At 27.7% G+C, this 57,671-nt stretch carries 52 protein-coding genes, 1 other RNA gene and 2 other annotated features (2 of these 55 only partly in view); of the genes, 44 read left to right on the plus strand and 9 right to left on the minus strand.

Annotated features, from left to right (window positions below; genetic code table 11):
- A protein-coding gene (locus MTX53_RS04975; RefSeq protein ID WP_244835150.1) for a bifunctional diguanylate cyclase/phosphodiesterase crosses the window boundary here: on the plus strand, window positions 1-2,334 show its 3' portion. 213 nt of this gene lie to the left of the window's left edge; 2,334 of the gene's 2,547 nt are visible here — the last part of the coding sequence; the start codon falls outside the window, past its left edge; the stop codon is at window positions 2,332-2,334.
- A gap of 10 nt (window positions 2,335-2,344) precedes the next feature.
- On the opposite strand, the gene MTX53_RS04980 is transcribed toward MTX53_RS04975, so the two are convergent.
- Genes MTX53_RS04980 through bioB (MTX53_RS04990) form a run of 3 tightly spaced genes read right to left on the minus strand, consistent with a single transcriptional unit; the run spans window position 2,345 to window position 4,095 of the window.
- Window positions 2,345-2,521, minus strand: a complete 177-nt coding sequence (locus MTX53_RS04980; protein ID WP_244835152.1) for a hypothetical protein — start codon at window positions 2,519-2,521, stop codon at window positions 2,345-2,347.
- 50 nt (window positions 2,522-2,571) lie between these two features.
- Window positions 2,572-3,117, minus strand: coding sequence for a biotin transporter BioY (locus MTX53_RS04985; protein ID WP_244835154.1), 546 nt, complete (start codon window positions 3,115-3,117; stop codon window positions 2,572-2,574).
- A 24-nt stretch (window positions 3,118-3,141) separates the two neighbouring features.
- Complete coding sequence (gene bioB / locus MTX53_RS04990) at window positions 3,142-4,095, minus strand: biotin synthase BioB (protein ID WP_244835460.1); 954 nt, start codon at window positions 4,093-4,095, stop codon at window positions 3,142-3,144.
- Window positions 4,096-4,308: 213 nt separating this feature from the next.
- On the opposite strand from bioB (MTX53_RS04990), the gene MTX53_RS04995 reads away from it, so the two are divergent.
- Together MTX53_RS04995 and MTX53_RS05000 are read left to right on the plus strand one after the other, a co-directional pair.
- Window positions 4,309-6,201, plus strand: coding sequence for an alpha-amylase family glycosyl hydrolase (locus MTX53_RS04995; RefSeq protein WP_244835156.1), 1,893 nt, complete (start codon window positions 4,309-4,311; stop codon window positions 6,199-6,201).
- Between the two features lie 132 nt (window positions 6,202-6,333).
- Window positions 6,334-7,758, plus strand: coding sequence for a L,D-transpeptidase family protein (locus MTX53_RS05000; protein ID WP_244835157.1), 1,425 nt, complete (start codon window positions 6,334-6,336; stop codon window positions 7,756-7,758).
- A 193-nt stretch (window positions 7,759-7,951) separates the two neighbouring features.
- On the opposite strand, the gene MTX53_RS05005 is transcribed toward MTX53_RS05000, so the two are convergent.
- Entirely contained in the window at window positions 7,952-9,577 is a 1,626-nt protein-coding gene (locus MTX53_RS05005) for an N-acetylmuramoyl-L-alanine amidase (protein WP_244835158.1), read from the minus strand.
- Window positions 9,578-9,744: 167 nt separating this feature from the next.
- Between MTX53_RS05005 and pepT the strand changes: the two genes are divergently transcribed.
- Entirely contained in the window at window positions 9,745-10,962 is a 1,218-nt protein-coding gene (gene pepT, locus MTX53_RS05010; protein WP_244835159.1) for a peptidase T, read from the plus strand.
- Window positions 10,963-10,985: 23 nt separating this feature from the next.
- Here the strand turns inward: pepT and MTX53_RS05015 are convergent, their stop codons facing one another.
- Together MTX53_RS05015 and MTX53_RS05020 are read right to left on the minus strand one after the other, a co-directional pair.
- On the minus strand, window positions 10,986-11,834 hold the full coding sequence (locus MTX53_RS05015; protein ID WP_244835160.1) for a hypothetical protein: 849 nt from the start codon (window positions 11,832-11,834) through the stop codon (window positions 10,986-10,988).
- A gap of 66 nt (window positions 11,835-11,900) precedes the next feature.
- Window positions 11,901-13,268: a sodium-dependent transporter gene (locus MTX53_RS05020; RefSeq protein ID WP_244835161.1), complete on the minus strand. Its 1,368-nt coding sequence runs from the start codon at window positions 13,266-13,268 to the stop codon at window positions 11,901-11,903.
- A 271-nt stretch (window positions 13,269-13,539) separates the two neighbouring features.
- Here MTX53_RS05020 and MTX53_RS05025 point away from each other — a divergent pair, with 271 nt between their 5' ends.
- Window positions 13,540-14,631, plus strand: coding sequence for an iron-containing alcohol dehydrogenase family protein (locus MTX53_RS05025; RefSeq protein ID WP_244835162.1), 1,092 nt, complete (start codon window positions 13,540-13,542; stop codon window positions 14,629-14,631).
- Between the two features lie 77 nt (window positions 14,632-14,708).
- Here the strand turns inward: MTX53_RS05025 and MTX53_RS13070 are convergent, their stop codons facing one another.
- Window positions 14,709-14,837 (minus strand): hypothetical protein, encoded by a 129-nt coding sequence (locus MTX53_RS13070; protein WP_280527275.1) that lies wholly within the window; start codon window positions 14,835-14,837, stop codon window positions 14,709-14,711.
- Window positions 14,838-15,012: 175 nt separating this feature from the next.
- Between MTX53_RS13070 and MTX53_RS05030 the strand changes: the two genes are divergently transcribed.
- The 26 genes from MTX53_RS05030 to MTX53_RS05155 all read left to right on the plus strand — a co-directional run bounded on the left by MTX53_RS05030 (window position 15,013) and on the right by MTX53_RS05155 (window position 43,585).
- A complete protein-coding gene (locus MTX53_RS05030; protein ID WP_244835163.1) occupies window positions 15,013-15,699 on the plus strand; it encodes a YoaK family protein in 687 nt (228 codons plus the stop codon).
- Window positions 15,700-15,861: 162 nt separating this feature from the next.
- Window positions 15,862-17,568 carry a GGDEF domain-containing protein gene (locus MTX53_RS05035; protein WP_244835165.1) on the plus strand — a complete coding sequence of 569 codons (1,707 nt, stop codon included), beginning with the start codon at window positions 15,862-15,864 and terminating at the stop codon, window positions 17,566-17,568.
- A gap of 223 nt (window positions 17,569-17,791) precedes the next feature.
- Window positions 17,792-19,075, plus strand: coding sequence for an O-acetylhomoserine aminocarboxypropyltransferase/cysteine synthase family protein (locus MTX53_RS05040; protein WP_244835166.1), 1,284 nt, complete (start codon window positions 17,792-17,794; stop codon window positions 19,073-19,075).
- 205 nt (window positions 19,076-19,280) lie between these two features.
- Window positions 19,281-19,940, plus strand: a complete 660-nt coding sequence (locus MTX53_RS05045) for an immunoglobulin-like domain-containing protein (protein WP_244835167.1) — start codon at window positions 19,281-19,283, stop codon at window positions 19,938-19,940.
- 22 nt (window positions 19,941-19,962) lie between these two features.
- Entirely contained in the window at window positions 19,963-20,199 is a 237-nt protein-coding gene (locus MTX53_RS05050) for a TIGR04540 family protein (RefSeq protein WP_244835168.1), read from the plus strand.
- Window positions 20,200-20,344: 145 nt separating this feature from the next.
- Window positions 20,345-20,752, plus strand: a complete 408-nt coding sequence (locus MTX53_RS05055; RefSeq protein WP_348521804.1) for a universal stress protein — start codon at window positions 20,345-20,347, stop codon at window positions 20,750-20,752.
- Between the two features lie 61 nt (window positions 20,753-20,813).
- Complete coding sequence (locus MTX53_RS05060) at window positions 20,814-21,305, plus strand: DNA-deoxyinosine glycosylase (RefSeq protein WP_244835169.1); 492 nt, start codon at window positions 20,814-20,816, stop codon at window positions 21,303-21,305.
- Window positions 21,306-21,351: 46 nt separating this feature from the next.
- Window positions 21,352-21,575: a binding site (T-box leader), on the plus strand.
- A gap of 53 nt (window positions 21,576-21,628) precedes the next feature.
- A complete protein-coding gene (gene trpS, locus MTX53_RS05065) occupies window positions 21,629-22,642 on the plus strand; it encodes a tryptophan--tRNA ligase (protein WP_244835170.1) in 1,014 nt (337 codons plus the stop codon).
- 73 nt (window positions 22,643-22,715) lie between these two features.
- Window positions 22,716-24,680 carry a molecular chaperone HtpG gene (gene htpG / locus MTX53_RS05070; protein WP_244835171.1) on the plus strand — a complete coding sequence of 655 codons (1,965 nt, stop codon included), beginning with the start codon at window positions 22,716-22,718 and terminating at the stop codon, window positions 24,678-24,680.
- A gap of 82 nt (window positions 24,681-24,762) precedes the next feature.
- A complete protein-coding gene (gene scfA / locus MTX53_RS05075) occupies window positions 24,763-24,900 on the plus strand; it encodes a six-cysteine ranthipeptide SCIFF (RefSeq protein ID WP_244835172.1) in 138 nt (45 codons plus the stop codon).
- Window positions 24,901-24,960: 60 nt separating this feature from the next.
- Window positions 24,961-26,331 (plus strand): thioether cross-link-forming SCIFF peptide maturase, encoded by a 1,371-nt coding sequence (gene scfB / locus MTX53_RS05080; protein ID WP_244835173.1) that lies wholly within the window; start codon window positions 24,961-24,963, stop codon window positions 26,329-26,331.
- Between the two features lie 223 nt (window positions 26,332-26,554).
- Entirely contained in the window at window positions 26,555-28,840 is a 2,286-nt protein-coding gene (locus MTX53_RS05085; RefSeq protein WP_244835174.1) for an efflux RND transporter permease subunit, read from the plus strand.
- A complete protein-coding gene (locus MTX53_RS05090) occupies window positions 28,824-30,986 on the plus strand; it encodes a hypothetical protein (protein ID WP_244835175.1) in 2,163 nt (720 codons plus the stop codon). Before MTX53_RS05085 ends, MTX53_RS05090 begins: the two co-directional genes overlap by 17 nt.
- A gap of 127 nt (window positions 30,987-31,113) precedes the next feature.
- Entirely contained in the window at window positions 31,114-32,313 is a 1,200-nt protein-coding gene (locus tag MTX53_RS05095) for a pitrilysin family protein (RefSeq protein WP_244835176.1), read from the plus strand.
- Between the two features lie 17 nt (window positions 32,314-32,330).
- Window positions 32,331-33,749 (plus strand): aminotransferase class I/II-fold pyridoxal phosphate-dependent enzyme, encoded by a 1,419-nt coding sequence (locus MTX53_RS05100; protein WP_244835177.1) that lies wholly within the window; start codon window positions 32,331-32,333, stop codon window positions 33,747-33,749.
- 126 nt (window positions 33,750-33,875) lie between these two features.
- The gene (locus MTX53_RS05105) at window positions 33,876-34,034 is read left to right on the plus strand and encodes a zinc-ribbon domain-containing protein (RefSeq protein ID WP_244835178.1); all 159 of its coding nucleotides are present in this window, start codon (window positions 33,876-33,878) and stop codon (window positions 34,032-34,034) included.
- 85 nt (window positions 34,035-34,119) lie between these two features.
- Window positions 34,120-34,367, plus strand: a binding site (T-box leader).
- Between the two features lie 47 nt (window positions 34,368-34,414).
- A complete protein-coding gene (locus tag MTX53_RS05110; protein ID WP_244835179.1) occupies window positions 34,415-34,894 on the plus strand; it encodes an Lrp/AsnC family transcriptional regulator in 480 nt (159 codons plus the stop codon).
- A complete protein-coding gene (locus MTX53_RS05115) occupies window positions 34,891-36,075 on the plus strand; it encodes an aminotransferase class I/II-fold pyridoxal phosphate-dependent enzyme (protein ID WP_244835180.1) in 1,185 nt (394 codons plus the stop codon). Before MTX53_RS05110 ends, MTX53_RS05115 begins: the two co-directional genes overlap by 4 nt.
- Before the next feature lie 26 nt (window positions 36,076-36,101).
- Window positions 36,102-37,406 (plus strand): pyrimidine-nucleoside phosphorylase, encoded by a 1,305-nt coding sequence (locus MTX53_RS05120; RefSeq protein WP_244835181.1) that lies wholly within the window; start codon window positions 36,102-36,104, stop codon window positions 37,404-37,406.
- 13 nt (window positions 37,407-37,419) lie between these two features.
- Window positions 37,420-38,595, plus strand: coding sequence for a phosphopentomutase (locus MTX53_RS05125; RefSeq protein WP_244835182.1), 1,176 nt, complete (start codon window positions 37,420-37,422; stop codon window positions 38,593-38,595).
- 6 nt (window positions 38,596-38,601) lie between these two features.
- Entirely contained in the window at window positions 38,602-39,003 is a 402-nt protein-coding gene (locus MTX53_RS05130; RefSeq protein WP_244835462.1) for a cytidine deaminase, read from the plus strand.
- A gap of 12 nt (window positions 39,004-39,015) precedes the next feature.
- On the plus strand, window positions 39,016-39,723 hold the full coding sequence (deoD, locus tag MTX53_RS05135) for a purine-nucleoside phosphorylase (protein ID WP_244835183.1): 708 nt from the start codon (window positions 39,016-39,018) through the stop codon (window positions 39,721-39,723).
- 18 nt (window positions 39,724-39,741) lie between these two features.
- Complete coding sequence (locus MTX53_RS05140; protein ID WP_244835184.1) at window positions 39,742-40,227, plus strand: metallophosphoesterase; 486 nt, start codon at window positions 39,742-39,744, stop codon at window positions 40,225-40,227.
- A 101-nt stretch (window positions 40,228-40,328) separates the two neighbouring features.
- Window positions 40,329-41,390, plus strand: a complete 1,062-nt coding sequence (locus MTX53_RS05145; RefSeq protein WP_244835185.1) for an HD-GYP domain-containing protein — start codon at window positions 40,329-40,331, stop codon at window positions 41,388-41,390.
- A gap of 257 nt (window positions 41,391-41,647) precedes the next feature.
- The gene (bioB, locus tag MTX53_RS05150; RefSeq protein ID WP_244835186.1) at window positions 41,648-42,604 is read left to right on the plus strand and encodes a biotin synthase BioB; all 957 of its coding nucleotides are present in this window, start codon (window positions 41,648-41,650) and stop codon (window positions 42,602-42,604) included.
- A gap of 66 nt (window positions 42,605-42,670) precedes the next feature.
- On the plus strand, window positions 42,671-43,585 hold the full coding sequence (locus MTX53_RS05155) for a DMT family transporter (RefSeq protein WP_244835187.1): 915 nt from the start codon (window positions 42,671-42,673) through the stop codon (window positions 43,583-43,585).
- Between the two features lie 39 nt (window positions 43,586-43,624).
- Here the strand turns inward: MTX53_RS05155 and MTX53_RS05160 are convergent, their stop codons facing one another.
- Window positions 43,625-44,512, minus strand: a complete 888-nt coding sequence (locus MTX53_RS05160) for a DUF1002 domain-containing protein (protein WP_348521810.1) — start codon at window positions 44,510-44,512, stop codon at window positions 43,625-43,627.
- Window positions 44,513-44,743: 231 nt separating this feature from the next.
- On the opposite strand from MTX53_RS05160, the gene MTX53_RS05165 reads away from it, so the two are divergent.
- The 11 genes from MTX53_RS05165 to MTX53_RS05215 all read left to right on the plus strand — a co-directional run bounded on the left by MTX53_RS05165 (window position 44,744) and on the right by MTX53_RS05215 (window position 54,589).
- Window positions 44,744-46,075, plus strand: coding sequence for an alpha-amylase family glycosyl hydrolase (locus MTX53_RS05165; protein ID WP_244835189.1), 1,332 nt, complete (start codon window positions 44,744-44,746; stop codon window positions 46,073-46,075).
- Between the two features lie 19 nt (window positions 46,076-46,094).
- Window positions 46,095-48,062 carry a type I pullulanase gene (gene pulA / locus MTX53_RS05170; RefSeq protein ID WP_244835190.1) on the plus strand — a complete coding sequence of 656 codons (1,968 nt, stop codon included), beginning with the start codon at window positions 46,095-46,097 and terminating at the stop codon, window positions 48,060-48,062.
- 24 nt (window positions 48,063-48,086) lie between these two features.
- Entirely contained in the window at window positions 48,087-48,854 is a 768-nt protein-coding gene (locus MTX53_RS05175; RefSeq protein WP_244835191.1) for a DUF4931 domain-containing protein, read from the plus strand.
- Between the two features lie 98 nt (window positions 48,855-48,952).
- A complete protein-coding gene (locus tag MTX53_RS05180) occupies window positions 48,953-49,495 on the plus strand; it encodes an ECF transporter S component (RefSeq protein ID WP_244835463.1) in 543 nt (180 codons plus the stop codon).
- A gap of 85 nt (window positions 49,496-49,580) precedes the next feature.
- Complete coding sequence (locus tag MTX53_RS05185; protein WP_244835192.1) at window positions 49,581-50,561, plus strand: D-isomer specific 2-hydroxyacid dehydrogenase family protein; 981 nt, start codon at window positions 49,581-49,583, stop codon at window positions 50,559-50,561.
- Window positions 50,546-51,538 (plus strand): DUF2232 domain-containing protein, encoded by a 993-nt coding sequence (locus MTX53_RS05190; protein ID WP_244835193.1) that lies wholly within the window; start codon window positions 50,546-50,548, stop codon window positions 51,536-51,538. The genes MTX53_RS05185 and MTX53_RS05190 overlap by 16 nt, the downstream gene beginning before the upstream one ends.
- Window positions 51,539-51,708: 170 nt before the next feature.
- Complete coding sequence (locus MTX53_RS05195; protein ID WP_244835194.1) at window positions 51,709-52,428, plus strand: class I SAM-dependent methyltransferase; 720 nt, start codon at window positions 51,709-51,711, stop codon at window positions 52,426-52,428.
- Window positions 52,415-53,203, plus strand: a complete 789-nt coding sequence (locus MTX53_RS05200; protein ID WP_244835464.1) for a Nif3-like dinuclear metal center hexameric protein — start codon at window positions 52,415-52,417, stop codon at window positions 53,201-53,203. The genes MTX53_RS05195 and MTX53_RS05200 overlap by 14 nt, the downstream gene beginning before the upstream one ends.
- A 71-nt stretch (window positions 53,204-53,274) precedes the next feature.
- Entirely contained in the window at window positions 53,275-53,571 is a 297-nt protein-coding gene (locus tag MTX53_RS05205) for a hypothetical protein (RefSeq protein WP_244835195.1), read from the plus strand.
- A gap of 44 nt (window positions 53,572-53,615) precedes the next feature.
- An RNA gene (gene rnpB / locus MTX53_RS05210) (RNase P RNA component class A) lies at window positions 53,616-53,968 on the plus strand.
- A gap of 201 nt (window positions 53,969-54,169) precedes the next feature.
- Window positions 54,170-54,589 (plus strand): hypothetical protein, encoded by a 420-nt coding sequence (locus MTX53_RS05215; protein ID WP_244835196.1) that lies wholly within the window; start codon window positions 54,170-54,172, stop codon window positions 54,587-54,589.
- Here the strand turns inward: MTX53_RS05215 and MTX53_RS05220 are convergent.
- Complete coding sequence (locus tag MTX53_RS05220; protein WP_244835197.1) at window positions 54,586-55,608, minus strand: galactose ABC transporter substrate-binding protein; 1,023 nt, start codon at window positions 55,606-55,608, stop codon at window positions 54,586-54,588. The genes MTX53_RS05215 and MTX53_RS05220 overlap by 4 nt on opposite strands.
- 120 nt (window positions 55,609-55,728) lie before the next feature.
- On the opposite strand from MTX53_RS05220, the gene MTX53_RS05225 reads away from it, so the two are divergent.
- Together MTX53_RS05225 and MTX53_RS05230 are read left to right on the plus strand one after the other, a co-directional pair.
- Window positions 55,729-57,606 carry a S8 family peptidase gene (locus MTX53_RS05225; protein ID WP_244835198.1) on the plus strand — a complete coding sequence of 626 codons (1,878 nt, stop codon included), beginning with the start codon at window positions 55,729-55,731 and terminating at the stop codon, window positions 57,604-57,606.
- Window positions 57,588-57,671 carry the 5' portion of a S8 family peptidase gene (locus tag MTX53_RS05230; protein WP_244835199.1) on the plus strand. 1,635 nt of this gene lie beyond the right edge of the window, so only the first 84 of its 1,719 coding nucleotides appear in the window; its start codon is at window positions 57,588-57,590; the stop codon falls past the right edge of the window. The genes MTX53_RS05225 and MTX53_RS05230 overlap by 19 nt, the downstream gene beginning before the upstream one ends.

Genomic DNA, 57,671 nt, shown 5'->3' on the forward strand with positions numbered 1-57,671 from the left:
AGAGCATCAGAAGATTGTGATAAAAAGGTAATAAAAGATAATCTTTCATTTGAACATTTAAAATATAAACTTGAGATGAATAATTACTCTTATTGTGAAGCACATATATCAAATAGGGATACAAAAAAATGCTTTTTGTATTCATTTTTAAACATAAGATTATTAAATAATGGTCATATAACTTCTATATGTTTTGTAAAAAACTTAAGCAGTGTAAAAGAAAATAGCGATAGTATTTTGAGTTATTCAAAACAGCTGAATTTTATTTTAAAAAAATCATATTCATTTATTTTATCTGTAGATATAAATAAAAAAACATATTATTATCAAAATTTTGATAACAATATCAACATAGATAGTGTTAAAAATAAATTGGCTTACGATGATTTTATTATTTATATGGCTGAAAAGACAGTTTATGCAGATGATAGAGACATATTTTATGATACATTAAAAATGAAAAATATAGAGATGCATTTTTCAAATACTAAAAATGAGATGAATTTTAATTATAGAGCTATTAAAGGTAAAAGCGGATATATATGGAAAACTGCAACGTGCATTTTAATTCCAAGTTCTTCTAAAGATAAGAAAATTATATTTATATTAAGCAAAAATATCGATGATATATATACAAAAAACTTTTTAAATAACTGTATAGATGAAAATAGAAAAGATGATATTTTTGTAGAAAATAAAGATTTGGTTATTTTTGAACAGGATTATGTTGAAAATAAAGGATATATAATTCAGCAGGGAAATAATAGGTTCCCTATAAAACAAACAAGCAATAATATAATTTATGATATATTAAATTCAGGTGTTATATGCGAAGCAGATCTTGATAATTTTACTAGAGTTTTAAGAGGAAGTTTAACTGATAATAATGATAATCAAGTAATCTGTAGAATAAGAAATGTATTTGGAATTTATGAATGGTGCATGGTATGCTTTATTTATGTTAAAGATATGGACGGAAAAATATTAAAACTCATTGGAACATTAAAAGACATGCATGAATCTATGGACAGATATAGAGGTCTTAAATTTAAAACAGAATGTGATTTATTAACTGGTCTTGCAAATTCAGAGCAGTTTACAACAAAAGTTAAAGAAGTTTTGAGGAAAAGACTTCCTGAGACATATGCTATAATTTCCTTTGACATTAATAATTTTAAAGTTATTAATGAGTTATATGGAATGGAAATGGGAAATCAAGTACTTATCTTTGTGGCAAAGATTTTAGATGATATTTTAGGTGATGATAAAATAGTAGCAAGATTTTCAAATGATTTCTTCTATATATTTACAGACTATGATAAAGAGGATGAACTCGTAAATTTAGTAGAAACAATTGCAAAAAGACTTCATGACTTTAGCAGCAAATTTACTATAACAGTTTCTTTTGGAATTTATAAGATTACTAATTTGAAACATGAAATAAGTGGAATGTGCGACAGAGCTAATCTTGCCAAAAAAGAAATTAAAGGTAATATAGTTCATTTATACTCGTTTTATGATGCAACAATAAGAACAAAAATATTAGAAGATAGAGATATAGAAAATAAAATGGAGAATGCTTTAAAAAGTAATCAATTTTTAATGTATCTTCAGCCTAAATATAATATTGAAAGTTCAGAAATAATTGGAGCAGAAGCATTAGTACGATGGAATGATCCTGAAAAAGGATTAGTATATCCATATAAATTCATACCATTATTTGAGAAAAATGGTTTTGTAGTAAATGTAGATAGATTTATATGGGAACAGGCATGTAAAACAATAAGAAATTGGATTGATATGGGATATAAGCCTGTTCCTATTTCGGTTAATGTATCAAGGCTTCATATATACAATACAAAATTTATTGCATTTGTTAAAGGATTGCTTAAAAAGTATGATATATCTACAAATCTTTTAGAACTTGAAGTTACTGAGAGTGCTCTTTTTGAGAAACAGGATGAATTTAACAAAGTTCTTTCAAAATTGAAAGAAGAAGGATTTGTTCTTGAAATGGACGATTTTGGATCTGGTTATTCGTCACTTAATATGCTTAAAGACTCACCTGTTGATGTTGTAAAGATTGATAGAGAGTTCTTAAATGAAGTCATGGAAAGCAAAAGAGGAAAGAGTATAATATCACACACAATATCTATGATAAATGATATAGGGCTTAGAGTAGTTGCTGAAGGGGTAGAAAATAAATTACAGGCAGACTTCTTACTAAATTGTGGATGCAATATTGCACAAGGGTATTATTATTCAAAGCCTATTACGGTATCAGAATTTGAAAAGAAGCTTAAAAAAACAAAAAATAATGCTACATTTTTGTAGCATTATTTTTCTACTCATTTAAAAGTTTTTTTAATTTATTTTGAGTAAGCCATAATTTTTTTTGTTTCCTATTTAATGATACCATTTTATTTTTTATGTTTTTATTTTTATCTATCATATCTTTGTAATATGAATCTGCAATATTTAATGCGTCTTGTATAACAATAAGCTCGTCATTTGTAAACATAACTGCATCTCCTTTAAAGTAATGTTATATTTACTTTATTTTAACACATCTTATATTAAATTTAAAAGTTCTAATCTTTTTCTTACTTTAATTCCTACAATTGATGCGACAATGATTTTTATTAAATCGCCTGGAATAAATGGAAATACACCCATAACAAGAGCTTTATTAAAAGACAGTTTAAGCTGCATAGAAAGCCATGCTGTACCAAATAAATAGCATACTGCAGTACCAAGAATCATTCCAATAATACAAATATAAATTTTATTTTCAAATTTTTCAATAAATAGTCCTGATATAAATGCCATAAATAAGAATCCAATAAGATATCCACCTGTTGGTCCAGCTATGCCTGAAAGTCCACCTGAGAAACCTGCGAATACAGGAAGTCCTATAGACCCAATTAAAAGGTAAATAAGAACACTTAGAGTACTTTTTTTTGCACCTAAAATACATGCACTAAAATATATTGCAAGATTTGCAAATGAAATTGGTGTAGGGGTAAAGGGAAGAGGTATTGAGAAAGGTGCTGCTACACATATTAAAGCAGTTAAAACACCTATAATTGTAATGTTTTTTACTTTTGAATCGTTCATAATAATATAAATCTCCTTTTTCATTTAATAATTTTCTAAATCTTTAAACATTTTTTTATCATCTTGAATTTTATTTCCTGATGCAGTCAGCATATCTCCAACTATTGCAGCATTTGCCCCAGATAAAAATGCCATTTTGCCATTCTTTTTCATAGTATTTCTTCCAGCTGCAAGTCTTATTTCGCTTTCAGGGTTTATAAATCGTATTATTGCAATAGAACGTATAATTTCTTCATCACTTAATACTTTTTGGTTTTGAAGAGGAGTTCCTTTAACTGGAATGAGTGCGTTTATAGGGATAGAATTAACTTTAAGCTCTGATAGACAAAGAGCCATGTCAATTCTGTCCTCAATTGTTTCACCCATACCAATTATTCCTCCACAGCATACTTCAAGACCGGCTTTCTTAGCATTTTTTATAGTTTGCAGCTTGTCTTTAAAAGAATGGGTTGTACATATTTTGCTGAAAAAATTTTCTGATGTTTCTATATTTTCATGAATTCTTTTTACACCACATTCTTTTAGTTTTAAAAATTGCTCATATGATAGTAAACCATGAGAGGCACATAGATTAATAGAACAGTTTTTATGTAAATAGGTATATGTTTCTAAAGCTTTTTTAAAATCACTATAATTTAATGTTTTGCCAGAAGTAACAATTGAATACCAATTGATCCCAATATTAGCTTTAGCTTTACAGTCTTTAAGTATCATTTCTTTATCAATAAATGAAGAAACTTTTACATTTGTATGGTTAAAAGCTGATTGAGAACAGTATTTGCAGTCTTCACTACATCCTCCACTTTTTCCACTTATAATAGAACATAAATCTATTTTATTACCACAAAAATGCTTTCTTAATTCATTAGCTGCACAAATGAGCTCTTCTGTATTTGAATTTACTAGTATTTTAAAATCATCTCCACGCTTTAACCTATATCCATCTATGATTTTTTTTGAAAGAGTACTAAGCACAATAAAATTCACCACCTAAAATTAAATTATTTCCAAGATGTAGTATAAAGTAATATAAGAATATTGTCAACTCTGATATAAAAATAAGTTTACAATAAGGGCTAATTTTAATGGTTAGCATAATTGTGTTAGTATATGCCCAAATTATAGTAGAAAAAAAGTTATAAAGTTTTATAATAAAAATATAATTAACTTTACTTTATGGAGGAGAGATATATGAAAAATTGGTTAAATAGCTTATATTCAGATGGTTCTAAATATTTTGTAAGTAATCCTTTACCTAAAAAAGGTGAAGAAATTACTATAAAAATTAGAACTTTTAGTGATGCACCTATAGATGGAATATTTTTAAGAACAAAACTAAATGGTGTTGAACGATTATTTGAAATGAAGGACAAAGAAATTAAAGATGGGTTATGTTATTATTCATGTAAAGTAACATGCTATGAAGATATGCTTCATTATCATTTTTATATACTTACAAAAGATAAAATTTATTATTACACACAGATGAATATAACTGATTATATGCCAGATGAAACATATGATTTTAAGATTTTATATAATTATGATCAGCCACAGTGGGTAAAAAATGCAGTATTTTATCAAATTTTTCCAGAAAGATTTTGCAATGGAAATAAAGAAAATGATGTAAAAACAGGAGAATATAAATTTGATGGATACGAGGCAACTAAAGTAGATGATTGGGATAAAGCTCCAGAAAATTATGAAAAAGCACATTGCCTTGATTTTTATGGAGGAGATCTTGAAGGAATAATACAGAAGATACCTTATCTTAAAGAGCTTGGAGTAACTGCTTTATATTTAAATCCTATATTCTATGCGGCAACTGTTCATAAGTATGATTGTCTTGATTATTTTCATGTAGATCCACATTTTGGAGGAGATGAAGCTTTAGCTGAACTTTCAAAAAAACTTCATGAAAATGGAATGAAACTTATTATTGATGTTTCAATAAATCATACAGGAACTGCAAATAAATGGTTTAATAAAGAAGGCATTTTCTTCGATAAAAGCGTAGGAGCATATAATAACAAAGATTCAAAAGAAAGAAAATACTATTTCTTTAATAATGATAATACTTATAAAGCATGGTTTGATGTAGAAACTCTGCCAACTTTAAATTATACATCACAGGAACTTAGAGATGTAATTTTTGCATCAGAGGATTCTTTAGTAAAGAAGTGGCTAAAACCTCCATATAATATAGATGGATGGAGATTTGATGTTGCGGATATAATGGCAAGAAATGATGAAATTCAGCTTCATCATGTTATTTGGCCAAAAATCAGAAAAAGTATAAAAGAAGTTAATAAAGATGCATATGTTTTAGCAGAAGATTGGTGCGATCAGGCGGAATTTTTAAAAGGAAACGAATGGGATTCTGCAATGAATTACTATGGATTTGGAAGACCAGTTAGATGTTTTGTTGGTGAAAGCGATCTTCATCAGAGAAATAATGAAAAACTTTTAAAACATGCTAAAAAAGATAATGCAAGAATGTTTTCTTCAAGAATTAAAGAACATTTATTTAAACTTCCATTTACAATTTGGCAGAATCAATTCAATTTATTTGATAGCCACGATACACCAAGACTTCATAATAATAAAGATATAAGCTTTAATGACTATAGAGCAGCTGTTATTATGCTATTTACAATGGTTGGAGCAGCAGATATGTATTATGGAGATGAAGCTTCAATAGATGGAAGAATAGATGAAACAGAGGGATGCAGATATCCTATGCCATGGAGTAAAAATTATACTGATTCTGAGACATTTAAACTTTATAAAAATCTTGCACATCTTAAAACATCAGAAGAAGCATTATCTGATGGAGGATTTAAAATACTTTCTGATGATGATTATGTTTTCTCTTTCGCAAGATTTACCCAAGAGGATTTATTCATTGTAATATGTTCTACAGATGATGAAGAAAGAAAAGTAAAAATAGATACAAGAATATTTGGAAAAGAAGCAAGTAAGATAGAAAAAGATATACTAAATACTAAGATAAGTTCTGATGTTCAAGATGGAAATTTAGTAGTGTCAGTACAGCCCCATACAAGCTATTTATTGAAGTTATAGAAATAAATAGAATAATATAAAATAATATATAAAATGTTAATTATTTTAATTATCAGATAATTTAAAATAGTTAACATTTTTTATTTTATTTTGTTATAATAATAGAAGTGAAGAAAGGGGTTAGTTTTTAAAATGAAGATGCAAACCAGAATGAACAGAAATGCAAAAAAAACTAATAAAGCAAAAAAATCAAATGCTATAACAGCAGGTATAGGATTATTAATTGCAGTATATCTAGGAATGTCTCTGTTTTTTATTAATCATTTCTATTTTGGAACTAAAATAGATGAAATTAATGTAACAGGAAAGACAGTGCCGGAGGCCTCAGATTTATTAAAAGATAAGATAGCATCGTACAAGCTTGCTATTAAAGAAAGAGGTGGAGAAACGGAAGATATAGTAGCATCTGATATTGACCTTAATCTTGCTGATGATGGAATTAAAAAAATTGAAAGCCTTAAAAATAATCAGCATGCTTTTGCATGGCCAATAGCTTTATTTAGTAAAAAAAATAGGACAGAATCAAGTCTTGTTGAGCTTGATGAAGATAAATTAGAAGATACAGTTGATAATTTGTCATGTGTCACAAATGAAGATGTTCAAAAACCTCAAAATGCTTCTCTTGAATATGATTCTGATGGAAAATATAAAATAGTAGATGAAGTTTTAGGGAATCAGATAGATAAATCTGAATTAATTGAATCTATTAAAGATACAGTTTTAAAAGGAAATTCAACATTAGATATTACATCTAGTTCGAGTTATGTTGCACCTAAATATACAAAAGATAGTAGTGAAATAAAAGATGCTAAGGATACAATGGAAAAATACGTGTCTTCTAAAATTACATATACTATTGGTGATAAAAAGATAACTGCAGATGCTGATGAAATAAAAGATTTTTTGAAACTTGATGAAAATTGTGAAGTGACTTTTGATAAAAATAATGTAAAAAAGTTTGTAAATACAATTTCATCTGCTGCGAATACTTATGCCAAAACAAGAAAGTTTAAGACTACAGATGGAAATGAAATAAGTGTAGTTGGTGGTAATTATGGATGGATTGTAAATAAGAGTCAGCAAATAGAGAGCTTAATTGATGACATAAAAAAAGGAGAAGAAACTGAAAAGGAGCCAGAATATTCACAAAAAGCATTTTCTCATGATGAAAATGATATAGGAAATACTTATGTTGAACTAGATTTATCAAAACAGCACTTATGGTTTTATAAAGATGGAACGCTTATAACTGAAGGTGATGTTGTTACAGGAAATGTAAGTAGAGATTTTGGAACGCCTGAAGGAACATATATATTAAATTACAAAGAGAGAAATGCAACATTAAAAGGAGAAAATTACGAATCAAAAGTTACATTTTGGATGCCATTTAATAGTAATATAGGAATTCATGATGCAAGCTGGCGATCAGAATTTGGAGGAGATATTTATAAGACAAGTGGCTCTCATGGCTGCGTAAACTCACCTTATGAACTTGCACAAGCTGTGTTTGAAAGCATAGAACCTGGAACTGCAATAGTTGTATATAGTGAGGAATAGATAGAAAATGTAAATAGAAACAACGAAATTTTATATAAAATTGGATGTATCAAAATAAAGTAGATACTATCCAATAAAAAAGGCGGATTCATAAATTGAATTCGTCTTTTTTGAGTATAGTATTGATATGAAAAAAGAGAACATATCAAAATAATTTTTAATGATATTGATATGTTCTCTTTTTAAAAGTAATTTAAATATTTCTTGAAATTACATCTACAATTGCACTAGCAATTTTTTCTTCGTAAGAATCATCTGACAGATTCCTTGCTTCATATTCGTTTGATATAAAGCCACATTCAACTAAAACAGATGCCATATATGTATTTTTTAATACATATAAACTATTACTTTGTTTTGGACCTCTATTATATTCTCCTGTATTATCTGAAATAGCTTTTGATAATTCATATGCTAGCTTGTAGCTTAAACCACCATGAGCTGCTGAATTATAACTATTAAAGTGAACTTCAACTCCATGTGCTGAAGGAGTTGCTTTATTTTGATGAATGCTTACAAATAAATAAGCATTGTTATTATTAGCTATGCTTACTTTTGATTTTAAACTTTCTGATAATGAGACTACTGGGTGATCATTATCTGTTCTTGTCATGATTACATTGTATCCTTTATTTCTTAAAAGGTATGTAATTTTATCTGCAATTTTTAAATTCAAGTCTGTTTCTGAATAGGTAACACCATTAATTGTAGATTCTGCACCATAATCTCCACCATAATTATGACCTGGATCTATTACAATAATTTTTTGCATGCTTTTGTCTTTAGATCTTCCGTGAATGTCTATTTTACAATTATCAATTATTGTATCTTTGGCCATTTTACCTGAATCAGGATATAAATAATAACATCCGTCGTTTAACGATATCCATCCAGTTTTCATTGCTCCGCTTCCATCGAAGAAATACCAATCACCATCTATAGGATACCAGTCTGTTAACATTTTACCATCGTCATATAGATAGTATCTATTTCCATTATAAGTTATCCAGCCTGTCTGCATTTTACCATTTTTATCAAAATAATACCATGTATTATTTATATCACGCCATCCTGTAATACAAATATTATTTTGATAAAAATACCAAATATCATTTTCTTTTTTCCATCCATTTTTTGCAGAAGCAGAATAAGTATTAGCACTATTCTGACTGTAAGATGGTTCTACAGGTGTAGAATAAGATGTACTTGAAGAATATGATATATTGCTGTACGACAATAAAGAATTATAAAGGTTTACTATTTTTTGGCCATATTCAGGTGATGGAGCCCATTTGCCTCCAAGTGAATTTACAGTAACAGCTACACCTTTTATTGTTATAAAATGTCTCGGATCATATGTATTATATCTAGGATATCCTGATGCACCTGCATATAATGCAATATGATCTAAATGAGCTTGTACACCTTGATCCCATGTTGAAAATCGTTGGTGTGCATTAGGATCATAATTACCACCTCCCGTAGACGTTTTAAGACCACAAGGATTGTGATATGAAGAATCAATTACTCCTCCAAAATTTCCAAAGCCTGTTTCTAAAGCAGATTGAATGTATGCAATTGCTGGATTTACATTCCCATGATCTGGAGCATACTCATAGTAAAGATCTGCTAAGCTTACAAATTCTGAAGTTGCATTGTTTGATTTTGCCCATTGTTTTGCCTGATCTGCAGTTACAGTTGTGCTAGAAATTATATTATAATCTGAATAAGCATAAACAGGTAGTGCTTTCATGAAAAAAACAACAGCTAAAGTGAAAATAAAAATGAAAAAATGTTTTGTTATTTTTGTTATTTCCAAATAATAACTCCTCCTTTAAATCGAAATATTTCCCTATTTATATTACCAAATTAATGCATCATAATCAAATTATATATGAAATTCCTTCATATTATATAAAATAGATTTTAATTTAATGTTGTATTAAAATAATAAATGTAAATATTAAATATGAAAGGAAGATAAAAGTGAAAACATATGAAAGATTTTTAAATTATATAAAAGTAAATACTACATCTGATGAAAATTCAACTACTCATCCAACTACGAAGAGACAATTTAATCTTGCGTATCTTTTAAAAAAGGAAATGGACGAAATTGGATTTAAAGGAGTAATAGTTGATAAAAACTCATATATATATGGTTATATACCTGCAACTAAAGGGTATGAAGAGAAGAAAAAGATAGGATTTATTTCTCATATCGACACAGCTCCTGCAGCAAAAGGAGAAGACATTAAAGCACAGATTGTAGAAAATTATGATGGAAATGATATTAGTTTAGGAAAAAGCACAAAAGTCTTATCGCCTAAAAGATTTCCACATTTAAAAAAACTTAAAGGTAGAACGCTTATAACAACAGATGGAACAACTCTTTTAGGTGCAGATGATAAGGCAGGAATTGCTGAAATAATTACAGCTTGTTTTGAGATAATAAACGAAAAAATTCCTCATGGGAAAATAGCTGTTTCATTTACACCTGATGAAGAAGTAGGACTTGGAGCATCACTTTTTAATTTAGATCTATTTGATTCTGATATAGCTTATACAGTTGATGGTGGAGAAGAAGGAGAGCTTTCATTTGAAAACTTTAATGCGGCAGAAGCAAAGGTAATTATTAATGGAATTTCAGTTCATCCAGGTTCTGCTAAAAATATTATGGTAAATGCAGTTAATGTTGGAATGGAATTTAATTCGTTTTTACCTAAAGCAGAGAGACCTGAATATACTGAAAATTATGAAGGATTTTATTATCTTGAGAGTTTTACTGGAAATACGGAAAGAGCAGAACTTAATTATATATTAAGAGATCATTCAGATGAGAAATTCAAGCAGAAAAAAGATCTTTTAAATCTTGTAGTAAAGCTTATTAATGAGAAGTATGGCAAAAATACTACTCAAATTAAGACAAAAGATCAGTATAAAAATATGAAAGAAATTATAGAAAAAAATATGGATACAGTAGACAATGCGAAAAAAGCTATGAAAAATTTAGATATTCTTCCTATAATAGAACCTATAAGAGGAGGAACAGATGGCGCAATGCTAAGCTTTAAGGGACTTCCATGTCCAAACTTAGGAACAGGTGGATTCGCTTTTCATGGTGAGTATGAGCATATAACAGTAGAAGGAATGGAAAAAAGTAAGGATATAATAAAAGAAATAGTTAAGGTATATGCTTTATAAAAAATAATAGAACTCATTAATATTTATTTCCTAAATATTAATGAGTTTATTAATCTAAAAATATATGTAATAATAAAAAATAAAATAGAAAAGAAAATTTCTATAAATAAAAGTGTTGAAAAAAATATATTATAAATTTTCAACTTATTAATATACGTAAATAAATCTATATTAATAATATTTTTAGCTATTACTATTATAAAAATAAGTAGAAATATTGTTATTATTCCTGTAATGCTGCTTTCTAAATCAGCTTTGCTTAAGGCGATGTGAGCTGATATACATATTGCTATATATATAAAAATATAGAAAAGAGTATTATGAATATTTTGAAAAGTAAATAGTGAAATAAATAATTTCTTATATACTTGTATTTGAAGATTTAAAAAATCTATACTCAATATATTACTATTTGATGATATTATATTTTTTATATCAGTAATTAATGAATTGTATGTATCATTTACAAGAAATTTCATTGAAATAAATAAAGTAAGTGTACCACATATTATTGGCGCAAAGCCTGTTAAAAAAAGACCAGCTTTTTGAATAATATTATTTTTATTATATGAAAAATTAACATATCCAAGTATCCCATCTTTGCTTCCCTTAAAAGGTCTTATAAGTTTCACTTCATTTACATTATAAAGAAATATTTTAGCAAATATATAGTGACTTAATTCATGAATAATTACTCCTGGTGCAGTTAAAATAATAGCTGTAAATCCTACAGATGATAATAAATTTTTTATTGATTTATTACGTATATATCCTAATATAAGACCGCATATAATAAGTATCCCAAATAATTCTGTAAGAATAATTAAAGATAATAAGAGAGAATGAAAAATATCTATTAAAATTTGATTCATATTAAAACTCCTTTTAATAAAATAAAGGACAAATGAAAATTCATCTGCCCTTATTTTTAATTAAATTTAGAAAAATTTACTTACATATCCCTGAACAAATATAAATAGTACTATAATTGGTAGTACAAATTTTATATAATAATAAGTCCATTTTGGATATTTTATTCCTTTTCCAGAATTTGCTTCGTGTAAAAAGTTTTTAAAACCCCAACCATATTTACTTGTGCAGAATGCTAAGTATACAAGACTTCCTAGAGGAAGAAGGTTATTACTTATTATAAAATCTTCTAAGTCAAGAATGTTACTTGAAGGTCCAAATGGTTGAAAACCGCTCCAAACATTAAATCCTAATACGCAAGGAATTGAAAGTATAATAATTACAAAAATATTTACTATAATAGCTTTTTTTATGCTGCAATTTGTAAGGTCAGTTGCATATGATATAATATTTTGAAAAACTGCAATTACAGTTGATAAAGCTGCAAATGACATAAATAAAAAGAATAAAGTTCCCCAAATTCTTCCTCCAATCATGTTATTAAAAACATTAGGAAGGGTTATAAATATTAATGATGGACCGGCTGTAGGCTCTATATTAAAAGAAAAACATGCAGGGAATATTATAAGTCCTGCCATTAAAGCTACAACTGTATCTAAAATAGTAACGTTTATTGCTTCTCCGGTTAATCTATGTGTTTTATCAATATAGCTTCCGAATATAGCAAGAGATCCTATTCCTATACTAAGTGTAAAGAAAGCCTGCCCCATAGCTGCAAATATACTTTCACCAAGTCCGGCTTGAAGCATTTTGTTTATATCAGGTTTTAAATAAAAGATAAGACCAGCTTCTGCATTTTTCATAAAAATAGAATGAACTGCAAGAACAATCATTAAAATAATAAGACTTACCATCATTATTTTAGTTATTTTTTCAACTCCATTTTGAAGCCCTCTTGAACATATAAGAAAACATCCTAAAACAACAAGAATCATAAATATCATCATTAAAGTAGGATTGTTTAAAATATTAGTAAATTCAGATGAAACAGCTTCAGGAGAAAGTCCTTTAAAGTCTCCTTTTATCATTTTAAAGAAGTATAATATCATCCAGCCTGCAACTGTCGTGTAAAACATCATTAATATATAATTACCTGCCATAGCAATATATTTATTAATATGCCATTTTGTTCCTTTTGGCTCTAAGACATCAAATGAACAGGCAGAACTTTTTTGACTTGCACGGCCAACTGCAAATTCCATGACAACAATAGGAAGTCCTAATATAAGAAGAAACATAATGTAAATAAGTACGAAAGCAGCACCTCCATATTTACCTACAATATACGGAAATCTCCATACATTTCCAAGTCCTATAGCACATCCAGCTGAAATTAATATAAAACCAAGCCTGGATGAAAATTTTTCTCTTTCCATAATTTTAATATCCTCCTTGTTAAGTAGTACCATAATATTATACACGAATATTGTAATAAAAAGAACATTTATTTGGATAAATATAAATTAAAAGAACAAAAAATATTTGAAAATTTTAAGAATTTGCGAAAATATTTGACAAAAAAATATATAAGTGGTAAATTGGGAGCATAAAATAAAGTTTTCTTTAATTAAGACAAGCATTAAGCGTGTATTTGCGCCTTGATTATATATCAAGGCGTGTTTTTTATATAAAAAGGGGGACTAATAAATGAATAATTATAGTGTTTATTTACCATGTTATAGTGTAGGAACTGAGTGTTATAAGGAAATTCCGTATGTAACAAAGCGTTTTGGGGAAAAAGCAGTGGTAATAGGCGGAAAAACAGCACTTTCAAAAGCTAAGGATAGTATACTAGAAGGAGTCAAAGATTCTAATGTAGAAATACTTGATTTCCTATGGTATGGTGGAAATTCAACTTATGAAAATGCTGACATGCTTTTAAATAATAAAAGCGTTAGACAAGCTGATTTTGTATTTGCTGTAGGTGGTGGAAGAGCAGTAGATACATGCAAAGTTGTTGCAGACAAACTTGATAAGCCACTATTTACATTTCCAACAATTGCATCGAATTGTGCAGCATGTACTGCAATAGCAGTAATTTATAATAGTAATGATACGTTTAAAGAATATTATTATATAAAAGCACCAGCAGTTCATACATTTATAAATACAAAAATAATTGCAGAAGCACCCGAATCATTATTTTGGGCAGGAATCGGAGATGCATTATCTAAAGAAACAGAAGTGTTATTTGCAACACGAGGTAAAGATTTATTTCATACTCCACTTTTAGGAGCACAGCTTGCATGTGCATGTGATAAACCTCTTCTTGATTTTGGTAAAAAAGCACTTGATGATTGCAAAAGTAATAAACCTTCAGATGAGCTTTCACAGGTAGCACTTGATATTATAATAAGTACAGGACTTGTTTCAAATTTAACATCAGATGGTGACAACTATTATTATAACAGCAGTCTTGCACATTGTGTTTATTATGGATCAACTCTAGTTAAAGAGTGCAGCAAACATCTTCATGGAGAAATAGTTGCATTTGGAGTACTTTGTCTTTTAACTTATGATAAGCAGTATGAAAAGCGAGAGAAGATATTTAAGTTTAATAAAAGTGTAGGACTTCCAACATGTCTTAGTGATATTGGAGCAACTAAAGATGATGTAAGAAAGATGGTTAAGAAATCTGAATCTGCAGTTGAATTTAATTGTGCACCATACAAAATAACAGAAGACAATTTTGTCAAAGCTATTTTGGATTGCGATAAATTCTCAAAGGAAAATAAATAAATTTAAGTCTTAGATAAAACATAAAGAGTTTAGCTTTAATATTTAGGCTAAACTCTTTGTGTTTTTAGAATGTTTTATTATTTATAATGAGTTTTTACTGAAGGTTCTTTTTCACATTCAGCACAGTCATCATGTGCTTTATTTTTTATGTTATTTAAGTAAGTTCTAGACGACGGATCGTTTACCGATGTTTTTTTACTTGACATATATATTCCTCCTCTTAATTATGAATTAATTTTCTATATTAGCTTATCCAATTATTAAAAAATTATTTTAAAAAAAATATATGGTAACTTTAGTCCATGATAAATATGTAAATTTAAAGTAATGTGATATAATGTTTTTGTTACAAATGAATATCAAAGATTAGGAGTGGTAGTTATGAAAAAAAGGCGCTATGGACAGATGTCTGAATCTATTTTAGTGGGTATCTGTTTAGCCTTAACAGGAGGATTCCTTGATGCATATTCTTTTATATGTAGAGGAGAGGTATTCGCAAATGCACAGACTGGTAATATAGCTTTATTTGGAGCAAATCTTTTTGAAAGAGAATATGTTAAAGCTTTGAAATATCTTATTCCAATACTAGCATTTGCTATTGGTGTATTTATTGTAGAAGAAGTAAAACATAGGTATAAAGAAAATAAAACAATTCACTGGAGACAGATAGTTCTTGCATTTGAAATAGTTTTATTAATGATTGTAGGATTTATATCAAAAGAAAATAATAATATGGCAAACGTAATAGTATCATTTGTCTGTTCTCTTCAAGTAGATAGTTTTAGAAAAGTTAGAAATAAAACATTTGCAACTACAATGTGCACAGGAAATCTTAGAAGTGGGACAGCACTTTTATGTACATATAGAGTTATTAAAGATAAAAGTTTACGGAGCAAAGCATTTGATTATTATGCAATAATTTTAGTATTTATAATTGGAGCAGGTATCGGAGGAATATGCTCATCTTTATTTCATGAAAAGTCTATTATAATTTCTATTATTCCTCTTATTATATGCTTCCTTGTAATGTTTATTAGAGAAGAAAAAGCTGGGGATATTTACAGCTAATTTTATTTTTATAATTGCCATCATGCTAAGATTTAGTATTATGGCAATTTTTGGCATTAACAATACAAGAAAATAAATATTTATTATATATTTTATTTAAAAATCGGATTAATTTAGTATAATATATATAGATATGTTTATTTATATATGGGGGATTGAATTATGATTAAGAAGATTAATAGGAGTTTAACATTAATTACTATCATAGTTATACTTATGCTAATTGGCTTTTTATCAATTATAAAAACATTTACAAAAGCTGATAGCTTGAGTGTACTTTTTGATAATTCTCTAATTTCATCATCGATTATAAATTTAGAAGATGATTGGAATATGAGAAGCGAAAATAATATAGAGAAGGTAGAGCAAATTCAATTCCCGAAAAGATTTAAATATGATAAAGGAAATGTAATATCTTTTTCAAGAAATATTACTGGAGATTTTTCAGTAGATGATGATATGCTATGTATACAGACTGATATAAGCAATTTTATTGTATATGTAGATAATATAAAAATATATGATTATTATGACTTTAAATATGATAAGCCTTTAAATAAATCTTTAAATAAAATACATCTTATAAGGATTCCAAATAATTTTAGAGACAAAAATATTAAAATTAAATTTAGAATGTGCTCAGGAACGAATACTTCCTATAATATACGAAAGATATGTATAGGAAGCAAAGTATCAATTCTTTATTCAATAATAAAAAATGAGATACCAAGTATGATATTTGTTATTGCATCTTTAATTCTTGGAATAATTGTAATTTTATTTTCTATTACAGGTCTTTTAAAGAAAGAAGATGAAGAGTTAAGTTTATTATTTTTTGTTGGACTCTTTACTTTAATAGGTTCTATATATGTATTTTCAAATACAAATACTATACAGATATTTTTAAAAAATGTGTACACAATTAATACAATTAAATATGTATCATTATTATTTTTGCCAATAAATTTTCTAGTATTAATTATTTTAAATACACCAAAAGAAAAAAATAAATTGTTATATGTTTTTTTTAGTATATCCATTGTTAATTTTATATTTCAAATTTTATTGACAGAAAAAGAAATAACAGATTATAAAAGTAATATAGATATAACAAGGCTTCTTATAATAGCGGTTTTTTTTATAACTATATTTATACAATTAAGATATTGGAGAGGCGAAAAAAAGTTATTTCTAATTTCTACTTTACCTATAATGTTTACAGCAATTTTAGAAATTTTAATAAAGCATTTTTCAAATCTTATAAGGGGTGGTATATTAGAAATCGGAATTCTAGTTTTTATATCTATAAATTTTTCACATACGATAAATGAGTATTTTAAATATCTTAAAAAATCTATGCAGACTGACGTATTTAAAGAACTTGCTTATATAGATAAAATGACAGATGTAGGGAATAGAGTTTCCTATGAACAAAAAATTACTTCTATAAATGACAAAAGAGACAGCTACTTAAGTATATGGTGTTTTTCGTTTGATATAAATAATTTAAAAACAGTAAATGATACATTAGGTCATAGCAGTGGAGACATGCTAATTATTGGATTTGCAAATGTGTTTAAAAAAACATTTAAAAATAAAGGAGATTGTTTTAGAACTGGAGGAGATGAATTTGTTGCAATAACATATAATATGAAAGAAGAGGATGTAGCAGAGATTATTGATTATTTTTATAAAAATCTTGTCGAACATAATACTGTTACAGAACCAAAATTAAGTGTAGCCGTTGGATTTAAAAAATATAATAAAGAAACGGATAAAAATATAAATCAGACTTTAATGAAATCAGACAAATTAATGTATCGAAATAAAATTTTAGTGAAGAAACAGCACAATATGAAAATTAGATAATTTTTCAAAGGTCAAATAATGAAAAACTTAAATTGATCATTATTTGACCTTTATTTGTTAACGGCTATTTTTTAAAATCTTATAATATTTCGTTTTATGCATCATTAAAAGATTTAGTATATTGCGTAAAAACATGATTGACAATGGTAAATAAAAGGTATAATATTAATTCATACTAAGTTTATCATATTAGTATATTTAATATTACTAAGGGGGCTAAATTATGAATGAAAGAAAATATAAGTTCGAAACAATTCAAGTACATGCGGGGCAGGAGACAGCTGATAAGTCGACTGATTCAAGAGCAGTTCCTATTTATCAGACATCTTCTTATGTATTTAAAGATTCAGCACAAGGGGCAGCAAGATTTGCACTAAAAGAGCCGGGAAATATTTATGGAAGGCTTACAAATCCTACAGAAGATATTTTTGAAAAACGTATAGCAGCACTTGAAGGTGGAGTAGCAGCTGTAGCAACAGCATCAGGAGCAGCTGCAATTACTTATGCGGTATTAAATATATCTCAGCAAGGAGATAATATAGTATCTGCAAGTTCACTTTATGGTGGAACATATAATTTATTTAAACACACTCTTCCAAGGTATGGAATAACAACTAAATTTGTTAAAGAGGATGATTTAGAAAGTTTTAAGAAGGCTATAGATAGTAAAACAAAGGCTATATATATAGAAACACTTGGAAATCCTAATTGCAATATAATAGATGTTGATGAAGTCGCAAAAATAGCACATGAACATAAAATACCACTAATTGTAGATAATACTTTTGCAACTCCATATCTTTTTAGACCTATAGAACATGGTGCTGATATAGTGGTTCACTCTGCAACTAAATTTATTGGAGGCCATGGCACTTCTATTGGAGGAGTTATAATTGATTCTGGAAAATTTGATTGGTTTTCATCAGAAAAGTTTTTGCAGCTTTCAAAAGAAGATCCAAGTTATCATGGTTTTGTTTTTGCAAAAGATGCTGCACCAGCAGGATTTGCAGTAAGAGTTCGTGCAATATTATTAAGAGATACAGGAGCAACTATAAGTCCATTTAATTCATTTTTGTTTCTGCAGGGGCTTGAAACACTTTCTTTAAGAGTGGAAAGGCATGTATATAATGCATTAAAAGTAGTGGAATTTTTAAATAATAATGATAAAGTAGAAAAGGTAAATCATCCATCTTTGCCTAATAGTAAGTATAATAAATTATATAAAAAATATTTTAAAAATGGAGCAGGCTCAATTTTTACATTTGAGATTAAAGGTGGATCTAAAGAAGCTCAGAAATTTATAAACAAACTTAAGATTTTTTCTCTTCTTGCAAATGTAGCGGATGTTAAATCTTTAGTTATTCATCCAGCAAGCACAACACATGCACAGCTTACGAAAAAGCAGCTTATTGAAACAGGAATAAAAGAAAATACAATAAGACTTTCTATAGGAACTGAAAATATTGATGATATAATTTATGATTTAAATAATGCATTTAAGGATTAACATAATAAAATGTGATTATTTTATAAAAGCGTAGCTTTATTATAATAATAAAACTACGTTTATTTTTATGTGAATATATCATTTTATAAATTTTTTGTTGTATAAATAAATGTCAAAACTTTAATAAAAATATAAAAAAGAACCTAAAAATTGAATATTAGTTGTATGATATATAGAAATAATTAGCTTGTGTGAGGGATTCGTAATGAAAAAGAAGATATTTATATTTATTTTTATGGTTGTTATATATATTTTTGCTATTCCTGTTTCAAATGTTTATGCAGATGGATGGGAAAGTAATAATGGAAAATGGTTTTATAAATTAGATAACGGTGAATATCGTAAAGGATGGATATTTGATAAAAATGATTGGTATTATTTAAAAGAAGATGGAAGTATGGCTACTGGTTGGCTTAAAAATAGTGAAAAATGGTTTTACTTTAGAGATTCTGGAAAGATGGCAAATAACGTAAATGTTGATGGATATTATTTAGGAGCAGATGGATCTCTTGATTCAGACGTAAAAAATAATGAAGTGAATACTGACGATGTAGATCTTGACGTTATTTATGCAGAACCTTATAATAATATTAAGGTAAATATTATAAACAAAAGTAAAAACGAGATATCATATACGCTTTCTTATAAAATTTATAAGCTGCAGAATAATTCATGGGTAGATATTTCAAAAAATACTAATAAAAATATTTTTGATATTGCAATTATGCTTGAACCAAATGAGGTGAATTCTCAGAATATAGATTTAAATAATTTGTATGAAAAACTGATTCCAGGGCAAAAATATATGATATCAAAAAAAATAGGAAATAAGGATGTAGCTCAGGAATTCAGCATAGAGCCATAAAGGCTTAAGAAAGGATAATCTTATGAGAAAAGTTTATAAAAATCCTAAAGAACTTGCAACATGTCTTAAAGATGTTGTTGATAAATACTACGATTCATTAATTACAGAAGAAAAGATGAAAGATGTATTGTCTGAGCTTATTGAGCATAATAGAAATGAAATTTATAAAGATAAAAATATGTCAGTTAAAATATCGAATGTAATTGGAAAAGATAGACAAGATATAATTGATAAAGTAGCTAGAAATATTTTAGAATAGACTTTGAGTAGTAAGAGGCATAACAGAATTTTGAATTCTGGTATGCTTTTTTATTTCTAAACATTGAAAAGCTTTTCATAAAATGATATTATATTAATATGAAGATTAAATTTACCCATTAAAGCAAAAAAAGGGGGAATATAGTATGATTAATAAAGTTTTAATACCAATAGATGGAACAGAAAGAAGTTTACATTCTTTTAATTTTGTAAGAAAAATATTTGATAAAGATAATGTAGAAATTACAATAATGTATGTTAAAGAACTTGTAGTCATAAATGGAGCTGTAATAGAAGATGAGGTAAATATAGCAAAGATAAAAGGTCAGGAAATTTTAAAATCAGCAAGGAATATGATAAAAGATTATAATGTTAAAACATTTATGACTTTTGGATATGCGAGCGATGAAATATTAAAGAAAACTAAAGAGGAAAAATACGACATAATTGTTATGACTAAGTCAAATAAAAAGGGTATAATAAGAATGATAGGATCTGTTACTTCAAGTGTAGTAAAAAAAGCACAGTGTGTTGTAATGGTAGTCCCTCAGTAGTGAATTAGAAAGAGCAGGTCTTAAATTTTACCTGCTCTTTATTATTTGGAGATGATAAAAAATGGAACATGTAGAACATAATTTTGATCCTGTATTTGATAAAAATTCTAAAGTTTTAATTCTTGGAACGATGCCGTCTGTAAAATCAAGAGAAGAAAACTTTTATTATGGACATCCTAGAAATAGATTTTGGAAAATCATATCAAAGATAACAGGATGCAGTACATATAATACAATTGAGGAAAAGAAAAAAATGCTTATTAAAAATAAAATAGCAGTATATGATGTAATAAAAAGTTGTGATATTAATCTATCAAGTGATAGCAGCATAAAAAATGTAGAGCCATCAGATATTGATACAATAGTAAAAAATTCGAATATAAAAACTGTATTTTTAAATGGTGATAAAGCTTTCAAACTTTATAATAAATATTTTAAAAATAAATTTGATTTAAAAATAATAAAACTTCCATCTACAAGCCCCGCAAATGCAAGATTTAAAGAAGAAAATTTGCTTGAAAAGTGGAAAGTTATAAAAGAATATATATGTTGACAATTATTGAGTACAGAATTAATATATAAAAGTAATGTTAATATAGATAAAGTCTATGATGAGGAATAGTAATTAATAATATCTGTCAAAGAGATTCATAAAGTATGCTGAAAATATGAAACAGATAGATTAATGAATGGGCCTTTAAGATATTAGGACAAATCATTTAACTTTTGAGAGTATCTAAAATGGTGACTGCACCTTACAGCAGATTAAAGAGGCATTTAATGCAAATTTAGGTGGTACCGCGAAAACATCTTCGTCCTATTATTTTAAGGACGGAGTTTTTTTATTTATATTTAAAATTTAAGGAGTGTATTTTTATGGCAAAGAAAATAATTTTAACTGGAGACAGACCAACAGGAAAATTACATATAGGACATTATATAGGTTCGTTAAAAAATAGAGTTGCTCTTCAAAATTCAGGAGAATATGAAAGTTATATTATGATAGCTGATATGCAGGCTCTTACTGATAATGCAAGAAATCCTGAAAAAATAAGAAATAGTCTTATTGAAGTTGCACTTGACTATTTAGCAGTTGGATTAGATTGTCAAAAATCTACCATTTTTGTTCAATCACAGATACCAGAACTTTGTGAACTTACTACACATTATTTAAATCTTGTTACACTTTCTAGACTTGAAAGAAACCCTACTGTAAAAGCAGAAATAAAACAGAAGAATTTTGAAAATAGTATACCTGCAGGATTTTTAGTTTATCCTGTAAGCCAGGCTGCTGATATTACAGCATTTAAAGCAGATACAGTACCAGTTGGAGAAGATCAGCTTCCTATGATTGAGCAAACAAGAGAAATAGTTAGAAGCTTTAATAATATTTATGGAAATATATTAGTAGAACCAGAAGCTATTATTCCTAAGGATACATGCGGAAGACTTCCAGGAACAGATGGAAAAGCTAAGATGAGTAAATCTATTGGAAACTGCATTTACTTATCTGATGATGCAGATACAATAAGAAAAAAAGTTATGTCAATGTATACAGATCCTGATCATATAAAAGTTGAAGATCCAGGAAAGATAGAAGGAAATACAGTATTCACTTACCTTGATGTATTTAGTGAAGATAAAGAAAAGGTTGCACAAATGAAGGAGCATTATGAAAAAGGTGGTCTTGGAGACATGAAAGTTAAGAAATATTTAAATGAAGTAATCCAAGCTGAACTTGAACCAATAAGAAATAGAAGATTAGAATTTGAAAAAAATAAAGATTATGTATATAAAATGCTTAAAGATGGTAGCGAAAAGGCAAGAGAAGTTGCTGCTTCTACATTAAGAGAAGTAAGAGAAGCAATAGGACTTGAATACTTTAAATAAATACTATATTTGACAAATTTCAGTTTATTTATTAAAATAATATGTTGATAACAAATAGAGGAGTGGTTATACAATGATAAAAGAAAATGGAAATATATCTATAGACACAGAGAATATTTTCCCTATTATTAAAAAATGGCTTTACTCTGATAAAGATATATTTATAAGAGAAGTAATTAGTAATGGATGTGACGCTGTATCTAAATTTAGAAGCCTTGTCTCTCTTGGAGAAGCTAAAGAGGAACAAGATGAGAAGTACAAAGTAGTTGTTTCTATAAATAAGGACAATAAGACTTTAAAATTTATTGATAATGGTATAGGAATGACTGAAGATGAAGTTAAAAAGTATATAAACCAAGTCGCATTTTCAGGAGCTACAGATTTTATTGAAAAATATAAAGATAAAATGGATGATTCAAAAGACATTATAGGTCATTTTGGACTTGGATTTTATTCAACATTTATGGTATCTAAAAAAGTACAGATAGATACACTTTCCTACAAAGATGGAAGTGAAGCTGTTAGATGGATATGTGATGGAGGAACAGAATATTCAATTGATCATTCAGACTCTAGAGAAACAAGAGGAACTACAATTACATTATATCTTGATGATGAAAGTTTAGAATTCCTTGAAGAGTATAAAGTTAGAGAAATAATAACTAAATACTGTTCATTCCTGCCAACAGAAATTTATTTAGAAGATGAACTTAAGAAGAAAGAAGAACCTAAATATGTTACTAAGAAAAAAGAGGATGGAACAGAATATAAAGAACTTGTAAAACCAGAGGAAATAAAACCTTTAAATGATATTCATCCGCTTTTTATGAAAGCACCAAAAGATTGTACAGATAAAGAGTACAAAGAATTTTATAAAAAAGTATTTATGGACTTTAATGAGCCTTTATTTTGGATTCATTTAAATGTAGATTACCCATTTAATTTAAAAGGAATTTTATATTTCCCTAAATTAAATCATGAAATAGAAGCTACAGAAGGACAGGTTAAATTATATAATAATCAGGTATTTGTTGCCGATAACATAAAAGAAGTAATACCAGAATTTTTACTACTTTTAAAAGGTACAATTGACTGCCCAGATCTTCCTCTTAATGTATCAAGAAGTTTTCTTCAAAATGATAGAGATGTAGCTAAGATTTCAAAACATATTGTAAAAAAAGTTGCAGATAAACTTATAGACTTATTTAAGAATTCAAGAGAAGAATTTAATAAATTCTGGCCTGATATAGAAATATTCATAAAATATGGATGCTTAAGAGATCAAAAATTTTATGAACAGATTAAAGATGTATTAGTATTTAAAGATTTAAATGGAAAATTCATAACTTTAAAAGATTATCTTAAAAAAGATGATAATAAAGATAATGAAGAAGAAAAAGATGATAAAGATAAGAAACAAGAGAAGATATATTATGTAAATGATGAAAACCAGCAGTCACAATATATTAAAATGTTCAAGAAAAATAACATAAATGCTATAGTACTTGAATGTTCTCTTGATGATCATTTCATTACATTTCTTGAAATGCATGAGCCTAAACTTAAATTCTTAAGAATAGATGCTGAGGTATCGGAAGCTTTGGCTACCCAAACAGCTGATGATGATGAAGCAGGAAAAGCTTATGATAAAGAAGTAGAAGAAGTATTTAAAAATGTACTAAAAGATAAAGTAAAGGAAATATCAGTAAAGAAATTAAAAGATAAAGAAACATCTGCTATGATACTCGTTTCTGAAAGCTCAAGAAGAATGGTAGAAATGGCTAAGATGTATGCAAAACAAGGACTAAATTTTGGAGCAAGTAACTTTAGTGAAGAACTTACTCTTGTAATAAATAATGATAATTATATAGTTAAAAAGGTTGTAGAAATGTCTAAAAATGATGATAAAAAAGAAGATGTTGATTCAATCTGTAAATATATTTTAGACCTTGCAAAACTTTCAAATAAAGAACTTAAATCTGATGAGCTCGGAGATTTCTTAAAAAGAAGCAATAAACTTCTAATGAAAGTAATTTAATACTACTGCATTGTAAAATTATATCATTAATGATATAATTCAATAAGGAATCTTTTTTATTATGAATGGAGGACTTTTTATAATGAAACACATAGTAACAGTAAATAAACCAAACATAAAGAATAGTTTATGTAAGCCTGGTTGTAAAGAATGTGCAAATTCATGCCAATCAGCATGTAAAACTTCATGCACAGTTGCAAACTTAGCATGCGAAAACTAATTTCTTAAGCAGTAACATTAGTTACTGCTTACTTTATTTATAATTTGGGAGGAATTTATAGTGGCATTAATACATAAGTTTAAACAAGGCGGAAAATATTTTGTTTTAGATGTTAATTCAGGAGCAGTTCATATAGTGGATGAGCTTGTTTATGATATATTAGAAGACGATGGAATAAAAACAAAAGCAGAAATAATGACAAAATTTAATGACAAATATGATAAGGAAGAATTATCAGAGGCATATGATGAAATTCAAGAACTTGCTGAAGAAGGAATAATATATTCAAAAGATCAGTATGAAGAAATTGCAAATAGTCAGATGGAAGACAGAGATTACATTAAAGCATTATGTCTTAACATAATCCATGGATGTAATTTAAGATGTAAGTACTGTTTTGCAGATGAAGGAGAATATCATGGACATCAAGGAGTAATGTCTGTTGAAACAGCAAAAAAAGCAATTGATTATGTTGTTAAAAGAAGTGGCCCAAGAAAAAATATAGAAATAGACTTATTTGGTGGAGAACCTACTTTAATGATGGAGCCTATCAAAAAAATAGTCGCATATGCAAGAAAGCATGAAAAAGAATGGGGAAAAAGTATAAGATTTACAATGACAACAAATTGTACACTTTTAACTCCTGAAATGATGGAATTCTTAAATAAAGAAATGATAAATATCGTTTTATCTTTAGATGGAAGAAAAGAAGTAAATGATAAAGTAAGAGTTAAACCTGATGGAAGCGGCTCATACGATGATATTGTTCCAAACATAAAGGAAATGATTAAAAGAAGGACAAAGGGTAAGCAGTATTACGTAAGAGGAACATTTACTAGAAATAATCTTGATTTTTATAATGATATAATGGCTATGGTCAATGAAGGATTTAGAGAAATTTCAATTGAACCAGTTGTTCTTGAAGATAAAAGTCCTTTATCTATAAGAGAACAGGATCTTCCAGAGATTTTTGAAAATTATGATAAGCTATATGAAGAAATGGCAAGAAGAAAAAGAGAAGGAAAAGATGAATTTAAATTCTATCATTTCAATATAGATATACAGGGAGGACCTTGTATTTATAAGAGAATATCAGGATGTGGTTCAGGATTTGAATATGTTGCAATAACTCCTCAAGGAGATGTTTATCCATGTCATCAGTTCGTAGGAAATGATGATTTTAAAATTGGAAATATCTATGATGATACATTTGATAGAAGTATCGGAGATAAGTTTAAGAAGGCAAATATCTATTCAAAACCTAAATGTAGAAAATGCTGGGCAAGATTTTACTGCAGTGGAGGATGTCAAGCAAATAATTTCAATTTCAATGGAGACATAAAAGACCCTTATGAAATTGGATGCAAAATGCAGAAAAAGAGAATAGAATGTGCTATAGCGTTAAAAGCTGTAGAAGCAGAAGAAAAATAAGAGACAAATATATGTGTATACTTGTGGGTGTTGCATCAGTATTTTAATACTGTATGCTCACCCTATTTTAATTTACAAATTGAGAAAAAATGTCCAATAATTTTATACTGATCAGTTTAAAAATTAACAATTTATTAAAATATTATAGTAAAAAAAGTGGTATTATATAAGTGAATTTGTTGTACTACCTAGTACAATTTTAGGAATGGAGGCTTAATATTTTATGAAGAAAAAAAGCAATCATGGAATTGTGGATATAATCATAAATAAACGAAAATGGATAGAAAAGATATTTATGATTCTGATATTAATTAGTTTAATATGTTTTCCGTTTGTTGGTGTAAATTATGATCTTACGAAATATCTTCCTGATTATGCACCTTCAAAACAAGGATTAAATCTTATGGAGCAGGAGTTTGGTTACCCTGGTACTGCAAGAGTAATGATAAGTGATGTTTCGATTTATGAAGCGAAGCTTTATAAAGATAAAATAAGTAATGTTGATGCAGTGGATATGGTGCTGTGGGCGGACAGCGATACAGATATTTATCAATCAAATTTATTTATAAATTATGATAACATAAAAGATTATTATAAAGATAATTGTGCCGTGATGGATGTTACGTTTAAAGGCGGAGATTCTGACAGCAGTACTCACAAAGCTATAGATGAAATAAAAAAAATCACAGGAGATAAAGGTTCATTTATGGGATCTGCCGTCGAAAATAAATCTTTAAGTGAAACACTTTCAAAAGAAATAAGTATTGCTATGGTAATAGCGGTAGTGTTAATTGCTATTATATTAACACTCACAACAAATTCATGGTTTGAACCAGTTTTGTTTTTAATGATTATGGGAATAGCAATAATTATAAATATGGGAACAAATATTATATTTGGTACAATATCGTTTTTGACATTTTCAATAGCGGCAATTCTTCAGCTGGCTGTTGCTATGGATTATTCCATATTTTTGCTTCACTCATTTACAAGAGAGAGACAAGCAGGGTTGGAGCCAACTCAAGCTATTGCAAATGCAGTAAGAACTTCTGTAATTTCAATTTTATCTAGTGGTGCAACTACAATAGTAGGATTTATAGTTCTTGCACTTATGAATTTTAAAATTGGATCTGATATGGGTTTTGTTCTTGCAAAAGGAATAGTAATAAGTTTAATTACAGTTTTATTACTTATGCCAGCACTTATTTTAAGGTGGTCAGATAAGATTGAGAAAACAGCTCATAGAATGTTTATACCACCATTTAACTGCATTTCAAATTTAATATATAAATCAAGATATGTTTTATTTGCAGTAGTAGTTTTACTCGTTCTTCCAGCTTATGTTGGACAAACTATGAATAACTTTACTTATGGAAATTCAGCGCTTGGTGCAAGTAAAGGTACTGTAGTTTATGATGATACAGAAAAAATAAATAAAATTTTTGGAAGAAGCAATCTTATCTTAGCTATGATTCCAAATGACAGTCTTGTTACTGAAAAGAAAATTTCTGATGATATTGAAGATCTTTATTATGTAAAATCTGTAACATCAATAGCAAATAAACTTCCTGAGGGAGTACCTGAAAGTATTATTCCTAAAAGTATTACAAATGAACTTCATACAGATGATTATTCACGAATAATGATTTTTGTAAAATCATCAGATGAAAGTGATTTAGCTTATGAAGCATCAGATAAAATAAAAAGTATTGTTAATAAATATTATCCGGGAAAATCATATGTAGTTGGTGTTACACCTTCAACACAGGATATAAAAGATATATTAACAAAGGATTATAACAGAGTTAATATAATATCACTTATAGGTGTTATTATAGTTGTAATGATTACATTTAAGTCAGGTATAATTCCTATAGTTGTTATGATACCTATTCAGATAGCAATATTCTTTAATATGGCTATACCGTATTTAATAGGTGATGAAATGATGTATATGGGGTATATAATAGTAAGTTGTATTCAGCTTGGAGCTACAATAGATTACTCAATTCTTCTTACGAATAATTACCTCGATGCGAGAACACAGTATGACAAAAAAGAATCGGCACTTCATGCAATATCAAGGAGTGCACTTTCAATTCTTACATCTGGAACAATACTTACAACTGTTGGATATGGACTTTATTTTACATCAACAGTTAATGCAGTTGCTGGTATAGGAAGACTTGTAGGAAGAGGAGCATTATTTAGCATGATACTTGTACTTGGACTTTTACCAATGCTTCTTCTTAAATTTGATAAGATAATATTTAGTCAGAAAGCAAGAATGGAGAAACTTTTAAAATTTGCAAAAGCAAGGAACAAGAAGATAAGACTTACAGCTAGAAATAGACTTGAAATTAGACATAAAAAAGCTAAAGAAAGAAGAAAGAAAATTTCAAAAGCTCTTAAAGGAAAAATAAAACATAAAGATATAGACAGAAATAAGTCAAAGATTAAGGACAAAAAGAGCGAAGAGAGGAGTATAGAATATGATAAGAAGAAATAGATTTATAGCAGCATCATTAAGTGTTATGACAGCAGTATCGTTAATAAATCCATTTTTAAAAGTTTATGCAGCAGCACCTACTGTAACTGCAGATGAATCAGTTTATGCCAATCTTGATTATTATGGAAGCATTTCTGATATGAATATAGTTAAAAGTTGCAGTTTAAATGGGAATACTGAATTTACTGATTATGGTGATTATGCTAAAGTAGTAAATATGTCAAACTATGCAGAGCCTGATATAGATGATGATAAAGTTACATGGAACCTTGAAGGGGAAGATCTAAAAAAGAGATTTTATTATGAATGTACTCCAAAATCAAATGATGTAGAATTTCCTTGGACATTTGATATTTCATATAAATTAAATGGTGTTCCTGCAAAAGCTGAAGATTTAGCTGGAGCATCAGGAGAAATTGAAATGAGTGTTAAAGCAGTTCCAAATGAAGATGCACAGGATTATTATAAAAATAACATGATACTTCAAGTTGCTACAATGATTGATATGGAAAATACATTGAGTGTTGAGGCAGAAGGTTCTCAGCTTCAATCAATTGGTTCTTATAAAGCTGTAGTATTTGCAGCACTTCCAGGTGAAGAAAATACATTTACTATAAGAATAGGAACTAATGATTTTAAGAGTAGTGGACTTGTTATGATGATGATTCCGGGAACACTTGAAAGAATAAAAGATATAAAAGATCTTAAGGAAAAGAAAGACAAGGTAGATGATTCTGCAGATGCTATAAATGAAAGCCTTAATGAAATACTTAATGTTATGTCAAGTATGTCAACTGGAATAAATACAGCATCGAAAGGATTAGATGAGTTAAATGATACAAGAGGATATATAAGCTCAGAGAAAGGAAATGTATATAATAATGTTGACATTTCACTTGATGATATAGATAAACTTGTCGATCAGATAAATAAGTATTATCCAGAATTAAAAAATTCTGAACAGATGGTTAATGATTTGAATTCTAATATTAATGATTTAGTTGGAAGTGTGATTAACCTTAAGAGTGATCTTTCAAGTTATAAATCCGATATTAATAAGATACAGAGGCTTTTAAAGAGATATCAGACAATAATAAATGATACTAATAAAGAGCAAGATGATAGAGATGATGCTATTGATGATTTAAAGGATGCACTTGGAGATTTTAAAGGAGATTTGTCAGATCTTGGAGATAATGTAGGCAAATCTAATACAAGTATTGGACAAACTAAACAAAGTGTTGAAGATCTTATTAAAAAGAAAGCAGAAGCAGAGGCATTATCAAAGCTTCCAACTAATGCACCAGATGCAGTAAAAGAAGCTTATAAGAATGTAGCAGATAAAGCTGCAGAAGAGAAAATTAAACCAGTTGAAAATGCTGTAAGCCCTGCACTTGAAAATCTTACATCAACTAATACAAAAATTTCTTCATCATTAGATTCTGGAAAGGATCTTGCAAGTTCTATTGAAGATGTAATTGATGTAGGAGAGGATTACTGTGAAAATATTGATAAAGCATTAGATAATACTGATAATATGATAGACAAGCTTAATGATGTTAATAAAACATTAAAAATATCAATAGATAAAGTTCAAGATTCAATAGATAATCTTGATACACTTAATCAAACTGCAGATAGCTATAAGGATAATACAATTAATGTTATTAAAGAATCAGAAAATTTAATTAACAAGTTTAGCGATTCTATGTTTGATTTAAAATTTGCATTAAAATCAGCTGAAAATACTATGCAAAATGCAGGAAATAAACTTGATCCTGCTACAAAAAGTACTTTAGATGGTCTTATAGATATACTTGATAAATCTCTTGATGCAGTTGGAACATCAGATTCTATAAAAAATGCAAAAGATACTATAAAAGATGCGATAGATAGTGAAGAGAAAAAGTATGAAGATGATACTAATACTTTAAATATGGATGCAGAGCATCCACTTGAATCTTTTACATCTGATAAAAATCCTGAACCTTCAAGTATACAGATAATATTAAGGACGCAGGAAATAAATAAGGACGCTGTAAAAGATAATTCTGAAGATCTTGAATATAAAGATAAGAATATAGGAATATTACAGAGAATAGGAAATATCTTTAAGAGAATTTATCATGCTGTCGTAGGAGAATAAAAAAAGCAATAAATTTTTTAAACTAAGTAAAAAAGGTTATCGGGTTCATTATATGAATAAGATAACCTTTTTTGTTTTATGTTAAACTATAATTAAAGAATAATTTGCAGTTTTAAGGAGATAAGTCATGCAAAAAATTATATTAGATAACAAAATAACACTTATTATAAAGCATACAGATTTAAATATATCATCTGTCTGTATAGGATTTGAAGCTGGCGCTGGAGCAGAATATGATGAATCATTATATGGTTTAGCACATGCTGTGGAACATATGGTTTATAAAGGAACAAAAAATAGAGATGAAAATGAAATAAATGAAAAGCTTACTGATATATTTGGCTTTAACAATGCAATGACAAATTATCCGTATGTTATTTTTTATGGGACATCACTTACAGAAAATATTGAAGAGGGCATAGAACTTTTATCTGATGTTATACTTAATCCTACATTTAAAGAAGATGGATTTGAGGAAGAAATGAAAGTTATAAAGCAGGAATTAAATGAATGGGATTCTGATTTAGAGCAGTATACTGAAGACAGATTATTCTTCAATTTGTTTAAGAAAAGAAGAATAAAATACCCTATAATAGGGACAAATAAAAGCCTTCAGAATATAAAAGTTTCAGATTTAATAAAATTTTATGAAAAATATTATGTTTCAAATAATTGCGTAATAGCAGTTGTATCATCGCTTGAACCTAAAATTATTAAAAAAATTATAGAAAAATATTTTTCTAATATGAAAAATGGAGAAATTAAAAATCATTATATAGAGTATGAAGATACAAAAAGTAAAATATTTAAAGATACTAATAATTCTAAAAATACAGAAGTTTTAATTGTATCTCAGATTAATAAATTAGAAAAAAAAGAATATAAAAATTTAAAAATTTTTGATGAATTTTTTGTTAAAGGGGTTAACTCAGTTCTTTACAATGCTTTAAGAACTGAAAATTCACTCGTTTATGATGTTTTATCATCTATAGAATATGATAAATACATAAAGCTTTATAAAATAAGATTTAGTGCGTCTATAGATAATGCTGAAAAAGGCATAGAGGTTTTTAGAAAAATTATTAATAACTTAGATGATTATAAAAGTAAGTTTAGAGAATCTTTAGAAAAAATAAAGAAGAGTATTCTTCTAAAAGAGGAACTAAAAAGTGAAACTACTATTTCATCTGCTAAAAAACTTGTTATAGATTATATAATGTTTAAAGGTATGAAAGAAATAGATGAAATGGAAATCGAAACTGAAGATATAGTTAATGTAGCTAAAAAAGTTTTATCTAATATTTCTATTGAAATTGCTCAAAAATAATGTTAAGGAGATAAAAAATGAATAAAAAACTTCCACTTTTGGCTGAAGTGTTAAAATATCATGATGAAAAAAATTTATTATTATCGATGCCTGGAAATAAAGGAGGAAGAGGCTTTTTAATAGATAAGTATGGAAGAAAATTTGCTGAAAATATGGGATTTATTGATATTACTGAAGTTGATCCGCTTGATAATTTTCAGTGTCCTAAAGGAGTTATAAAAGAAGCACAAAATCTTTTAGCAAAAACTTATAATTGCAAAAAAGCATATTTCCTTGTTAATGGAAGTTCATCTGGAAATATGATATCTATTTTTTCAGCATTTAATGAAAAAGATCATGTGGCGATTGAAAGAAATTGTCATAAATCTATATATAATGCTTCTATTTTAAGAAAACTCAAAGTAACATATATAGACTGTCAGGTTGATAAAGATACAGGAATACCTCTTCCTCCTAATGAAAATCAGATATTTAATGCCTTGAAAAAAGATAAAAAAATAAAAGGCGTAATTTTAACATATCCAAGTTATTATGGAATTACATATGATATACGATCTGTAATTAAAAAATTAAAAGAAAAAGAAATGAAAGTTATTGTTGATTCTGCACATGGTGCACATTTTGGACTTTCAAAAAATCTGCCTGATAATATATCTGATTTGGCAGACTATACAGTTTTAAGTGCTCATAAAACACTTCCTGCACTTACTCAAAGCGCGTATTTAGCAGTAAATGATTTAAATTCTAATGTAGAATTTTATATAGGAAGTTTTATTTCTACATCACCTTCTTATATTTTAATGTCATCCTTAGATTATGCAAGATACTATATGGATACATATGCAAAAAAAGATTATGAAAATCTAATAACTTTGATGAAATATTGGAAAGATAAAATAAATAATGAAACTCATTTTAATATATTATCAAAAGATGATCTTAAAATTTATGGAAATTATGATGTTGATTTATCAAGATATGTAGTAGTAACGGAGAAAGGATATTCAGGTCATAAACTTTTGAAATATTTAAGAGAAAAAAAGATTCAGTGTGAGATGAGCTTTGAAAGAGGAGTAGTTTTAATTTTTTCACCATTTAATGATAATAATGATTTTAAAAAAGTATTTAATGCACTTTTAGAAATTGATATTAATAAAATTAAAGAAAATCATTCTTATTTTGATATGATATATAAAATACATGAAAAAAAATTAGAGCCATATGAAGTATTTTCATCTGAGAGCGAATTTGTATTTTATAAAAATGCTATAGGAAAAGTATTAAAAGAATCAATAGTACCATATCCCCCAGGGATACCACTTGTATGTGCAGGAGAAGTCTTAAATGAAGCAGATATTAATATTATAGATGAATATGTAAATAATAATAAAGATATAATAGGAGTATATGATAAAAAGGTCAATATTTTAAAATAAAATGTATATAATAAGCAAAATCGTAAATACTACTAATGTTAAAGTTAATAAGTTTAGCTTTGATATACATATTTATGAAACGGAGGTGAACTGCTGCTGAGTTAAGTATAGAGCAGCGGAACATTTATGACAGACAAGACAATTACTTGTAGAGATTGTGGAAAAGAATTTATTTTTACTGAAGGAGAACAGGAATTTTATAAAGAAAAAGGATTCCAAAATGATCCAGTAAGGTGCCCAGAGTGTAGAAGAAAGAAAAAAGAGAATCATAGAAGAGATTATTAATAAAATTTTTAAATTATACTTGAATTATATGCACTAATAAGACTATAATTAATTATGATTTAAAAAATATTTTAATTATAGATAGTAAAAGATTATGATAAGAAATAGTATATTAGGATTAACTTTTAGAGAGCTGAAGGTAGGTGTAATTCAGCAGTGATTCCTAGTAGAAGCAGTCTTTGAATTTTGCTTTTGAAAAATAGATTTATTCTAATTAGAAAGCAACGTTTAGCTTACGTTAATGAGTTTATATAATTTATTTTATATTGGTGAGTGAATAATTTTTTATTATTTATTAGGGTGGTACCGCGTAGAATGTCCTTCGTCCCTTATTGGGATGAAGGATTTTTTTATATACTTTTATTAAGGAGGTAATAAGTATGAATGAAATATTAGAAATTCTTGAAAGTAACAGCAGATATTCTGATAAGCAGATAGCCGTTATGACAGGAAAAACAGTAGAAGAAGTAAGAGATGCAATAAAAGATTATGAGGAGAAAAGTATTATTGCAGGATATACTACTCTTATAAACTGGGAGAATACAGGTAAAGAAACAGTTACTGCACTAATTGAAGTTAATGTCACTCCTCAAAGAGGTGAAGGATTCGATAAAGTAGCAGAAAGAATATATAAATTCTCAGAAGTTAAAGCATGCTATCTTATGTCAGGAGGATTTGATCTTACTGTAATAGTAGAAGGAAAAACAATGAGAGAAGTTGCACTTTTTGTATCTGAAAAACTTTCAATGCAGCAGTATGTATTAAGTACATCAACACATTTTGTTCTTAAAAAGTATAAGGATCATGGAACAATATTTAAAGAGAAAAAAGTAGACGATAGGGAGGCTATATTTATATGATACTTGAAAATATGATACTTAAAAACGTAAAAAATATGCCGCCATCAGGTATAAGAAAGTATTTTGATATGATAAATGAAATGGATGATGTAATATCTTTAGGAGTTGGAGAACCTGATTTTGTAACACCGTGGAATGTAAGAGAAGCTGGCATTTATTCTCTTGAAGAAGGACACACTCATTATTCATCTAATGCAGGTTTTGTTGAACTTAGAAATGAAATAGCAAAATATTTATATAGAAGATTTAATTTAAGTTATAACCCTCTTAGCGAAATAATAGTTACAGTTGGAGGAAGTGAAGGAATAGATCTTGCTCTAAGGGCTATTGCAGGTCCTGGAGATGAAGTTATAATTCCTGAACCAAGCTTTGTTGCATATAAAGGAATTACAACATTTATAGGTGCAAAACCAGTTACTATTGAACTTAAGGAAAAGGATAATTTTAAGCTCACAAAAGAGAGTCTTTTAAAGGCAATAACTCCAAAGACTAAAGTTGTTATAATACCATTTCCAAATAATCCAACTGGTGCTGTAATGACAAAAGACGATTTAAGAGAGATAGTAGATGTTCTAAAAGATAAAGATATTATAGTAATATCAGATGAAATTTATGCAGAGCTTTGCTATGAAGACAAGCATGTATCAATTGCATCTTTCCCAGAAATGAAAGATAAGACTCTTGTTATTAATGGTTTTTCAAAATCGTATGCTATGACAGGATGGAGACTTGGATATCTTTGTGGAAATGAGATACTTTTAAAACAAATGAAAAAGATACATCAGTATGCTATAATGTGTTCTCCAACAATTGCTCAGTATGCAGCAATAGAAGCATTAAAACATGGAGACGATAGTGTAAACAGTATGGTAAAAGAGTATAATAGAAGAAGAAGAGTATTAATTGATGGATTTAGAAAAGCTGGCTTAAGCTGCTTTGAACCTCATGGAGCATTTTATGTTTTTCCATGTATTAAAAGTACACATATGTCATCTGAAGAATTTTGTGAGCAGCTTCTTATTAATGAAAAAGTACTTACAGTTCCAGGAAATGCTTTTGGAGACTGTGGAGAAGGATATATAAGAGCATGTTATGCATCATCTATGGAAAATATACTTGAGGCAGTAAAGAGGATTAAGCGTTTTACTGAAAAAGTTAAAAAAGATAAAAATCTCAAATAGACTTTTATAAAAAGGAAGTAGATATTATGAGAATGGTTGATATTATAAATAAAAAGAAACGAGCAGAAACTTTATCTACAGATGAAATAAATTTCTTTACTCAAAATTATAATAAAGGGAAAATACCAGATTATCAAGTATCCGCTCTTATGATGGCTATTGTTTTTCAGAAAATGAATATAAAGGAAACCTCAGATCTTACTATGGCTATGGTAAAGTCTGGGGATGTACTTGATTTATCATCGATAGATGGAATAAAAGTAGATAAACATAGTACAGGTGGAGTTGGAGATAAAACTACATTAGTTTTAGCACCACTTGTTGCAGCAGCAAAAGTTCATATAGCAAAAATGTCAGGAAGAGGGCTTGGACATACAGGAGGTACAATAGATAAGCTGAATTCATTTAAAGGTTTTTCAACTGATATAAGTGAAGAAGAATTCATTGATAATGTAAAAAAGCATTATATTTCTATAATGAGTCCTACAAAAGATATTGCACCTGCTGATAAAAAGCTTTATGCACTTAGAGATGTTACAGGAACTGTAGAAAATGTTTCTCTTATAGCATCAAGTATAATGAGCAAGAAAATAGCATCAGGAGCAGATAAGATAGTACTTGATGTAAAAACTGGAAGTGGAGCATTTATGAAAGATTATGATGATGCTTTAGTTCTTGCAGAAACTATGGTTAATATAGGAAAACAGATTAATAGAGAAGTGGTAGCTGTTATTTCAGATATGGATCAGCCTCTTGGATATGCTATAGGAAATGTTCTTGAAGTTAAAGAAGCAGTAGAAACATTAAAAGGTAATGGTCCAGAAGATCTTTTAAAGCTATGCCTTACTCTTGGAAGTAATATGCTTGTTTTAGCAGGAAAATCAAAAAATACTGATGAGGCAGAAATGCTTCTTAAAAAGCTTATAGAAAACGGTGAAGCGTTTAAAAAGTTTAAGGAATTTATATCTATTCAAGGAGGAAATCCAATTGACGCAGATAATTTAGAAAATCTACCAAAGACTAAATATATTTATGAAGTTAAATCTAAAATTTCAGGATATGTAAATAGAATAGATTCTTATAAGATAGGAATAGCTTCTATGGTTTTAGGTGCAGGAAGAGCATCTAAGGATGATGATATAGATTTAAGCGTTGGAATAGTATTAAATAAAAAGAGAAATGATAAAGTAGATAATGATGAAACATTATGTTATATATATAGTAATGATGAGGAAAAAACTCATGAAGTAGAGAGATTAATAATAGAAAGTTTTGCTATAGAAGATAAAAAGACAGATGATGTTCCATTAATTTATAAAGTTATAAAATAAGGAGGTCTTTTTTATGATTAGCAGAGTAATTTGGATTGTACTAGATAGTGTAGGAATAGGCGCTATGGATGATGCATGTATGTATGGAGATGAAAATTCAGATACAATAGGAAATATTTCAAAAAAACTTGGAGGACTTAATATTCCTAATATGGTGAAAATAGGACTTGGAAATATTGATGGAATTCATGGATTAAAAAAGTGTGACAATCCTATAGGAGTTTTTGGAAAACTAAAAGAAAAATCTATAGGAAAGGATACAGTTACAGGACATTTTGAAATGTCTGGAATAGTATCTGAGGTTCCTTTTAAGACTTATCCAAATGGATTTAAAAAAGAAATAATTGAAAAGTTTGAAAAAGAGACAGGAAGAAAAGTACTTGGAAATAAACCTGCTTCTGGAACAGCTATATTAGATGAACTTGGTGAAGAGTCAATAAAAACAGGAAGTGTTATAGTATATACATCTGCAGATAGTGTATTTCAAATTGCAGCTAATGAGGATGTTGTTCCGTTAGATGAACTTTACAAAATATGCAAATTCACAAGAAAGATGATGACAGGAGAAAACCTTGTTGCAAGAGTTATAGCAAGACCTTTTATCGGAAATAAATCTGGCCATTTTACAAGAACTCCAAATAGACGAGATTTTGCAATAAAACCACCTTATGACACTATTTTGGATAAAGCTAAAAATAAAGGTCTTGATGTAATTGCTGTAGGGAAAATAGAAGATATTTTTTCAAAAAAAGGTATAACTGAGGCTGTTCATACTATAGACAATATGGATGGAGTAGATAAGACAATTGAATTTATGAAAAAAGATAATAAAGGAATTATATATACAAATTTAGTTGATTTTGATATGAAGTGGGGACATAGAAATAATTATAAAGCATATGGAAAAGGTCTTGAAGATTTTGATTTAAGACTTAAAGAAATAATGTCTTCAATGAGAGATGATGATATTTTATTTATAACAGCAGACCATGGATGCGATCCTACAACTGAAGGAACAGATCATTCAAGAGAATATGTTCCATTTATTGGATATGGAAAAGAATTAAAAGAAAATGTAAACTTGCATGTAAGAGATACATTTGCAGATATAGGTCAGACAATAGCAGAAGTTTTAAATACAGAAAAAATAAAGAATGGAACTGGATTTTATAAGGAAATTAAGAGGTAGAAAATGATAGATTATAAAGAACTTATAAAAACAGCTTTATTTTATAGAAATAATTCATATTCTCCATATTCACATTTCAAAGTTGGAGCTGCACTAATTACAAAATCTTCAAAAATTTTTGGTGGATGTAATATAGAAAATGCTTCGTATGGAGCTACAAACTGTGCAGAGAGAACGGCTTTATTTAAAGCTGTATCAGAAGGAGAAAAAGAAATAGAAGCACTTGCGATTGTGGGAAGCAGAACTGATTATACATTCCCATGTGGAATATGTAGGCAGGTACTAGCAGAATTTTTTAAAAGTGATACAAAGATAATAATTGCAAAAAATGAAGATGATTATATAGTTAAAAATTTTCGTGACATACTTCCAGATTCATTTGATAAAAAAGATATAGATAAAGGGTAAGGAGTGATATATATGAGTACACATATTGAAGCTAAAAAAGGTGAGATAGAGGAAAAAGTAATACTTCCTGGAGATCCTATGAGAGCAAAATTTATTGCAGAAAATTTTTTGACAGATGTTCATTGTTATAACAAAGTCAGAGGAATGTACGGATTTACAGGTAAATATAAAAATGTTCCAATATCAATTCAGGGAACAGGAATGGGTATTCCATCAATTTCTATATATGTAAATGAACTTATAGCAGAATATGGAGTTAAGAATCTTATAAGAGTTGGAACATGCGGAGGATATAGTAATAAAGTAAAGATAAAAGATCTTATTATAGCTATGTCAGCATGTACAGACTCTAATATAAATATTACACGATTTGCGGGTAGAACATTTGCCCCAACAGCAAGTTTTAAACTTCTAAAACCTGCATATGAAATTGCACAAAAAAAAGGTTTTGATCCTAAAGTTGGACCTATATTTACTTCAGATACTTTTTATAATGATACAGATGATTCTTGGAAAATATGGGCTAAATTTGGCTGCCTTGGTGTGGAAATGGAAACAGCAGGATTATATACTCTTGCTGCAAAATATGGTGTAAATGCATTATCTCTTCTTACAGTAAGTGATCATTTTATTACTAAAGAAGAAACTTCATCACAAGAACGAGAAAAGACATTTACGTCTATGATTGAAACAGCATTAGAAACAATGATTAATATTTAAAAATGGAGCGAAAATAATATGTTAATTGCAGTAGTAAGTGACACACATAGAAATCAAAATTATATAAATAAAGCAAAAGAGATAATAATTAAAAAGAATACAGATATACTAATACATTTGGGAGACAATATCGAAGATTTTAATATAATGAATAATGGTTTTAAAGGAGAGGGATATTGCGTTTCTGGAAATTGTGATTTTTCATCTATATATCCTAAAGAAGATGTACTTGAAATAAATGGTAAAAAGATATTCTTTACTCATGGAGATATTTACGGAGTAAAAAGAGGACTTGATAGTATTTATATTAAAGCAAAATCTATAAAAGCTGATATTGTGCTTTTTGGTCATACACATGAACCACTAAAAAAAGAGATTAATAATATTTTATTATTGAATCCGGGAAGTATATCACTTCCAAAATCAATTGAAAGATATATCATATTTTTGAATATTTCTGAGGATGGGAATATAGAAACTGTTTTTAACAGAGTAAAATTGTAGAAATATTGGGAAAATAGTTATAAACTTTCTAAAAATGTGATAATATATAGTCATATGGTATTATATATGTGATGAATTTATGAATGAAAGGTGGTTTATAAATGGCTAAAGTAGTAGCACCCCTTAAAGTGAGTGAATTAAAAGAAGGGATGCTTATAGTAAAAGATATAGTGACAGATGGAGATGTATTAGTAAAGCAAAACGTAAATGTTACAAATGCTGTAATTAAAAAGATAAAGGATTATTTATATTTTGGGGATGTATTTGTTCAGTGTGAATTAGATGATATTAATGATTCAAAGAAAAAGAAAGAAGCAGAATTTGGACTCGTAGAAAAGACTTTTAATGAGTTTTCTGATAATTTAAAAGACTTTTTTTCGACTTTTTCAAAATCGCATGATAAAACTATTACAGAAGTTAGAGAAATGGTCCAAAATGTTAAAGCACAACTAGGCTCGGATAGTTTTGTAATACGTAATATTATATTAAATGGAAGCGGAGAAGATTGTATATTTAAGCATACTGTTGATGTAGCAGCTTTAAGTTCTCTTCTTGGAAAATGGCTTCATTTTAGTAAAACAGAACTTAATCTTTTAACTTATGCTGCGATTTTTCATGATTGTGGAAAGTATAAAATAGATCCTAAAATTTTAAATAAAAAAGAAGAACTTACAGAAAAAGAATTCGATATAATTAAACAGCATCCTGTTCTAAGCTATAATTTGGTAAAAGAAATTAAATTCTTGGACAAGTCTGTAAGTTTAGGCGTAATAATGCATCATGAAAGAGAAGATGGATCTGGATATCCTTTTGGATTAAAGGGAGAAAAAATACATAAATTTGCAAAAGTGATTGCTATTGCAGATGTATTTGATGCTATTAATTCAAATAGGGGATATAAAAATAAAGAACTTCCATTCCAGGCACTTCAAACAATAAAAGATGAAAGCCTTGGTAAACTTCAATACGAATATTGTAATGTATTTTTACAACATATAATAGATTTCTATTTAGGTGAAAAAGTCATTTTAAATACTGGTGAAGAGGCAAAAATTTTACAGATGAATATAAATGAACTTGACAGACCTCTTGTATTTAAGAATGGTGAGTTTTTAGACCTTACAAAAGATAGAAAGTATTTTATTAAAAAATTGTTAAAATAATATTTTTAAACATACATATAGAGAATATTTTTAATATTCTCTATTTTTTAATCTAAAATTTAACTATAATAAAATTTTAGATTAATTAAATGAAGTTTTAGTGAATATATTATAATTCACTATAGATAATACATAAGATATTTAGTAAATATAAAAAATAGTGATGTACATTGTAAACCAATATACTATTTAAAGTTGACAGCTTATCTATAGAACTTATAATGGAAATATAATAAATATATTTTTAGGAGGATATTATGAGTAAAATAGATGACTTTAAAGAAAAAGTATTAAAAGGAATATTTCTTAATAAAGAAGAGATATTAAGTCTTCAAAATGAAGACCTTAATATTCTTACAGCTAAAGCTAATGAAATTAGAAAACAGTTATGTGGAAATAAGTTTAACTTATGTACTATTATAAATGGTAAAAGCGGAAGATGCAGTGAAAACTGTAAGTATTGTGCGCAGTCTATACATTTTGATACTCATATAAAAGAATATGATATGCTTGATTCAGAAACAGTTGTTAACAGTGCAGTATCTAACTTTAATAAAGGAGTTCATAAATTTTCTATAGTAACATCAGGAAGAAAGCTCACAAAAGAAGAAATAGATAAAGTATGTTTTATTTTTAAAGAAATACATAAAAGATGTCCTATTGAATTATGTGCATCACATGGACTTTTAGAGTATGAAGATTTTAAAAAGCTAAAAGAATCAGGAGTTATAAGATATCATAATAATCTTGAAACTTCTAGAAAATATTTTAAAAATATATGTACAACACATACATATGATGAAAAAATTCAAACAATAAAAGACGCAAAAAGAGCAGGCCTTGAGGTATGCAGTGGTGGAATTATAGGTATGGGAGAGTCTATGGAAGATAGAATAGATATGGCTTTTACACTTAGAAAACTTAATGTAGACAGCATTCCTATAAATATACTAAATCCAATAAAAGGAACTCCTCTTGAAAATGAGAAACGTCTCTCATATGATGAAATTTTAAGAACCATAGCACTATTTAGATTTACAGTACCATCTGCAGAGATAAGATTAGCAGGTGGACGAGCTCTTCTTAATGATAAAGGATTTAGTGCTATTAAAAGTGGTATTAATGCAGCCATCTCTGGAGACATGCTTACTACATCAGGAATAAGTACAGAAGATGATATTAAAATAGTTAAAGAACTTGGCTTTATTATCTAAATTTTAATTATTATAATGCAGTGATACCCAAAATACTCGGAAAACTAAAGAAAGATGGTGTATTTAATGAAACATTTAAAAGGTAATATTATTCTTATTATAACAGCTGTAATATGGGGATTTGCATTTGCATTTCAAAGTGTTGCAATGGATAAGATAGGACCTTGTACATTTCTTGCTGCAAGAAGTCTTGTTGGAGGAATATTTTTAGTACCATGTGTATATATAATTAATTTCTTTAATACTGATACTAAGAAAAATGAAAAAAATTTTAATAAAAAAGAACTTATAATAGCAAGTACTATATGTGGAATTATAATTTTTGCTGCAAGTTTAGTTCAGCAGGTTGGAATAATCTATACAAGCGTTGGAAAATCTGGCTTTATTACAGCACTATATATCGTAATTGTACCGATTCTTGGTATTGCATTAAAGAAGAAGGCAGGATTAAAGGTATGGTTTAGTGTGCTTTTATCAGGAATTGGATTGTATTTTTTATGTATTAATGAGAGCTTTTCAATTAATATAGGGGATATTCTTACTCTTATTTGTGCATTCCTTTTTTCGATAGATATACTTGTAGTAGATTATTTTTCTAAAAGAGTTAATGGAGTAAAAATGTCATGTATTCAATTTTTGGTATGTGGATTTATTTCATTAGTTGTAGCTTTTATTTTTGAAAAACCAGAGATTTCGCAATTAATTCAGGCAGTAATACCTATTCTTTATGCTGGAGTATTGTCAAGTGGGGTTGGATATACATTCCAAATAATTGCACAGAAGGATACTTCTCCTGTAGTAGCATCTTTAATTATGAGTCTTGAATCTGTTTTTTCAGTAATAGGTGGTTTTTTGATATTAGGAGAGACACTTACGGAAAAAGAAATAACAGGATGCATATTAATGTTTTCAGCAATAATTTTATCACAGATTCCAGATATAAAATTAAAAGTAATAAGTAAAAATAAAAAGCTTTCATAGGAAAATTTATTTTCCCTATGAAAGCTTTTTTAATTAATTCTAATTTTGAAAAAATCCTGATACTGATGAGAAAAAGTCTGAAAGCATCTGAGCTATTTTAGCAAAAAATCCACGAGCTTCTTTTGAGTTTAATTTGTCTTTTAATTGATTTGAAATATCACTAAGCTGATCTTTTATATCATCATAATTAATATTAAGGTCATTTATTTTTGACATAAGCTCTTTTATTTTTTGAATATCATCATCAGATAATTTATCTTTATAATCTTTAGTTACATCGTTAAGTATTTTATTCATATCAGCATCAGTTTCTGGCTTTTTCTTAACGACTTCCTTTTTTGCATCATTTATTAAATTTGTAGCATCATTAGCACCTATTTTATCACTAAGGTCTCCTGTAACTACTATTTCTTCATTAGCAGCTTCTTTTTTATCTTCATCTATCTTTTGACCACCGTCAGAACTTTCAAAACCTTTTAAAATACCTGTTAAAGCAGCGGTTCCTGAAACTTCAAAAGGTGATGCGGCTGTTACGTTTGCATTCTCTATACCTGCTGTTACGAGGGCGTTTTTTATCATTCCATCTGTTACCCATGTTAAATTATTAGTTTTTATATTAAGTCCACCACTTTGAGTTGGCTCAACATATGAACATGATATAGATCTATTCCCAAGCTGTTCTACAGTAGCAACTTGTCCAAGATATTTTTTTTCTTCTTTAGATGTAACTTCCTGAATTTGTGCAGTCTCTTTTGTAACGCCAAAATAATCAAGCATCTGACTTTTTTGAGAATCAGATAAATCAGCTCCTAGAGTTACGGATTTATATGAATCTGCATAAACTATCGTATTAGGTATACTTAAAATACATAATGCCGATAATAATGAAGAAACAAATATTTTCATAAATTTATTTTTTTTAGTCATCATTATTTTTATCTCTCCTTTGTATAATAAATCAATATGATTATATCATAAATAAAAAATTAAAATATTACTATTATATTACAAAAATCTTAAATGTAAGTATTTATTAAAGACTATCATTTTAATACTATTTTTGATAAAATATAAAAATGGGTAATATTTAATATTTTTTAGTAAAAATATGTTAATATTTTTATATACTATAATATAAAAGAATATGGAGATGGATTTATGAATAATTGGATACAAAGTAGAATATTTTATCATATTTTTCCTTTAGGATTTTGTGGAGTATTAAAAAAAGGAGAAAATTTTAAAAAGGAAAATAGATTAATAAAAATTGAAAATATAATTCCAAAACTTAAAGAATTAAATATAAATGCTATATATTTTTCTCCAGTATTTGAATCAACTTATCATGGTTACGATACTACTGACTATAGAAAAATTGATAAAAGACTTGGGAGTAATGAGGATTTTAAAATATTATGTAAAAAACTTCATGAAAATGATATAAAGATAGTTCTTGATGGAGTTTTTAATCATGTTGGGAGAGACTTTTTTGCTTTTAAGGATGTTTTAGAAAATAGAGAAAAATCTAGATATGTAAATTATTTTGCAAATCTTAATTTTAATTCTAATACTCCGATGAATGATGGATTGTATTATGAGGGTTGGAATGGATGTCATGATTTAGTAAAACTAAATCTATGGAATGATGATGTAGTAAATTATCTTTTAGAATCTGTGGGATATTGGATTGATGAATTTGATATTGATGGTTTAAGACTTGATGCGGCAGATCAAATAGAACTTAATTTCTTTAAAAAATTAAGAGAATATACAAATAAGAAAAAAGAAAATTTTTGGCTTATGGGAGAAATTATTCATGGTGACTATAACAGATGGGCAAATAGTGAGCTTTTAGATTCTGTTACAAATTATGAATGTTATAAAGGAATATATTCAAGCCATAATACCAAAAACTATTTTGAAATAGCATACTCTTTAAATAGGCAGTTCGGTGATTATGGTATTTATAAAAATTTATGCCTTTATAATTTTGTAGATAATCACGATGTTAATAGGCTTGCAAGTACTATTACAAATCCAATGTATATATATAATGTATATACAATTCTATTTACTATGCCAGGGATTCCATCAATATACTATGGAAGTGAGTATGGTATAAAAGGAGTAAAGAAAAATGGCAGCGATGATGATTTAAGACCAGAAATTGATTATAATAATATTCAAGAACCTGATATTAAATTATACAATTTAATAAAAAAGCTTTCTAAGATAAGGCTTAATAGTAAAGCACTTAAATATGGCTCATATAGACAGATTATGATAAAAAATGAACAATATGTTTTTCTAAGAGAATATAAAGATGAAAAAGTGTATGTTCTTCTAAATCTTTCAGATAAAGATACAGATGTTGAATTTAATTTAGAAAATTCTAAATGTTACGATTTACTAAATGAAAATTCTACAGAGTACTCTGGTGGTCATGTAAAGATTTGTGTTAAAGCTTTTTCAGCGAAAATATTAAAATAAATTATAAGGGGATTAACTGATGGATTTATATCAAAATTATGAAAATTATACTGGATTACTTGGAGCATTATATCAAAAAGAGAAAACAAAATTTGTTGTTTGGGCACCAAAAGCTTTAAGTGTAAGGCTTGCCTTATATGGAAAGGATGAAAAAAATGTAAATGATCCAAAAATTATCAAGAATATGAATAAAGGTAGTGAAGGAACTTTTTATTTAGAAGTTGACGGTAATTTAAATGGAGAGTTTTATAATTATTTAATAAAAAATAATAAAGAAGAGGTAATGGTTACTGATCCATATGCAAAAGCTGTTGGAGTTAATGGTAACTATGGAATGGTTGTAGATTTATCTAAAACAAATCCTGATGAATTTTTAAATGATAAAAAGCCAGAATATATATCACCTGTTTCGTCAATTATTTATGAAGTTCATATAAGAGACTTCTCTATAAATAAGAATTCTGGAATAAGTGATAAAAATAGAGGAAAATATTTAGCTTTTACTGAGAAAAATACGTCTATTCCAGGAAAGTCTACACCTACATGTATAAATCATTTAAAAAAACTTGGAATAACACATGTGCATCTTCTTCCATGCTTTGATTATCAGACTGTAGATGAATCAAAACTAGATCAGAAAGAGTACAACTGGGGATATGATCCCCAGAACTATTTTGTACCAGAAGGATCATATTCATCAAATCCTTATAAAGGAGAAGTTAGAATAAAAGAATTTAAAGAAATGGTAATGGCACTTCATGAAGAAGGAATAAGAGTAGTAATGGATATGGTATATAACCATACTTATAAATATATTGATTCAAATTTAAATTGTGCTGTTCCTGACTATTATTATAGAAAGAAAGAAAATGGTGAATTTTCAAGCGGATCTGGGTGTGGTAATGAAATAGCATCAGAACGTTTTATGGTAAGAAAACTAATCGTTGATTCTGTGAAATACTGGGCAAAAGAATATCATATTGATGGTTTTAGATTTGATCTTATGGGAGTTACTGATATAGATACAATGAAAGAAATAAGAACTGAACTTGATAAGATGGATAAATCTTTAATAATGTATGGAGAAGGATGGACAGGTGGAAGTACAGTCCTTCCAAGAAATCTACAAGCACTTAAGGAAAATGTACCAAAATTTGATAAACTTCAGATAGCAGCTTTTAGTGATGATACAAGAGATTCAATAAAAGGTCATGTATTTAAAGCTGAAGAATGTGGCTATGTAAATGGCAAAAAAAATATGGATGATAATATAAAAGCATGTGTTGTAGCATTTACAGATCAGAAGGAAATAAACTACAATAATGCAATATATACAGATATACCATGGGCAAATGAACCATATCAATGTGTAAATTATACATCTGCGCATGATAATTATACACTTTGGGATAAATTAACCATTACAGCTGCAGATTCATCATTTGAAGAAAGAAAAAATATGAATAAACTTTCTGCGGCTATTGTTCTTACATCTCAAGGAATTCCATTTTTCCAAGCAGGAGAGGAATTCTTAAGAACAAAAATAAACTCAGATGGAAGTATCAATCATAACAGTTATAATTCAAGTGATGATGTTAATAATTTAGACTGGATAAGAGCATATGAATACAAAGATGTCGTTTCTTATTATGAAGGTCTTATTAATCTTAGAAAAAAATATAGAGCATTTAGGCTAGATACTGCTTTAGAAATCTCTAAAGATATAGTATTTTTAAGACAAGGTGAAGATTATTATGAAGATGATGTTGTAGCCTATAAAATAAAAGATTCAAGTGGAAATAATGAGTGGAATGATATAGTAGTAATATTTAATCCAAATAACTCTGAAGCTTTTGTAGATCTTAAAGAATATGGATGGTCAGTATTAGTAGATAAAAAGTGCGCAGCAGCGGATGAGATATATAGCATAGATGAGGATAGTATAACAGTTTCGGCAAAATCAGCTCATGTTCTTATAAAAAAATAGAAAGAAAAGATTGAGGGGAAGAATATGAAAACAGATAAATATCTTTTATTTTTAAGTAATATTGGGAAAAATAAGCCTAATACATTTATAAAGAAAGATGATGAGTGTCCATTTTGCCATAGAGAAAAATTAACCGATATAATTGAAGAAGAAGGTCCGTATCTGTTTCTTAAAAATAAATATCCAACTCTTAAAGATACAGATCAGTTTGTACTTGTTGAAACTTATGAATGTGGCTTTAACATGAATGAATATAGTGATACGTATTTAGAAGAATTATTTTCTTTTGGAATAAAATACTGGTTTAAATTAGAAAAATCAAATAAATATAGGTCTGTAATTTTTTATAAAAATTATGGACCTCAATCTGGAGGGAGTATTAAACATGCTCATATGCAGATAGTTGGACTTAAAAATATGGATTTTTATCAAAATATAGAAAAAGAAAATTTCTCAGGGGTTACTGTTATAGCAAAAGACGATTTTGAACTTAACATAAGTACATATCCGCTTAGTGGATTTAATGAATTTAATGTTATTATGAATGATAATCTTAAAGATTTAAGTATTTTCTCTAATAGCATATTAAAAGTTATTAAATTTATTTTAAATGATTATCTTGTAGTATGTAACAGTTATAATCTGTTCTTTTATCATTATGACAAGAAAGTAATATGTAAAATAAAACCAAGATTTGTTACATCTCCTCTTTTAATAGGATACTGCATTAATCAAAAACTAGATAATGCAGATAAAATAAGAAATAAACTAAAAGAAAAATATTTTAAATAATACCTCAATATGTATCGATACATTTGCAAAAGAAAAAACTGTGTTATATAGTAAATAGAAACATATAAAAATTAATGGGGGAATTATTTATGGATCAAATGGAAAATACTATGACACACACAAAAGAACTTGTACTTATGGGGCTTATGATTGCAATTATTTATGTTGCAGGAAGTATAATTAAAATACCATCAGTTGGTGGATTTGTTCATATAGGAGACTGCATGGTATTTTTATCAGTAGTGGTACTTGGAAAGAAAAAAGGTGCAGTTGCAAGTGCAATAGGTATGATGCTTGTTGATTTACTTGGAGGCTATTATTTTTGGGCACCATTTACTTTTGTAATAAAAGGAGTAATGGCATATATTTCAGGACTTTTACTAGAAGTGATTCCATTAAAAAAGACATATGCTAAATATATAATATCATTTATTGTAGGTGCTATTTTTATGGTTTTTGCTTATTTTTTAGCAGGCATAATTGTCTCTGGATTTTTAACACAGAAAGCTGGTTTACTTTCAGGAATTATTTTTGCATCTAAAGATATTATAGGAAATATAATACAATCTGGAACAGGAGTTGTTTTAGCGTTTTTACTTAGCGGTATAATTTTAAAAGCAAAATCATCATATTTTAATTAAAAAATTAATAAATTTTAAATTTTAATTTCTTGGTTTTATAAAGATGGTATAATAACTATTATGTTAAAATGAGAGGAGTTAAAATATGAAAATATTTGCATATAGTCACAGAAATGATGAAACTGAATATTTTAAGAAATTTAGTAAAAAATATAATATAGAGATAAATACAACAGATGAAGAGCCAACACTTAAAAATGTTTCTTTTGCTAAAGGATATGAATGTATAAGCGTTATAACTACTATAATTAATAAGGATCTTTTAGAGGAATTTAAAAGTATAGGGGTTAAATATATTTCAACACGTACAATAGGTTATGATCATATAGATATAAATTATGCAGAAGAATTAGGAATAAGTGTTGGAAATGTAACGTATTCACCTATAAGTGTGGCAGATTATACTATAATGCTCATACTTATGATTACGAGAAAAGCAAAGCTTATACTTGAGAGAAGTTCAGTACAAGATTATTCACTTGAAAAAGTTCAAGGAGTGGAACTCTCAAGGCTTACTATAGGAGTCATGGGAACTGGAAGGATAGGAAGAACAGTAATAAAGCATTTAAGTGGTTTTGGATGCAGAATTATTGCATATGATATTTATGAAAATGATGAAGTAAAAAAGTATGCAGAATATGTATCACTTAAAGAACTTTTTAAACAGAGTGATCTTATAACTCTTCATATGCCTGCAACAGATGAAAATTATCATATTATTAATAAAAAATCTCTTGATATTATGAAAGATAATGTATTTATAGTAAATACAGCAAGAGGTTCACTTATTGATACAGAGGATTTAATATCTTATATTGAAAAAGGGAAGGTTATAGGTGCAGGACTTGATGTAATAGAGCATGAACCAGGTCTTTACTATAATGATCTTAAAGGTCAGGTTATATCAAACAGACAGATGGCTATTTTAAAATCTTTCCCTAATGTTATAGTGACTCCGCATACAGCATTTTATACGAATCAAGCTGTAAGTGATATGGTTGAAAATTCTATAAAAAGCTGTATATTGTTTATGGAAGGTAAGGAAAATCCATGGCAGATAAAATGAATAAAAAGTTGAATTTAAAATATATGACAGAAGCTGCAGTATTATCTGCAGCTTCTGTTTGCTTGAATATTATGCTGATAGGATCAGGACTTGGATCATTTGGATACATAGATTTTATAATACCAATAATTACAGTGCTTATAATAATGAAGTGTGATATAAAGTATGCTTTATTATCATCTATAGTTACGCTTGTAACGACTATGATTACTATAGGAAACTTAGTTATTTTATTATATATTTTTCAGAGCATGATGATAGGCTTTATTATAGGAGTAGTTTTAAATATAAAAAAGAATTCTTTTTCTGATAATATACTTATAGCTTCATTTTTTTCATGTATGTTTATGATTATTTTTGATATAAATTTTTCTGGAATTTTAGGAGTAAGTATTTTACAGGAATCATCTGAAATTTTAAAAACTATTTCACTTGAGGGAGAGATAAAAGATGTTTTTTATTATTACACTATAATAAGTGTTCCTCTTGGAACCACAATAATTACATATGTAGTATCAGTCTTTTTAGGGAAAAAGCTTAATATTTTAAATGACAGAACTAAATGCGAGGTAAAAGAATTTTTAAGTTATAAAAAAACAATGCCATATATAGTATGCAGTTCTTTATATTTTAATGCTGCAGCTATTAGTATATTTATTTTTGATATATTAAACAGATTAAATATCAAAATAGAAAGACTTTTTTATTTAAATATTTTTATTACTAGTTTAAGGTATATACTTATTTTTATATTATTTGTTGACAGCATTAGAGTTATAATGATTTTTTTAAGAAAAAGATATAAAAGCAGGCTACTTTTAATACTTTTTGAGATATTAATATTTTATCTTGCATTTAGAAAGTTTACGATAAGTGTTTATATACTTATATTAACGAGTATAATAATAGATATGATATTTTCTATTAGACAAAAGAGTAGAAATTATATAGAATATATATTAAAAAATGATATATGATGCTAAGCATATTATTTTAAAAGAAGTGGAGCTTGCCACTAGAAGTTTAACGCTTCGTGACAGCCCCATTCTTTTGGTTAAATATATCGAATTTTAGGAGATACAAAGATTATGCATTATATATTATGTACATTTTAAAAAAATATATACAAAATGAGGAATGATTAAAGTTGAATTTAAGTAAAAGATTATTATGGATTGCAGATAAAATACAAAATGAGACTATAATAGATGTTGGAACAGACCATGGATATATTCCTATATATCTTTTAAAGAAAAATATTATAAAGCATGCTGTTGCATCAGATATAAATGAAGGACCACTTAAGAAAGCAAGAATAAATGCTTCTATTGAAGGTGTATCTGATAGAATTGATTTTAAACTTGGATCTGGGCTTGAAGTATTGGAGGATGATGAACCAGAATGTGCTTTGATTGCAGGAATGGGAGCGAATCTTATACGTGATATATTAGAAAATAATATAAGTAAAGTAAAAAAACTAAAGACTATTATCCTTCAACCAGCACAAAATCCAGAAGTATTAAGGGAACATTTATATAATAACTGTTATGAAATATTAGATGAAGATATATGTTTTGATGAAAATAAGTATTATGAACTTTTTGTAGTTAGATATGGGAAAAGAAATGGAGTAAAGCTTGAAGATATTTTTTATGAGATAAGTCCATTTCTTCTTAAAAACCATAAAGAGATTATGAAAGAATATCTTGATAAAAAGATTTTACATAATAAAAAAATAATTTCATATATAAAAGATGATACAATTTCAGCACAGGAAAGAAAAGTTTTATTAGAAAAGAAGAATGAAATAATAAGTGATATATTAAATAATTTAAAGAAGGATGATAATAATGATGGTATGTGTTAAGGATATAGTATCAGAAATTGAAAAAAGAGCTCCAAAATTTTTAATGGAGAGTTATGATAATGTAGGACTTGATATTGGAAGTATGGACAAAGAAGTAAAAAAAGTTTTATTAACACTTGATGTTACTAAAAAAGTTATTAATGAAGCTGTTATGAAAAATATTGATCTTATTGTTTCACATCATCCAATGTTTTTTAGAAAAGCTAGAAATATAAATATGGATTCCCTTCAAGGACAAAAGGTAATTGAGCTTATAAAAAATAACATATGTTCATACTCCTCTCATACCAATCTTGACTCGGCATATAATGGCGTAAATGATAATTTTGTAAAGGTATTAGATTTTGATTCTAAAAAAACATATATTATGGAAACAAACAAATTAGAAAATACAGGTATAGGAAGAATAATAGAACTTAATGATGAAATAACATTTAATGAAGCTATAGATAAAGTTAAAAAGAATATGAATATAAATCATATGAGAGTAATAAATTCAGGCAAAAAAATAAAAAAAATAGCATTAATAAATGGAAGTGGTCAAGATTTTTTTAGTAAGGCTTTACATGAAGGCTGTGATCTTATTATAACTGGAGATACAACATATCACTTCGTATTGGATTTTAAAGAACTTGGAGTAAGTATAATTGATGCAGGTCATTTTAATACAGAATGGAAAGCATTTTTAAAGACAATGGAATTTTTAAAGGACGAATTTAAAGATACTCAATTTATAGATTCTGAAGTGAATTTTGATCCATATGAATTTATTTAAAATGTTAACACTAATTAATTTATTTCTGTCATATATTATTAATAAAGTCTATAAAATAATGTGAAAAATATATGAAAGGAGTAAATGATGATTTGAAAAATGATTTGAAAAGTTTATATAAGCATATAAAAAGAAAAGTAAAACATTTTTTTGATAAACCATCAGGCAGAAATAATATGGGATATAATTCTATGATGAATAGAAGAAGAGGATTTTGTCCGTATGGAGCTGGACCATTTTTAAGGTTTCTTTTATGCCCTAAAATATGTGTGGGAATTCTTATTATTATTACATTATTATGTTGTGGAGTTGGGCTTTATGGCCTTATAATTATTTTTCTTCTATTTATAATTTTTATAATAATATAAAAATTATGTTGTGTAAATTTGAAAAGTGTGCTATTATAAAAAAGCGAGTGAAACGAGCAATCGCTGCCAGACATATAGATCTGGGAGAGGAAAGTCCGGGCTCCGTAGGGCAGGATGCTGGATAACGTCCAGTCAGGGTGACCTGAAGGAAAGTGCAACAGAGATATACCGCCTTATATTTTAAGGTAAGGGTGGAAAGGTGACGGTAAGAGCTCACCAGCGTAGTGGAGACATTACGGCTATGTAAACCCCATCTGGAGCAAGACCGAATAGAGAGGCATATAAAAGAAGCGGCCCGTTTCGCCTCTGGGTGCGTCGCTTGAACCTATCAGCAATGGTAGGTCTAGATAGATGATTGTTTTTGATACAGAACTCGGCTTATGGTTCATCTCGCATATATGAAAAACATCAGGTTAATATCTGATGTTTTTCTTTTTTTATATTATATTTTAAATAGTAAAGTGATTTTAGAGAAGCTTTTCTTAATTTATGAATTTGTATCAAAAAAATATATTTATTAATATAATATTTAGATAGAATGAATTACTGTCTATAGAAATTTGTATGAATAGAGCAATTATTTTTAGGGGAAATAATTTTGGATAAAGGAAAAGATTATTCTGAAGATGAAATTATAACAATAAAATTATTAATGGGACAAATTAAAAGCATTATAGGTTATACATATAGTCTCTATTATTTATATATATCTACAATTCAAAGCATTAAAATTGTACAAAATCATGGTGACAGAACTAATATGCCTAATCCAGATATTCCAGCATTACAATCTGAAATTTGCAGTCTTATGGCAAGAATAAATTTAATTAACTTAACTATAATGAACTACAATAGATTATATGAAAAATTTCAAAAAGGAGAAATAACTTATTCACTTGAGCCAAACAGAAAATTTATAATTTCTAATTTGCTAGGAATTATTGGAAATATATATTCGCTAACTGCTACTATAGAGGTATATAAGAGAAATATAGATTCACCTATTATTGGTGATTAATTCATTATATACTTTGTATAAGGTAAAAGAACACATACTCCTGTAGAATCAAATTTATATTTTGTATCTTTAAGAGGTTTATTTCCATATACTAAGTTTTTACCTATAGCAACCATTGCATTTGTTATTTCAGTAGTATCTTGTATTACTGTTCCAGTCATTAAGTTTTCTTCTACAAGTTTAATTGCTTCTTTAAGTCCATCTATTCCGACAACAATGATGTTATTAGAAGTTTGAGTTATATATCCATTTTCTTGAAGAGCTTCAACGCAACCGATAGCCATTTCATCATTATTACATATTACAGCTTCAATAGAATTTCCATATCCGTAAATTAATTTTTTTAATGTCTTTTTTGCAGTTTCTCTATCCCAATTGCAATATTCTGATGCAAGCTCATAAGTTTTAATATTACTTTCTTTTAAAAATTTTATTACATAATTGCTTCTGTTTTCTGTGTCTACATTATTTCGTTCGCCTTTAATCATAATGTATTGAAGAACGTTATCATTATTTTTATCTATTTTAAATTTATCTTTGTCCCATTTCTTTTTTATTATTTTCCCTTGAAGAATACCAACATCTATATTGTTACTGCCAACATATACTGATTTTCCATATGATTGAATAGCTGTTAGAGATTTTGGTTGCCTGTTAAAAACTACTACAGGAATATTTTTAAGCTTTATTTTTTCTATAACGCTATCTATATATGTTATGTCTACAATATTTAAAAAAATTATATCTGGCTTTTTTTTAAGAACTTCATTTAATTGATTATTTTGAATAGTTTGACTGTCGTGTGCATTAAAATATTCAAATGACATTTTATTATTTGGGTCTTCTTGAACTTTTTCAAGATTTTCTTTTAATGATTTTATATAATCGTCATCCGTATTATAAAATAAAACACTAGCATTAATAACATCATTTGCTTGCGCAGCATAAGAGAGTGTTACGTTACTTTCAATTAATATAATTAGGGATAATATAAATAAAAATTTTTTTGATATATTCATAATAAATCTCCTTAAAGCTATTTATTTGTTTAATTATATTATGAGTAAAAAATAAAAATTAATTCATCTTATCGTGATTAAATTAATATAATTATATGAACAAATTATAAAGGATTTTAAATGTCGAATAATGATTTATATTATAATCCATTATCAGAGAACTTTTTAATTGAATATCGTGGAAATTTTAAAGAAGAAATTGACAAAATTGATTACGCAGTTGGAGATGTAATAAATGAAACATTGGGAGTAGTTGCAATGTTTCCAGTGGATAGAGAGAGATTATTAAGGGATGTTCCTTCTATAATATACATAGATTATAGAATTATGGCAGTTTTGCAAGATATTTCACCAAGTTATGTAGATAATATAAATAATATTAAAATTAATCCGTATTTAAATCTTAATGGAAAAGATGTTACTGTTGGAATTGTTGATACGGGAATAGATTATTTAAATGAAGAATTTATAAATGAAGATAATACATCAAGAATATTAAAAATATGGGATCAGAGTTACGAAGATGAAACAACAGAAAAAATTCCTAATAAGCCATATATAGGAACTGTATATTCTAATGAACAGATAAATGAAGCGATTAAAGCAAAAGAAAATAATGAAGATCCATATAAAATAGTTCCATCAAAAGATGAACGAGATCATGGAACGAAGGTAGCAGGAATAATTGGTGCGCTTGGAAAGACAAATTATTTTCAAGGAATTGCAAATAGATGCAATTTTGTTGTTGTAAAACTTTTTGAATCAACAAATTTTAAAAGAAGTCTTGAGCAAAATCAAGTATACAATGTAGCAGTATATAATATCTCTGAAATAATAGCTGGATTAGAATTTATAAAGCAAGAATTTTTTAAGCTGAAAAGTAAAGCTATGGTTATATATATTGGAGTTGGAGCAACTACTGGAGGACATGATGGTGGAAGCTTAGTATCAAGATATGTAAATTCTTTAGGGATGACAAGAGGATTATGTTTAGTATCTGGAGTTGGAAACGAAGGTGATTCGCAAGGACATGTAGTCGGTTATATAAAATCATCAAAAGATTATTCTGTTGAAGAATTAAAAGTTCCAAGGGAGGTTAAATCACTTAAGATAAATATTTGGCTACAAAAACCAAATAAAGCATCTATTAATATAATTTCTCCTACTGATGAATCATCAAAAATAATTAAGCCTAAAATAAATAAAGTTCAAAATTATAAATTTGTGTTTACTGGAACAGAATTTACAGTATCTTATAGAACACCAGATCATTTTACTGGACATGATGTAATTCAAGTCGATTTTAGAGACTTAAAATCTGGCATATGGAAAATAATGCTTATAGGAGAATATATACTTAATGGGAGATATGATATTTGGCTCCCTCCACACAATGTTTTACCAAAAGATTTAATCTTTTTGTCTTCAACTTCAGAGAGTACAATTACAATACCATCTACAGCAAGTAATGTTATTTCTGTTGGCTATTTTGGAAGTGAAAATACAATAGTATCATCTTCAGGAAAAGGATTTAATACAAATGTAAATACTAATGCTATTGGTATAACACCATATATATCAACTATAGGTGAAAATATTTTAACAACAAAATCTTCAGGACAATTAAGCCTATTATCAGGAGGATCCGCAGCATCAGCAATTATAGCAGGTGCATGTGCACTTCTTTTGCAGTGGGGAATTGTAGAAGGTAATGATCCAACTATGTATTCTAAAAAGATAATTAGTTATTTGATGTACGGAGCTACAAGAAATGATATATATAAATATCCAAATAAAGAAATGGGGTATGGAGAATTTAATTTACTTGGAGTATTTAATATAATTGCAAAACTCTATAGAACAAGGGGTATAGATAGTATAGTTAAATCAAACGTATTAGATAATGAATTGGAGTATGATGAGTATTTTATAAATAATTTATTTATTAGGAGTCCTAAAAGGTTTATTGGAGGTTTTGTATGCAAAAAGAATCTGTAGATGGAAATATATTTAAGAATTTATCTTATTATCATTATCTTGTACAGTACATAGGAGATATTAAA

Source organism: Clostridium sp. BJN0001 (assembly GCF_022869825.1).
In the GTDB taxonomy this organism is placed as follows: domain Bacteria; phylum Bacillota; class Clostridia; order Clostridiales; family Clostridiaceae; genus Clostridium.

Coding starts and splice junctions, on each gene's coding strand:
- MTX53_RS05025 (WP_244835162.1), top strand. CDS start 13,540: ATGAATAATTATAGTGTTTATTTACCATGTTATAGTGTAGGAACTGAG.
- pulA (WP_244835190.1), top strand. CDS start 46,095: ATGGATTTATATCAAAATTATGAAAATTATACTGGATTACTTGGAGCA.
- bioB (WP_244835186.1), top strand. CDS start 41,648: ATGAGTAAAATAGATGACTTTAAAGAAAAAGTATTAAAAGGAATATTT.
- MTX53_RS05205 (WP_244835195.1), top strand. CDS start 53,275: ATGAAAGGAGTAAATGATGATTTGAAAAATGATTTGAAAAGTTTATAT.
- MTX53_RS05040 (WP_244835166.1), top strand. CDS start 17,792: ATGAATGAAAGAAAATATAAGTTCGAAACAATTCAAGTACATGCGGGG.
- MTX53_RS13070 (WP_280527275.1), bottom strand. CDS start 14,837: ATGTCAAGTAAAAAAACATCGGTAAACGATCCGTCGTCTAGAACTTAC.
- MTX53_RS05160 (WP_348521810.1), bottom strand. CDS start 44,512: ATGACTAAAAAAAATAAATTTATGAAAATATTTGTTTCTTCATTATTA.
- MTX53_RS05140 (WP_244835184.1), top strand. CDS start 39,742: ATGTTAATTGCAGTAGTAAGTGACACACATAGAAATCAAAATTATATA.
- MTX53_RS05125 (WP_244835182.1), top strand. CDS start 37,420: ATGATTAGCAGAGTAATTTGGATTGTACTAGATAGTGTAGGAATAGGC.
- MTX53_RS05045 (WP_244835167.1), top strand. CDS start 19,281: ATGAAAAAGAAGATATTTATATTTATTTTTATGGTTGTTATATATATT.
- MTX53_RS05175 (WP_244835191.1), top strand. CDS start 48,087: ATGAAAACAGATAAATATCTTTTATTTTTAAGTAATATTGGGAAAAAT.
- MTX53_RS05165 (WP_244835189.1), top strand. CDS start 44,744: ATGAATAATTGGATACAAAGTAGAATATTTTATCATATTTTTCCTTTA.
- MTX53_RS04995 (WP_244835156.1), top strand. CDS start 4,309: ATGAAAAATTGGTTAAATAGCTTATATTCAGATGGTTCTAAATATTTT.
- deoD (WP_244835183.1), top strand. CDS start 39,016: ATGAGTACACATATTGAAGCTAAAAAAGGTGAGATAGAGGAAAAAGTA.
- MTX53_RS05185 (WP_244835192.1), top strand. CDS start 49,581: ATGAAAATATTTGCATATAGTCACAGAAATGATGAAACTGAATATTTT.
- MTX53_RS05120 (WP_244835181.1), top strand. CDS start 36,102: ATGAGAATGGTTGATATTATAAATAAAAAGAAACGAGCAGAAACTTTA.
- MTX53_RS05145 (WP_244835185.1), top strand. CDS start 40,329: ATGGCTAAAGTAGTAGCACCCCTTAAAGTGAGTGAATTAAAAGAAGGG.
- MTX53_RS05225 (WP_244835198.1), top strand. CDS start 55,729: ATGTCGAATAATGATTTATATTATAATCCATTATCAGAGAACTTTTTA.
- MTX53_RS04980 (WP_244835152.1), bottom strand. CDS start 2,521: ATGTTTACAAATGACGAGCTTATTGTTATACAAGACGCATTAAATATT.
- MTX53_RS05035 (WP_244835165.1), top strand. CDS start 15,862: ATGATTAAGAAGATTAATAGGAGTTTAACATTAATTACTATCATAGTT.
- MTX53_RS05030 (WP_244835163.1), top strand. CDS start 15,013: ATGAAAAAAAGGCGCTATGGACAGATGTCTGAATCTATTTTAGTGGGT.
- MTX53_RS05155 (WP_244835187.1), top strand. CDS start 42,671: ATGAAACATTTAAAAGGTAATATTATTCTTATTATAACAGCTGTAATA.
- MTX53_RS05200 (WP_244835464.1), top strand. CDS start 52,415: ATGGTATGTGTTAAGGATATAGTATCAGAAATTGAAAAAAGAGCTCCA.
- MTX53_RS05190 (WP_244835193.1), top strand. CDS start 50,546: ATGGCAGATAAAATGAATAAAAAGTTGAATTTAAAATATATGACAGAA.
- MTX53_RS05110 (WP_244835179.1), top strand. CDS start 34,415: ATGAATGAAATATTAGAAATTCTTGAAAGTAACAGCAGATATTCTGAT.
- MTX53_RS05115 (WP_244835180.1), top strand. CDS start 34,891: ATGATACTTGAAAATATGATACTTAAAAACGTAAAAAATATGCCGCCA.
- MTX53_RS05055 (WP_348521804.1), top strand. CDS start 20,345: ATGATTAATAAAGTTTTAATACCAATAGATGGAACAGAAAGAAGTTTA.
- MTX53_RS05180 (WP_244835463.1), top strand. CDS start 48,953: ATGGAAAATACTATGACACACACAAAAGAACTTGTACTTATGGGGCTT.
- MTX53_RS04985 (WP_244835154.1), bottom strand. CDS start 3,117: ATGAACGATTCAAAAGTAAAAAACATTACAATTATAGGTGTTTTAACT.
- MTX53_RS05020 (WP_244835161.1), bottom strand. CDS start 13,268: ATGGAAAGAGAAAAATTTTCATCCAGGCTTGGTTTTATATTAATTTCA.
- MTX53_RS05100 (WP_244835177.1), top strand. CDS start 32,331: ATGAATAAAAAACTTCCACTTTTGGCTGAAGTGTTAAAATATCATGAT.
- MTX53_RS05105 (WP_244835178.1), top strand. CDS start 33,876: ATGACAGACAAGACAATTACTTGTAGAGATTGTGGAAAAGAATTTATT.
- scfA (WP_244835172.1), top strand. CDS start 24,763: ATGAAACACATAGTAACAGTAAATAAACCAAACATAAAGAATAGTTTA.
- MTX53_RS05090 (WP_244835175.1), top strand. CDS start 28,824: ATGATAAGAAGAAATAGATTTATAGCAGCATCATTAAGTGTTATGACA.
- MTX53_RS05220 (WP_244835197.1), bottom strand. CDS start 55,608: ATGAATATATCAAAAAAATTTTTATTTATATTATCCCTAATTATATTA.
- MTX53_RS05060 (WP_244835169.1), top strand. CDS start 20,814: ATGGAACATGTAGAACATAATTTTGATCCTGTATTTGATAAAAATTCT.
- MTX53_RS05050 (WP_244835168.1), top strand. CDS start 19,963: ATGAGAAAAGTTTATAAAAATCCTAAAGAACTTGCAACATGTCTTAAA.
- MTX53_RS05095 (WP_244835176.1), top strand. CDS start 31,114: ATGCAAAAAATTATATTAGATAACAAAATAACACTTATTATAAAGCAT.
- MTX53_RS05000 (WP_244835157.1), top strand. CDS start 6,334: ATGAAGATGCAAACCAGAATGAACAGAAATGCAAAAAAAACTAATAAA.
- trpS (WP_244835170.1), top strand. CDS start 21,629: ATGGCAAAGAAAATAATTTTAACTGGAGACAGACCAACAGGAAAATTA.
- MTX53_RS05015 (WP_244835160.1), bottom strand. CDS start 11,834: ATGAATCAAATTTTAATAGATATTTTTCATTCTCTCTTATTATCTTTA.
- MTX53_RS05085 (WP_244835174.1), top strand. CDS start 26,555: ATGAAGAAAAAAAGCAATCATGGAATTGTGGATATAATCATAAATAAA.
- htpG (WP_244835171.1), top strand. CDS start 22,716: ATGATAAAAGAAAATGGAAATATATCTATAGACACAGAGAATATTTTC.